At 59.8% G+C, this 57671-nt stretch carries 58 protein-coding genes (1 of these 58 running past the window's edge); 56 read left to right on the forward strand and 2 right to left on the reverse strand.

From position 1 onward, the window contains the following. From L8H52_RS25825 to L8H52_RS26040, 44 genes are all read left to right on the forward strand, one after another. Positions 1–1876: calcium-binding protein (locus L8H52_RS25825; RefSeq protein WP_277930549.1), on the forward strand; the 1876-nt coding region annotated here is incomplete at its 5' end. A 293-nt stretch (positions 1877–2169) separates the two neighbouring features. Then, the gene (gene rfbF / locus L8H52_RS25830; protein WP_242209361.1) at positions 2170–2943 is read left to right on the forward strand and encodes a glucose-1-phosphate cytidylyltransferase; all 774 of its coding nucleotides are present in this window, start codon (positions 2170–2172) and stop codon (positions 2941–2943) included. Beyond that, positions 2925–4007 carry a CDP-glucose 4,6-dehydratase gene (rfbG, locus tag L8H52_RS25835; protein WP_242209362.1) on the forward strand — a complete coding sequence of 361 codons (1083 nt, stop codon included), beginning with the start codon at positions 2925–2927 and terminating at the stop codon, positions 4005–4007. The genes rfbF and rfbG overlap by 19 nt, the downstream gene beginning before the upstream one ends. Then, the gene (rfbC, locus tag L8H52_RS25840; RefSeq protein ID WP_242209367.1) at positions 4004–4564 is read left to right on the forward strand and encodes a dTDP-4-dehydrorhamnose 3,5-epimerase; all 561 of its coding nucleotides are present in this window, start codon (positions 4004–4006) and stop codon (positions 4562–4564) included. Before rfbG ends, rfbC begins: the two co-directional genes overlap by 4 nt. Continuing rightward, on the forward strand, positions 4561–5787 hold the full coding sequence (locus tag L8H52_RS25845; protein WP_242209368.1) for a class I SAM-dependent methyltransferase: 1227 nt from the start codon (positions 4561–4563) through the stop codon (positions 5785–5787). Before rfbC ends, L8H52_RS25845 begins: the two co-directional genes overlap by 4 nt. Further along, positions 5784–6641: an NAD(P)-dependent oxidoreductase gene (locus tag L8H52_RS25850; protein WP_242209370.1), complete on the forward strand. Its 858-nt coding sequence runs from the start codon at positions 5784–5786 to the stop codon at positions 6639–6641. Before L8H52_RS25845 ends, L8H52_RS25850 begins: the two co-directional genes overlap by 4 nt. Positions 6642–6706: 65 nt before the next feature. After that, positions 6707–7441, forward strand: coding sequence for a cephalosporin hydroxylase family protein (locus tag L8H52_RS25855; protein ID WP_242209371.1), 735 nt, complete (start codon positions 6707–6709; stop codon positions 7439–7441). A gap of 60 nt (positions 7442–7501) precedes the next feature. Continuing rightward, the gene (locus L8H52_RS25860; RefSeq protein ID WP_242209376.1) at positions 7502–10417 is read left to right on the forward strand and encodes a TIGR00180 family glycosyltransferase; all 2916 of its coding nucleotides are present in this window, start codon (positions 7502–7504) and stop codon (positions 10415–10417) included. Between the two features lie 23 nt (positions 10418–10440). After that, positions 10441–11442: a UDP-N-acetylglucosamine 4,6-dehydratase (inverting) gene (gene pseB, locus L8H52_RS25865; protein ID WP_242209401.1), complete on the forward strand. Its 1002-nt coding sequence runs from the start codon at positions 10441–10443 to the stop codon at positions 11440–11442. Continuing rightward, complete coding sequence (gene pseC / locus L8H52_RS25870) at positions 11439–12596, forward strand: UDP-4-amino-4,6-dideoxy-N-acetyl-beta-L-altrosamine transaminase (RefSeq protein ID WP_242209411.1); 1158 nt, start codon at positions 11439–11441, stop codon at positions 12594–12596. Before pseB ends, pseC begins: the two co-directional genes overlap by 4 nt. Positions 12597–12627: 31 nt before the next feature. Next, positions 12628–13248: a pseudaminic acid biosynthesis-associated methylase gene (locus L8H52_RS25875; RefSeq protein WP_242209413.1), complete on the forward strand. Its 621-nt coding sequence runs from the start codon at positions 12628–12630 to the stop codon at positions 13246–13248. After that, a complete protein-coding gene (gene pseF, locus L8H52_RS25880; protein WP_242209423.1) occupies positions 13245–13940 on the forward strand; it encodes a pseudaminic acid cytidylyltransferase in 696 nt (231 codons plus the stop codon). Before L8H52_RS25875 ends, pseF begins: the two co-directional genes overlap by 4 nt. After that, the gene (gene pseG, locus L8H52_RS25885; RefSeq protein WP_242209425.1) at positions 13937–15442 is read left to right on the forward strand and encodes a UDP-2,4-diacetamido-2,4,6-trideoxy-beta-L-altropyranose hydrolase; all 1506 of its coding nucleotides are present in this window, start codon (positions 13937–13939) and stop codon (positions 15440–15442) included. Before pseF ends, pseG begins: the two co-directional genes overlap by 4 nt. Continuing rightward, positions 15435–16487 carry a pseudaminic acid synthase gene (gene pseI, locus L8H52_RS25890; RefSeq protein ID WP_242209426.1) on the forward strand — a complete coding sequence of 351 codons (1053 nt, stop codon included), beginning with the start codon at positions 15435–15437 and terminating at the stop codon, positions 16485–16487. The genes pseG and pseI overlap by 8 nt, the downstream gene beginning before the upstream one ends. 226 nt (positions 16488–16713) lie before the next feature. After that, entirely contained in the window at positions 16714–17640 is a 927-nt protein-coding gene (locus tag L8H52_RS25895) for a ketoacyl-ACP synthase III (RefSeq protein WP_242209428.1), read from the forward strand. An 87-nt stretch (positions 17641–17727) separates the two neighbouring features. Continuing rightward, positions 17728–19017: a 6-hydroxymethylpterin diphosphokinase MptE-like protein gene (locus tag L8H52_RS25900; protein WP_242209429.1), complete on the forward strand. Its 1290-nt coding sequence runs from the start codon at positions 17728–17730 to the stop codon at positions 19015–19017. Beyond that, complete coding sequence (locus tag L8H52_RS25905) at positions 19014–19280, forward strand: hypothetical protein (RefSeq protein WP_242209438.1); 267 nt, start codon at positions 19014–19016, stop codon at positions 19278–19280. The genes L8H52_RS25900 and L8H52_RS25905 overlap by 4 nt, the downstream gene beginning before the upstream one ends. 242 nt (positions 19281–19522) lie before the next feature. Next, positions 19523–20374, forward strand: coding sequence for a flagellin domain-containing protein (locus L8H52_RS25910; protein ID WP_242209440.1), 852 nt, complete (start codon positions 19523–19525; stop codon positions 20372–20374). 73 nt (positions 20375–20447) lie between these two features. Continuing rightward, complete coding sequence (locus L8H52_RS25915; protein ID WP_064390852.1) at positions 20448–20804, forward strand: flagellar protein FlaG; 357 nt, start codon at positions 20448–20450, stop codon at positions 20802–20804. A gap of 82 nt (positions 20805–20886) precedes the next feature. Beyond that, positions 20887–22344: a flagellar filament capping protein FliD gene (gene fliD, locus L8H52_RS25920; protein WP_242209442.1), complete on the forward strand. Its 1458-nt coding sequence runs from the start codon at positions 20887–20889 to the stop codon at positions 22342–22344. A 129-nt stretch (positions 22345–22473) separates the two neighbouring features. Then, entirely contained in the window at positions 22474–22869 is a 396-nt protein-coding gene (gene fliS, locus L8H52_RS25925) for a flagellar export chaperone FliS (RefSeq protein ID WP_123376255.1), read from the forward strand. Positions 22870–22879: 10 nt separating this feature from the next. Then, a complete protein-coding gene (locus L8H52_RS25930) occupies positions 22880–23176 on the forward strand; it encodes a hypothetical protein (RefSeq protein WP_016984299.1) in 297 nt (98 codons plus the stop codon). 172 nt (positions 23177–23348) lie between these two features. After that, positions 23349–24824 carry a sigma-54 dependent transcriptional regulator gene (locus L8H52_RS25935; RefSeq protein ID WP_016984300.1) on the forward strand — a complete coding sequence of 492 codons (1476 nt, stop codon included), beginning with the start codon at positions 23349–23351 and terminating at the stop codon, positions 24822–24824. A 127-nt stretch (positions 24825–24951) separates the two neighbouring features. After that, positions 24952–26145 carry an ATP-binding protein gene (locus L8H52_RS25940; protein WP_242209484.1) on the forward strand — a complete coding sequence of 398 codons (1194 nt, stop codon included), beginning with the start codon at positions 24952–24954 and terminating at the stop codon, positions 26143–26145. A gap of 5 nt (positions 26146–26150) precedes the next feature. Continuing rightward, the gene (locus L8H52_RS25945) at positions 26151–27545 is read left to right on the forward strand and encodes a sigma-54 dependent transcriptional regulator (RefSeq protein ID WP_242209448.1); all 1395 of its coding nucleotides are present in this window, start codon (positions 26151–26153) and stop codon (positions 27543–27545) included. Between the two features lie 128 nt (positions 27546–27673). Further along, on the forward strand, positions 27674–28003 hold the full coding sequence (gene fliE / locus L8H52_RS25950; RefSeq protein ID WP_064119537.1) for a flagellar hook-basal body complex protein FliE: 330 nt from the start codon (positions 27674–27676) through the stop codon (positions 28001–28003). 15 nt (positions 28004–28018) lie between these two features. Next, on the forward strand, positions 28019–29806 hold the full coding sequence (gene fliF / locus L8H52_RS25955) for a flagellar basal-body MS-ring/collar protein FliF (protein ID WP_242209449.1): 1788 nt from the start codon (positions 28019–28021) through the stop codon (positions 29804–29806). After that, positions 29799–30818 (forward strand): flagellar motor switch protein FliG, encoded by a 1020-nt coding sequence (fliG, locus tag L8H52_RS25960; protein ID WP_007920042.1) that lies wholly within the window; start codon positions 29799–29801, stop codon positions 30816–30818. Before fliF ends, fliG begins: the two co-directional genes overlap by 8 nt. Before the next feature lie 4 nt (positions 30819–30822). Continuing rightward, positions 30823–31629: a flagellar assembly protein FliH gene (gene fliH, locus L8H52_RS25965; RefSeq protein ID WP_242209450.1), complete on the forward strand. Its 807-nt coding sequence runs from the start codon at positions 30823–30825 to the stop codon at positions 31627–31629. Next, on the forward strand, positions 31619–32977 hold the full coding sequence (gene fliI, locus L8H52_RS25970) for a flagellar protein export ATPase FliI (RefSeq protein ID WP_064119534.1): 1359 nt from the start codon (positions 31619–31621) through the stop codon (positions 32975–32977). The genes fliH and fliI overlap by 11 nt, the downstream gene beginning before the upstream one ends. A 6-nt stretch (positions 32978–32983) precedes the next feature. Then, on the forward strand, positions 32984–33436 hold the full coding sequence (gene fliJ / locus L8H52_RS25975) for a flagellar export protein FliJ (RefSeq protein ID WP_242209451.1): 453 nt from the start codon (positions 32984–32986) through the stop codon (positions 33434–33436). Between the two features lie 190 nt (positions 33437–33626). Beyond that, positions 33627–33932 (forward strand): STAS domain-containing protein, encoded by a 306-nt coding sequence (locus tag L8H52_RS25980; protein WP_242209452.1) that lies wholly within the window; start codon positions 33627–33629, stop codon positions 33930–33932. A 5-nt stretch (positions 33933–33937) separates the two neighbouring features. After that, the gene (locus L8H52_RS25985; protein ID WP_242209453.1) at positions 33938–35641 is read left to right on the forward strand and encodes a fused response regulator/phosphatase; all 1704 of its coding nucleotides are present in this window, start codon (positions 33938–33940) and stop codon (positions 35639–35641) included. 31 nt (positions 35642–35672) lie between these two features. Continuing rightward, positions 35673–36020, forward strand: coding sequence for an Hpt domain-containing protein (locus L8H52_RS25990; RefSeq protein WP_242209454.1), 348 nt, complete (start codon positions 35673–35675; stop codon positions 36018–36020). 105 nt (positions 36021–36125) lie between these two features. Further along, positions 36126–37487 carry a flagellar hook-length control protein FliK gene (locus L8H52_RS25995; protein ID WP_242209455.1) on the forward strand — a complete coding sequence of 454 codons (1362 nt, stop codon included), beginning with the start codon at positions 36126–36128 and terminating at the stop codon, positions 37485–37487. A gap of 602 nt (positions 37488–38089) precedes the next feature. Beyond that, the gene (fliL, locus tag L8H52_RS26000) at positions 38090–38593 is read left to right on the forward strand and encodes a flagellar basal body-associated protein FliL (RefSeq protein WP_007920033.1); all 504 of its coding nucleotides are present in this window, start codon (positions 38090–38092) and stop codon (positions 38591–38593) included. Between the two features lie 9 nt (positions 38594–38602). Then, entirely contained in the window at positions 38603–39571 is a 969-nt protein-coding gene (gene fliM / locus L8H52_RS26005; protein WP_007920032.1) for a flagellar motor switch protein FliM, read from the forward strand. 54 nt (positions 39572–39625) lie between these two features. Beyond that, positions 39626–40078 carry a flagellar motor switch protein FliN gene (gene fliN, locus L8H52_RS26010; protein ID WP_162835973.1) on the forward strand — a complete coding sequence of 151 codons (453 nt, stop codon included), beginning with the start codon at positions 39626–39628 and terminating at the stop codon, positions 40076–40078. Beyond that, positions 40079–40531: a flagellar biosynthetic protein FliO gene (gene fliO / locus L8H52_RS26015; protein ID WP_242209456.1), complete on the forward strand. Its 453-nt coding sequence runs from the start codon at positions 40079–40081 to the stop codon at positions 40529–40531. Next, positions 40531–41289, forward strand: a complete 759-nt coding sequence (gene fliP, locus L8H52_RS26020; protein WP_007920027.1) for a flagellar type III secretion system pore protein FliP — start codon at positions 40531–40533, stop codon at positions 41287–41289. Before fliO ends, fliP begins: the two co-directional genes overlap by 1 nt. Further along, entirely contained in the window at positions 41286–41555 is a 270-nt protein-coding gene (gene fliQ / locus L8H52_RS26025) for a flagellar biosynthesis protein FliQ (protein ID WP_038363854.1), read from the forward strand. The genes fliP and fliQ overlap by 4 nt, the downstream gene beginning before the upstream one ends. A 3-nt stretch (positions 41556–41558) precedes the next feature. Then, positions 41559–42344 carry a flagellar biosynthetic protein FliR gene (gene fliR / locus L8H52_RS26030; protein WP_127926320.1) on the forward strand — a complete coding sequence of 262 codons (786 nt, stop codon included), beginning with the start codon at positions 41559–41561 and terminating at the stop codon, positions 42342–42344. Positions 42345–42347: 3 nt separating this feature from the next. Further along, positions 42348–43487: a flagellar biosynthesis protein FlhB gene (flhB, locus tag L8H52_RS26035; RefSeq protein ID WP_242209457.1), complete on the forward strand. Its 1140-nt coding sequence runs from the start codon at positions 42348–42350 to the stop codon at positions 43485–43487. Between the two features lie 140 nt (positions 43488–43627). Further along, positions 43628–43864, forward strand: a complete 237-nt coding sequence (locus L8H52_RS26040) for a hypothetical protein (RefSeq protein WP_242209458.1) — start codon at positions 43628–43630, stop codon at positions 43862–43864. Between the two features lie 165 nt (positions 43865–44029). On the opposite strand, the gene L8H52_RS26045 is transcribed toward L8H52_RS26040, so the two are convergent. Then, on the reverse strand, positions 44030–44389 hold the full coding sequence (locus L8H52_RS26045) for a hypothetical protein (protein ID WP_242209459.1): 360 nt from the start codon (positions 44387–44389) through the stop codon (positions 44030–44032). Between the two features lie 334 nt (positions 44390–44723). Here L8H52_RS26045 and L8H52_RS26050 point away from each other — a divergent pair, with 334 nt between their 5' ends. Together L8H52_RS26050 and L8H52_RS26055 are read left to right on the forward strand one after the other, a co-directional pair. After that, the gene (locus tag L8H52_RS26050; RefSeq protein WP_242209460.1) at positions 44724–44870 is read left to right on the forward strand and encodes a hypothetical protein; all 147 of its coding nucleotides are present in this window, start codon (positions 44724–44726) and stop codon (positions 44868–44870) included. Positions 44871–44983: 113 nt separating this feature from the next. Then, complete coding sequence (locus L8H52_RS26055) at positions 44984–45652, forward strand: hypothetical protein (protein WP_242209461.1); 669 nt, start codon at positions 44984–44986, stop codon at positions 45650–45652. 229 nt (positions 45653–45881) lie between these two features. On the opposite strand, the gene L8H52_RS26060 is transcribed toward L8H52_RS26055, so the two are convergent. Further along, positions 45882–46241 (reverse strand): hypothetical protein, encoded by a 360-nt coding sequence (locus L8H52_RS26060; protein WP_102900463.1) that lies wholly within the window; start codon positions 46239–46241, stop codon positions 45882–45884. 621 nt (positions 46242–46862) lie between these two features. On the opposite strand from L8H52_RS26060, the gene flhA reads away from it, so the two are divergent. The 10 genes from flhA to motD form a co-directional block, all read left to right on the forward strand. Continuing rightward, positions 46863–48992 carry a flagellar biosynthesis protein FlhA gene (gene flhA / locus L8H52_RS26065; RefSeq protein ID WP_007920014.1) on the forward strand — a complete coding sequence of 710 codons (2130 nt, stop codon included), beginning with the start codon at positions 46863–46865 and terminating at the stop codon, positions 48990–48992. A gap of 11 nt (positions 48993–49003) precedes the next feature. Further along, positions 49004–50344 carry a flagellar biosynthesis protein FlhF gene (gene flhF / locus L8H52_RS26070; protein ID WP_242209462.1) on the forward strand — a complete coding sequence of 447 codons (1341 nt, stop codon included), beginning with the start codon at positions 49004–49006 and terminating at the stop codon, positions 50342–50344. 116 nt (positions 50345–50460) lie between these two features. Then, positions 50461–51291, forward strand: a complete 831-nt coding sequence (gene fleN, locus L8H52_RS26075; RefSeq protein WP_003222917.1) for a flagellar synthesis regulator FleN — start codon at positions 50461–50463, stop codon at positions 51289–51291. After that, complete coding sequence (fliA, locus tag L8H52_RS26080) at positions 51288–52028, forward strand: RNA polymerase sigma factor FliA (protein WP_007920004.1); 741 nt, start codon at positions 51288–51290, stop codon at positions 52026–52028. Before fleN ends, fliA begins: the two co-directional genes overlap by 4 nt. A 166-nt stretch (positions 52029–52194) precedes the next feature. Further along, positions 52195–52566, forward strand: coding sequence for a chemotaxis response regulator CheY (locus L8H52_RS26085; protein WP_161986607.1), 372 nt, complete (start codon positions 52195–52197; stop codon positions 52564–52566). Positions 52567–52584: 18 nt separating this feature from the next. Next, positions 52585–53373 (forward strand): protein phosphatase CheZ, encoded by a 789-nt coding sequence (locus tag L8H52_RS26090; RefSeq protein WP_007920000.1) that lies wholly within the window; start codon positions 52585–52587, stop codon positions 53371–53373. A 54-nt stretch (positions 53374–53427) separates the two neighbouring features. Then, positions 53428–55695, forward strand: a complete 2268-nt coding sequence (locus L8H52_RS26095) for a chemotaxis protein CheA (protein ID WP_242209463.1) — start codon at positions 53428–53430, stop codon at positions 55693–55695. A 49-nt stretch (positions 55696–55744) separates the two neighbouring features. After that, positions 55745–56881, forward strand: coding sequence for a chemotaxis response regulator protein-glutamate methylesterase (locus L8H52_RS26100; RefSeq protein WP_242209464.1), 1137 nt, complete (start codon positions 55745–55747; stop codon positions 56879–56881). Further along, a complete protein-coding gene (locus L8H52_RS26105) occupies positions 56881–57621 on the forward strand; it encodes a flagellar motor protein (RefSeq protein ID WP_016987476.1) in 741 nt (246 codons plus the stop codon). The genes L8H52_RS26100 and L8H52_RS26105 overlap by 1 nt, the downstream gene beginning before the upstream one ends. 12 nt (positions 57622–57633) lie before the next feature. Next, positions 57634–57671, forward strand: partial view of a flagellar motor protein MotD gene (gene motD, locus L8H52_RS26110; protein WP_064390875.1) — the start only. The gene runs 853 nt beyond the window's last position; only the first 38 of its 891 coding nucleotides appear in the window; it begins with the start codon at positions 57634–57636; its stop codon lies off the right edge, out of view.

A 57671-nucleotide genomic window follows, 5' to 3' on the forward strand; every position in this document is an offset into this window, starting at 1 on the left:
ATTTATCGGCGGTGCCGGTTTCGACATCGCCGGTTATACCGACAGCACTGTTGGCGTGACCGTCAACCTGAAGACCGGTGTGCACAGCGGTATTGCCACCGGTGATACCTTCGTCGACATCGAAAGCCTGCGTGGTTCGAACTTCAACGATACGTTTGTCGCTGATAGCCGGGCCATTGCCTTCGATGGCAGCCTGGGCAACATGGACACGGTCGACTATTCGACTTCGGCTGCCGGGATCAACGTCGACATCCGTTACAACACGCCTGGTCGCGCGGGCATCGGTGGCGACGCAGAAGGCGATACCTTGATTAACATCGAGAAAGTCATCGGTACTGCGTTCAACGACACCTTCAGCATTGACCTGCTCACGGCGACCTTTGAGGGCGGCGCGGGTGATGATGTTTACATCATCAACGGTGCTGGCGGCACGGTCATCGAACAAGTGGGCGGTGGCAATGATGAGGTGCGCACCAACTATGGTGTGCAAGGCCTTAACGCCAATGTCGAGCGTTTGACTTACACCGGCACGGGCGCGTTCACCGGTTACGGTAATGCTATCGACAACATCATTACTGGCGGTATCGGCAACGACGTGTTGTTCGGTGGTGACGGCGCAGACCAGTTTATCGGCGGCGCGGGCATGGACACCGCCGGTTATACCGATAGCACCGTTGGTGTGACCCTGAACTTCAAGACCGGGATCAATTCCGGAATTGCCGCGGGTGACACTTATTCAGGCATCGAAAGATTCCTCGGCTCCAAGGTCGGCGATATCTTTATCGGCTCCGGTACAGCCATGGCCATGGATGGATCCGATGGTGTCGATCTGGTCAGCTATGAGCAATCCGACAGCGCTGTGACCATTGACCTGAAAACCAATGCCAACGCGGGTGACGCGGCTGGCGACACGTTCGCCGGTTTCGAGATTTACCAGGGCAGCAACTTCGACGACATTTTGTCCGGATCGGCCAACACTGACATCTTTGTCGGTGGCGCCGGTGCCGACCGGATCGATGGGCGTGAAGGGTTCGACAGTGCGTGGTACGTCAACAGTTCTGCTGGCGTGAACATCAACCTGGTAACCAACGTCAATCAGGGCGGCGACGCTCAAGGCGATATCCTGCTCAACATCGAGCGCGTGGTGGGCAGTCACTTCGACGACACGATCACCGCCAGCGCCTCCGGCAGTCTGCTCGAAGGTGGGTTAGGCAATGACGTGCTGTATGGCGGTGGTGGCAGTGACACCCTGTATGGCGGACTGGTTTCCCCGGTCGCACCGTTCAGCCTGGCGGGTATTTCCAGCGGGCCGCAGGCGGACTTGCTGTATGGCGGCAATGGCGACGACTACATCTACAGCGCAGCCGACGACGTTGGCACCGTTGCCTACGGTGAGGCTGGCAGAGACACGATTACTGTTGCTCATGGCAAGGCCGACGGCGGTGACGGTAACGACACCCTGTCCGGCACGGGCGACAATTTCGTGTTGCTTGGCGGCGCGGGCAATGACTTGCTGAACATTGGCGTCAAGGACTTGTACCCTTGGAAAGCGCCTGCTGACGGCTTTGCCAACGGCGGCGAGGGGGATGATACCTATATCGTCAACACCGGCCTGCTGGTGACCATCCGGGACGATGGGCAAAGCCTCAATGACACGCTGATCCTGAATAACGTTCAGTCAGCCGTGACGTTACAACTGGCGCGAGTCGGTAATGACCTCTACCTCAACGATGGCTATTTCCCGGTAACCGACCCAACCAAGCAAGGTGTCAAATTGCAGGACTGGTTCGCAGGTGGCAACACCATTGAACACTTCAAGGCAGCCAACGGTGATGTTCTGCCGATCAATGGCGATGGGTTTGCCATGTTTGGTTGATTCATCTGCCTTGCAGTCGCTTTGAAGGCATTTTGCGCTGTAACGAAGGGAGGCCGATCCTGGTAGATCGGCCTCCCTTTTTTTATTCCCCGAGCGCTCGTCGCTGCTGCCGGCGTTAGCAGTCAGCGGGGGCAGACGAGCTGGCGCGTTTCCTGCAAGTCCCCCTCAAATCGCCATAAAACGAGCGCTAGCGGTCATCCCACCGGCGCCCGAAGCGGCAAAAGGTTGAGCCAGACGGCCCGCACAGCTCAAGAAAGCTGCGCGCAGCCCGGTGACGAACAAGAGGGGAGACGATGAAGGCAGTAATTTTGGCGGGTGGCCTCGGCACGCGCATCAGTGAAGAGTCGCACCTCAAGCCCAAGCCGATGATCGAGATCGGCGGCAAGCCAATTCTCTGGCACATCATGAAGCAGTATTCCGCTCACGGAATCCACGACTTCGTGATCTGCCTGGGCTACAAGGGTTATGCGATCAAGGACTTCTTCGCCAACTACTTCCTGCACACCTCCGACGTCACTTTCAACATGCGCGAAAACCGCATGGACGTGCACCAGAACTACAGCGAGCCGTGGAGCGTCACGCTCATCGACACCGGCGAAGAAACCATGACCGGTGGCCGGCTGCTGCGTGCCGGCCGTTACCTCAAGGATGAAGACGCGTTTTGCTTCACCTACGGCGACGGCGTTTCCGATCTGAATATTCGTCAGTTGGTCGATTACCACAAGGCTCACGGCCGCCTCGCGACCGTGACGGCGGTGCAACCGCCTGGGCGCTACGGTGCGCTGGAGCGTCAGGGCGATCAGGTTCTCGGCTTTACCGAAAAACCCCGTGGTGATGGTGGCTGGATCAATGGCGGCTTTTTCGTGCTGTCGCCGAAAGTGTTGCCGTATATCGCTGGCGATGAAACCACTTGGGAAGCCGAACCATTGGCCCGTCTGGCTCAGGATGAGCAGCTCAAAGCTTTCGAACACGATGGCTTCTGGCAGCCAATGGACACCCTGCGCGACAAGAACCATCTCGAAGCGCTGTGGCAGAGCGGGGAGGCCCCATGGAAGCAATGGGCCTGAGTGCGGATTTCTGGCGCGGCAAACGCGTCCTCGTCACCGGACATACCGGTTTCAAAGGCAGTTGGCTGACCCTGTGGCTGCAAAGCCTCGGCGCGCAAGTCAGCGGTTTTTCCCTTGAGCCGTCGACGGAGCCGAGCCTGTTTGAATTGGCGCGCGTGCACGAAGGCATCAACGATCAGCGCGGTGACCTGCGTGATCTCGGCGCCTTGCTGGAAATCATCGCCGATACCGAGCCGGAGATCGTGCTGCACCTGGCTGCTCAGCCGCTGGTGCGCGAAGGCTATCGTGATCCGCTCGGCACTTACTCCAGCAACGTCATGGGCACGCTGAACCTGCTTGAAGCGATTCGTCAGGTCGGTTGCGTGCGCGCCTGCGTGCTGGTCACCACCGACAAGGTCTACGCCAACAAGGAATGGCTGTGGCCGTACCGCGAAGACGAAGCCCTCGGTGGCCACGATCCTTACAGCAGCAGCAAGGCTTGCTGCGAACTGTTGGCGCAGTCCTATGCCGCGTCGTTCTTCCCGGCCGACAAGTACGCTGAACACGGTCTGGCCTTGGCCACGGCGCGTGCCGGTAACGTCCTCGGCGGCGGTGATTTCGCCCCTGAGCGCCTGATCCCTGATGTGCTGAAAGCCTGGACCGCAGACGAGCCAGTGACCCTGCGCTATCCGCAAGCCGTGCGCCCGTGGCAGCACGCGCTGGAGCCGCTGGCCGGTTACCTGCAACTGGCCGCCGGCCTCTACGAACAAGGCCCGGAATACGCCGGGGCGTGGAACTTCGGCCCGGGCGAGGCGGACATGTGCAGCGTTGGCGAAGTCGTCGAATTGCTCGCCAGTCGCTGGCCGCAGGCGCGTGGTCTGCGTATCGAGAAAAGCGAATTGCACGAGGCTGGCCTGCTGCGGCTGGACAGCAGCCGTGCGCGCCAGGTACTCGGCTGGCAGCCGCGCTGGACCTTGCAGGAATGCCTGACCCAGACCCTCGACTGGCACCTGGCCTGGCAGAACGGCGATGACATGCGCAGCGTCACCCTCGGCCAACTGAACCTGTACCGAGGCGCGCTGTGAGCGAGTTTTCCCTGAAGGCCTTGCCGCTGGCTGGCCTGTTCAGCGTCCAGCACAAACGCTTCGAAGATCAACGCGGGCACTTCGCTCGGCTCTTCTGCGAAGGCAGCCTGAGTGCGTTCGGCAGTCAGTTCCATATCCGCCAGATCAACCATTCCTGCACCCGCGAGAAGGGCAGTGTGCGCGGTCTGCATTATCAGAATGCCAACGCCCCGGAAGCCAAACTGATCACCTGCCTGCGCGGTGAAGTGTGGGACGTGGCGGTGGATCTGCGTCCGGATTCCGAAACCTTTTTGCACTGGCACGCCGAGCACTTGAAGGCCGGCGATGGTCGCAGTCTGCTGATTCCGGCCGGCTTCGCCCACGGTTTCCAGACCCTGACCGAAGACGCCGAATTGCTCTACCTGCACAGCGCCGATTACGCGCCGGAGCATGAGGGCGGTCTGTCGGTGAACGAGGCACGGCTGGCGATTGCCTGGCCGTTGCCTGTCAATAATTTGTCAGCGCGTGATTCCAGCCATCCCGCGCTCGATCAACACTTTGCTGGAGTGCGTCTATGAACTGCCGTGGGTGCGCCGCACCGCTGAGCCTGCCGCTGATCGACCTTGGCACCTCGCCACCGTCCAACGCCTATGTGCACGCTGATCGTCTTGAACAGGCTGAGCAGTGGGTGCCGCTGAAGGTCGCGGTGTGCCAGCAATGCTGGCTGGTACAGACCGAGGATTACACCAGCGCCGACAGCTTGTTCGATGCCGAGTACGCCTACTTCAGTTCGTTCTCCAGCACCTGGCTGGCCCACGCCGAGCGCTATGTCGCCGAGATGGTTGAGCGCTTTGGTCTGACTGCCGACAGCCGTGTGGTTGAAGTCGCCGCCAATGATGGTTACCTGCTGCAATATGTGGCCGGTCGCGGCATCCCCTGCCTCGGTGTTGAACCGACGCGCAGCACCGCGCAAGCGGCTCGTGAAAAAGGCCTGGAAATTCGCGAACTGTTCTTCGGTCGTGAGACTGCCGCGCAGTTGCAAGCCGAAGGCTGGGGCGCTGATCTGATGGCGGCCAACAACGTGCTCGCGCATGTGCCGGACATCAACGATTTCCTCGGCGGTTTCGCAACGCTGCTCAAGCCGACCGGCGTGGCCACCTTCGAATTCCCGCAACTGCTGACGCTGATGGCTGGCGCGCAGTTCGACACGCTGTATCACGAACATTATTCCTATCTGTCGCTGACTGCCGTGCAGACATTGTGCGAGCGCAACGGTCTGGAAGTGTTCGACGTCAGCCAACTGACCACTCACGGTGGATCGCTACGCGTGTTCGTCCAGCGCAAGGACGGCGAACGTCGTCCGGTTCAACCAGCGGTGCAGCAACAGTTGCAGGCCGAACTGGATGCCGGGGTGAAAACCGCCGAGTACTACGCGACCCTCGCGCCCGCCGCTGAACGCATCAAGCATGAACTGCTGCGCTTTCTGCTGCAGGCCAAGGCCGACGGCAAACGTGTGGTCGGTTACGGCGCGGCGGCCAAGGGCAACACCTTGCTCAACTATGCCGGGGTCAAGCCTGACCTGCTGGCCTGGGTGGCCGATGCCAACCCGCACAAGCAGGGCAAGTTTTTGCCGGGCAGTCGCATTCCGATCGTGGCGCCGGCGCAGATCGACCTCGAAAAACCCGACTACGTGTTGGTGCTGCCGTGGAACCTGCTGCACGAAGTCAGTCAGCAACTGGCGCAAGTGCGTCAGTGGGACGGCCGCTTTGTGATCGCCGTGCCTGAGTTGAAAGTGCTGTGAAGGTTCTGGTCACGGGGGCTACCGGTTTTGTCGGCCGCCATCTGGTCGCGGCGTTGCTGGCGCACGGCTGCGCTGTTCGCGCCTTGGCGCGTAACGCAGGAACCGCGCAAGGCATGCCGTGGATCAACGACGTCGAGTTCATCGCAGCGGATATTCACGCCGCCGGTCTCGATATCCATGCGTTGACCGATGGCATCGACGCAATGGCACATCTGGCCTGGCCGGGCTTGCCGAACTATCGGGCGCTGTTCCATTTCGAGCACAACCTGATGGCCGATTACCGCTTTATCAAAAGCGCGGTCGAGGCGGGCGTGAAGCAGGTACTGGTCACCGGCACCTGTTTCGAATACGGCATGCAAAGCGGGCCGCTCAGCGAAAGCACCGAGCCAAAGCCGAGCAATCCTTACGGTCTGGCCAAACACACACTGCACCTGTTCTTGCAGAATCTGCAGCAGGAACAATCGTTCACCTTGCAGTGGGCGCGCCTGTTTTATCTTCATGGCGAAGGGCAGAACCCCAACAGTCTGTTGGCGGCACTGGATCGCGCAATCGATGCTGGTGAACCCTCGTTCAACATGTCGGCCGGCGAGCAATTGCGCGATTTTCTGGCCATTGAAAGCGCTGCCGGTTACCTCGCTGCGATCCTGCACAACCACGACTTCAACGGCGTGATCAATTGCGCCAGCGGTCAGCCGGTTTCGGTAAGAACACTGGTCGAGCAACGCCTGCGCGAGCGCGGTGCTTCGATAGATTTGAACCTGGGGCACTACCCCTACCCGACACACGAACCCTTGGCGTTCTGGGCCGTGGTCGACCGATTACATCAGTTACTCGAGGCGCAACGCATCACCTGATGCGCCTTCAGGCGATTGCCCTTTGGCAGCGTGATTATCAAATGACTTTTCAGTGAGACCGGACAATGAGCGATAACGTAATCAAAGCCTTCGAGGCGGAGTGCCAGGCCGAAGTGACTGCCCAGGGCCAGGACAAGGACCTGAAGGCGCTGGCCCAGGAGTTCTACAACCAGTCGGCCAAGCACAAGTACACCTATCACTTCTCGTGGATGGGTCGTCCGATCATCCAGCTGCCGCAAGACATGATGGCGATGCAGGAGTTGATCTGGCGGATCAAGCCGGACCTGGTGATCGAGTGCGGCATCGCCCACGGCGGTTCGATCATTTACTACGCCTCGCTGCTGGAATTGCAGGGCCACGGCGAAGTGCTCGGCATTGATCGCGATATTCGTGCGCACAACCGTGAAGCCATCGAAAGCCACCCGATGATCAAACGCATCAGCATGATCGAAGGCTCGAGCCTCGATCCGGCGGTGGTCGAGCAGGTCCGTCAAGCTGCGGCTGGCAAGAAAGTCATCGTGGTACTCGATTCCAATCACACCCACGAGCATGTCCTCGAAGAGTTGCGTTTTTACGCACCCTTGGTGTCAGTCGATAGCTATTGCGTGGTCATGGACACCGTGGTCGAAGACATGCCGGCCGATGCTTTCCCTGATCGTCCTTGGGGCCCGGGTGACAACCCGAAAACCGCCGTCTGGGCGTACCTCAAAGAGAACGCTGATTTCGAGATCGATCAGGCCATGCAAGACAAACTGCTGATCACCGTCGCGTCGGATGGCTATCTGCGCCGCATTCGTTAAGTCAATCGACACCATCATCAAAGTATTTAACGGGCGGTTTCGCCGGTTGTGGGAGAAGTTATGCAAGGCAATTACGGTTCTGAACACGCGCTGCCACTGAGCGAGTTGCTGACGGTGGTGTTGATTACCCATAACCGTCCGGCTTTTTTGCGCCGGGCGCTGCAGTACTACAGCACCCTACCTTGCAAAGTCCTGGTACTGGACTCTTCTCCCGAGCGTCCGGAAGGTGATTTTTCCGCGGTCGACTATCAGCATCTGCCGCAATTCGCCTACTGGGGCATGCAGGCCAAACTGACCTACGGTGTTGCGCAACTGACCACGCCTTATATGGTGTTCGCCGCCGACGACGACTTCATCCTGCACGAGTCGCTGGCTGAATCGGTCAACTTCCTGGAAGCGAACCGCGACTATGGTTTGTGCCACGGCTACTGCCTGATGTACCTGGCGCTGGCTGGCAGCGTCACCTACTACCGCCGCGACAAGAAAATCTGCGAAGACTACGCCTCGGAGCGTGCCGAGGATCGCGTACTCGACTTCATGCATCAGTACATACCGCCGTTCTACGGCGTGTGCCGTACCTCGATCATCCAGGACTGGTACGCGGCATTGCCGGCGGGCACCAGTTTCGAATGGCAGGAGATCGGCCACAGCTATTTCCTGCTGGCGAACGCCAAGGCGCGCATCCTGCCGATCCCTTATGTCGTGCGCGAGATCAACGTCGGTTTCTCCGACCACAACACCGAGGTGTATCACGCGCTGTCGTACACCGACTCCAAGTCGGTGGCCGAGCGCGAAGCCTTCGCCGAATTCCTCGCGTCGCTGCCGACCGCTATCAAGGATCTCGATCAGGCGCAGCGCAAGGCGTTTGCTCTGGAAAGCTTCGCGGCCATGACCGACAGCCTGGTCACAGGGCGAGCGTTGACGGCCGAGGTGATTTTCGAGTCGACCTGGAACCCCCTGACCAAGGCCCCGGAGCGCAAATTCGGGCCACGGCAGTACGTCGAGATGCCGTTCTACAACCAGCACTTTTTTGACTTGCTGACCCAGTTCGAATTTCTGCTGCACGCGATGCCGGCCGGCCGTATTCAACTGGAAAAGCTCGAAGGCATCTGGACCCGGCAGGAATACCTGCTGCAGTCGCGCAATAACGATACGGCGGAAAGTGTCCTCGACCGTTTGTGGCAGGCCCATGACAGAAACGTGTTCAACCGTCGCGTGGTCAAGCGCCTGGCCGAACAACTGCAGGTCCTCGGCGAGGAAGATCAGGCGCAGGAAATGGCTGATTGGGGTGCCGGTCTTGAAAGCGTGTCTGGCGTCGATCATTACCCGGTGTTCAACAAGATGCTTTCGGGGCGTTTGCTCGACTGGATGGCAGCCCGCAAACCGAGTGCTGAACAGGCCGGGTTGATTGCTGCGCATCTGGCGGCGAACAATGGCGGACCACAATTCGGCATTTTCCTGCTGGATCTGGACAACGACGTCGACAAGCTGCAAATCACCCTCGACAGCCTCGTCGAAGGGCACAGCAAAGCCTTCAAGATCGTGGTCTTCACCACGGGCGAGCCGCAGACTGCGACCACCGCGCAAAATATTCTGCATTTTGTTCGGGTCACGTCGGGCAACTTTATCGACAAACTCAACCAGAGTGCCGCGCAGTCTCCATGCGACTGGTTGCTGCTGGCCAGTGCGGGCGATGAGTTCACCGCCGGTGGCCTGTTGCGTGCGGGCCTGGAATTAATGTCAGCCACGGATCTTCGCGCGGTGGCCACCGATGAAATCCAGCGCACTGAAGACGGCGCGCTGGCTGATGTGTTCCGCCCAGGTTTCAACCTCGATTTGCTGCAAAGCGTTCCGTCGCTGATGGCGCGCCACTGGCTGATTCGACGCGACGTTTTCCTTGAAGCGGGCGGTTATCAGGCCGATTTCAGCAAGGCGCTGGAGTTTGACCTGTTGTTGCGCCTGATTGAGCAGGGCGGTCTCGGCGGCCTGGCGCACCTCGACGAGCCGCTGCTGATCACCCAGGCCGCTGCGCTGCAAGAGAATGCCCATGAGCGCCTGGCGTTGCTGCGTCATTTGGGCAATCGCGGCTACAACGCCAAGGTCACTTCGTCGCTGCCAGGCACTTGGCAGGTCGATTATCGGCATACCGAACTGCCAATGGTGTCGATCATTGTGCCGGCCAGTGATGACCTGCCAGCGCTACGCCGTTGCGTAGAGGGTGTGCTGCTCAGAACCCGCTACAGCCGTTATGAATTACTGGTGGCGGCCAACCCGAATCAGTCGGCGGCGGTCAACGACTGGCTGGGTCAGTTGCGCAATCCCCGCGTCAATGTCTTGCGTGCCGATCAAACGCTCGGTGAAGTGGCGTTGTATAACGCCGCCAGCGAGCAGGCGCGAGGCGAGTATCTGGTGTTGCTGGCCGCTGACAGTGAAGTCGTCAACCCGAACTGGATTGACTCGTTGCTTAACCAGGCCCAACGTCCGGAAGTGGGCATCGTCGGCGCCAAACTGGTCGACCGCGACGGCAAGATCTCCCAGGCCGGCTTGATTCTAGGCTTTAACGAGGGCGTGGGTTCGGCGTTCATCGGCGAAAAACACGCGGCCGGGGGCTACATGCAGCGTTTGGCTGTCGAGCAGAATTACTCGGCTGTGTCGAAGGTTTGCCTGATGGTGCGCAAAGAGCTGTTCAACGCCCTCGGCGGTCTGGACGAAGTGACGTTCGCTGACGGTTTCAGCGATGTCGACCTGTGCCTCAAGGCCGGTCAGAACGGTTTCCTCACTGTGTGGACGCCTTCGGTGCAGGTGCTGCATACCGGCGCGTTGCCAGAAGCCCCACAAGCACTGGCGGCACTGCGTGAGACATGGAGTGATGCGTTCGCGCAGGATCCGGCTTACAACGCCAACCTGGCCCTGACCGGCAAAGGCTTTACCTTGGGCGAAAAAAGCTCGATCAATTGGGCACAGTTGCTCGCCTAAGCGTGCCGGACAGGAATCAACCTATGTTCAACGGTAAATCGATTTTCATCTCCGGCGGCACCGGTTCGTTCGGGCGCAAATTCATCGCCCGACTGCTCGAGCAATACCAGCCCAAGCGCGTGGTGGTGTTCTCCCGTGATGAGTTGAAGCAGTACGAAATGCAGCAGACGTTCAACGCGCCGTGCATGCGCTATTTCATTGGTGACGTGCGCGACGCCGATCGTCTGCGCCAGGCCATGCGCGGCATCGACTACGTGGTGCATGCCGCGGCGTTGAAGCAAGTGCCGGCGGCGGAATACAACCCCACCGAATGCATCCGCACCAACGTCAATGGGGCGGAGAACATCATCGCCGCCGCCATCGATAACGGCGTGAAAAAAGTCGTCGCGCTGTCCACCGACAAGGCGGCCAGCCCGATCAATCTGTATGGCGCGACCAAGTTGCTCTCGGACAAATTGTTCGTCGCCGCCAACAACATTGCCGGCGAGCAGGAAACCCGTTTTGCCGTGGTGCGCTACGGCAACGTGGCCGGCTCGCGTGGTTCGGTGGTGCCGTTCTTCAGTCAACTGATCGCCGACGGTGCTCAGGAGTTGCCGATCACCGATGAACGCATGACGCGGTTCTGGATCACCCTCGACCATGGCGTGCAGTTCGTCCTCGACAGCTTTGCGCGGATGCACGGCGGCGAAGTGTTCGTGCCGAAGATCCCGTCGATCCGCATCGTCGATCTGGCGCACGGTATGGCTGAACATCTGCCGCACAAGAACGTCGGCATCCGACCCGGTGAAAAGCTCCATGAGTTGATGGTGCCGCTGGACGATGCACGGATGACCCTTGAATTCGAGGATCACTACACCATCCAGCCGTCGATTCGCTTTACCAGTGTCGATGTCGATTTTGCCGTCGACAAACTGGGTGAGCATGGGCGTGCCGTGAGCGAAGATTTCGAGTATCGCTCCGACACCAACCCGCATTTTCTCTCGGTCGGACAGATCGCTGATCTGCACGCGAAGCTCTCGGTATGATTCCCTACGGTCGGCAAAGCCTTGATCAGGCAGACATCGATGCTGTCGTCGAAGTGCTGCAGTCGGACTGGCTGACCCAAGGGCCAGGCATCGAGCGTTTCGAGCAGGCAATGGCCGAACGTTGCCAGGCAGACTTCGCCGTTGCGGTGTGCAACGCCACGGCGGCGCTGCACATTGCCTGTCTGGCCGCAGGCTTGGGGCCAGGTGATCGTTTGTGGACGACGCCCAATACCTTTCTTGCCTCGGCCAACTGTGGACGTTATTGCGGGGCCGACGTCGATTTCGTCGACATCGATCCGCTGACCTGGAACCTTGATGCCTTCGCCCTCGAAGCGAAACTCGATCAGGCCGAGCAGGACGGCACTTTGCCGAAAGTGCTGGTGGCGGTGGCGTTCTCCGGGCAGAGCTGCGACATGCGCAAGATTGCCCAACTGGCTGAGCGCTACAACTTCACCGTGATCGAAGATGCGTCTCACGCGGTCGGTGCGTGCTATGCCGGACGCCCGGTCGGTTGCGGCGAATTTGCGGCGATGACGGTGTTCAGTTTTCACCCGGTAAAAATCATCACCAGCGCCGAGGGCGGCATGGTGTTGACCAACCGCCCGCAACTGGCCGAGCGCCTGCAACGTTTGCGCAGCCACGGCATGACCCGTGACCCGCAGCAAATGACCGAGGCCAGTCACGGCCCGTGGTACTACCAACAGATCGAGCTGGGGTTCAACTACCGGATCACCGATCTGCAGGCAGCACTGGGTTGGTCACAACTGGGCAAGCTCGACGACTTCATTGCCCGGCGTCGTGAACTGGCGGCGCGATACGATCGTTTGCTGGCGTATCTGCCGGTGACGTTGCCCAGCCCTCAGCCAGAAGCGCAATCGGCGTGGCATCTGTATGTGATTCGCTTGCAGACCGATCGCATCAACCTCAGTCACCGTCAGGTGTTCGAAGGCTTGCGTGCCGCCGGGATCGGCGTAAACCTGCACTATATTCCTGTGCATTTGCAGCCCTACTACCGTGATCTGGGTTTTGCCGAGGGCGATTTTCCCGAGGCCGAACGTTATTACGCCGAAGCAATCAGCTTGCCGCTGTACCCATTGCTGAGTGATCAGCAGCAGGATTATGTAGTCGAGCAATTGCGTCGGCTGACCGAATAATTGCCGCTGAGGCAAAGGATGAGTATCTGCAATGCGTCATTTGAGTGAGCAGGAAAAGTTCTGGCAGGGCGACTTCGGTAACCAGTACGTCGAGCGCAATGTCGGCCAACCGCTGGTGGCGACGAATCTGGCGCTGTTTGCCAAAGCCCTGAGCCGTGCCGCAGGCATCGAGAGCCTGGTAGAACTGGGCACTAACGCCGGCAACAATTTGCAGGCGTTGCATCAACTGCTGCCCCGTTGCGAGCTGTTCGGCGTCGAGATCAACGACAGCGCCTGTGCTCAGGCTCGGGCGTTGGACATTGCGCAGATCTGGCATGGCTCGCTGTTCGATTTCCCGCGCGAGCGCCGCTACGACCTGACCCTGAGTAAAGGCGTGCTGATTCACTTGGCCCCGGAGCTGTTGCCGACCGCTTATGCGCAGTTGTACGCGTTGAGCCAGCGCTACATCCTGATCGCCGAGTATTACAATCCGGCACCGGTGGAAGTGTCCTATCGTGGCAACAGTGGCAAGCTGTTCAAGCGCGATTTTGCCGGTGAGATGCTCGATCGCTACGCTGATCTGCACCTTCTCGATTATGGTTTTGTCTATCACCGCGATCCGCAATTCCCGGCGGACGACATCACTTGGTTCCTGTTGGAAAAACGTCCTTGAGCAACGTTGCAATCATCCCTGCACGTGGGGGCAGCAAACGCATCCCGCGCAAGAATCTCTTGCCATTCGACGGTGTGCCGATGATTGTCCGTTCGATCCGCACCGCGCTCGAATCAGGCTTGTTCGATCAGGTTGTGGTCAGCACTGACGACGCGCAAATCGCCGATGTGGCGCGAGCCCATGGCGCGCAGGTGCCATTTTTGCGCCCGGCAGATCTGGCCGACGATTTCACTGGCACGGCGGCAGTGATCGTGCATGCCTTGCAGCAGTTGCCAGCGTTCGATTACGCCTGTTGCGTATACGCCACGGCGCCGCTGTTGCAGGCACGCTATCTGCGCCAGGGCATCGAGTTGCTGGAGCAGCACTTGGACAAGTCTTTCGCGTTCTCCGTGTGCAGTTTCGGTTTCCCGGTGCAGCGTGCGCTGACGCTGGACGGGCAGGGTGCGTTGACCGCTTTGTACCCCGAGTTTCGCAATACTCGTTCGCAGGATTTGCCCGAAGCATTTCAGGACGCCGGTCAGTTTTACTGGGGGCGCAGTGAGGCATGGTTGCGCGGCGAGGTGCTCTATTCGCCAGCCAGCCTGCCGGTGATTCTGCCCCGGCATCTGGTGCAGGACATCGACACCCTTGAAGACTGGAAGCGCGCCGAATACCTTTACGCCGCGCTCAAGGCGGGTGGAGAGCTGCAATGAGAGTGCTGATTCGTGCCGACGCCTCGCCGACCATCGGCAGTGGCCACATTGCCCGCTGCCTGACGCTGGCGCGCGTGTTGCGCGGGCAGGGCAGCCACGTCGCGTTTGCCTGCCGGCAATTGCCGGGGCATCGGCTCGACAGGCTGAGCGCCGAAGGGTTCGAGACATTTGCCTTGCCGCAGCTCTATCGTGATGAAGACCCACAGCAAGCCATCGAATCCATGCTGCCGTGGCAGGCCGACATCGACGCACTGGATCGGTTGTTGGCCGGCCATGCCGGGTTCGACTGGATCATCGTCGATCATTACGGCCTCGATCATCACTGGCAAACCGCGGCCCGGCGCTGGGCGCAGCGCATAGCGGCAGTGGACGATCTGGCTACCCGGCGCTACAGCGTCGATCTGTTGCTCAATCAGAATCTCTCGGGCCTGTACGAACATTATCAGCCGCTGTTGCCTGAAACGTGCCGCACCCTGCTCGGCCCGCGCTATGCCATGTTGCGCGAAGAGTTCTGTTGCCCGGCCATCGAAATAAAGCCCAGGGCTCGCCGCGTACTGGTGAATTTCGGGGGCTTCGATGCGGCCATGCAGACGCATCACGCGATGCTCGCTCTGGCCGATTACAGTGAGCTGCAAGTGGACTTTGTCGCCGGTGCCGACAACCCGGCGTGGACGCCGATGCAGGCCTTGGCCGAGACGCGGCCGAACTGGCGCCTGCACAGTTTCGTCAGCGATTTCCATCAGCGCATGACTGAAGCGGATCTGTTTATCGGTGCCGGTGGCGGCACCAGTTGGGAGCGCGCGGCGATGGGGTTGCCGACGATCTGTATTGCCGTGTCAAACAACCAGCAGCGCAACGGCGAAGTCATGGCGGCGGCGGGCGCACATGTGTTCATGGGTGCTCGTGAGCAGGTCAGTGTCGAGCAGTTGCGCGACGCCATCGGCTTTGTCACCGGCAATCATTATTTGCGCCAGAGCCTGGCCGAACGCTCGCGACAACTGGTCGACGGCCGCGGTGCCGAGCGTGTTGCGGCGGCACTGGCCGGTGCGGTGCTGAAGGTGCGTGCGGCGACCCTGGACGATGCGCAGTTGCTGTTCGATGGGCGCAATGCCGAAACGGTACGGCGCTGGTCGCTGGACAGCGGTGTGATTGACTGGCCGCAGCACCTGAACTGGCTGACGGCGAGTTTGCGCAATCCACAGCGACTGTTGCTGATCGCCGAGGCGGACGACGGCGCGGTCGGCGTTGTGCGGTATGACCTGCGCGGGTTTGAAGCCGAAGTCTCCATCTACCTGCTCGAACGGCGGATGGGTTTGGGGTGGGGCAGGGCACTATTGGCCCGTGGTGAGGCATTTGTTGCCGCGCACTGGCCGCAACTGACGGTCATTACCGCTCGGGTATTGCCGGACAATCGTCCCTCGTTGAATGTGTTTCGTGACGCCGGGTTCACTCAGAGTGCCTGTGCGTTCACCCGTGTTTTGAAGGATCATCCGCATGACTAGTTTCAAGATCGGCAACCGCTTGATCGGCGCCGACGCGCCGCCCTTCATCATCGCCGAGATGAGCGGCAACCATAACCAGTCACTGGACGTCGCCCTGCAAATTGTCGAGGCAGCGGCCAAGGCGGGGGCGCACGCGCTGAAGCTGCAAACCTACACCGCCGAAACCATGACGCTGGATTTGTCTGAAGGCGAATTCTTCATCAAGGATCCGGGCAGTCTGTGGGCGGGTACTTCGCTCTACGATTTGTATGAGCAAGCTCATACACCGTGGGAATGGCATGCGCCGATTTTTGCTCGTGCCAAGGAACTGGGGATGCTCGCGTTCTCGACACCTTTCGATGACAGCGCGGTGGACTTTCTCGAAAGTCTCGACGTGCCGGCGTACAAGATCGCCAGTTTCGAAAACACCGATTTGCCGTTGATCCGCCGTGTGGCCGCCACCGGCAAGCCGCTGATCATTTCAACCGGCATGGCCAGCATCGCCGAACTGGATGAAGCTGTGCGTGCCGCGCGAGAGGCCGGCTGTAAGGATCTGGTGTTGCTCAAATGCACCAGCACGTACCCGGCGACGCCGCTCAACAGCAATGTGAGAACCATCGCGCATTTACGCGAATTGTTCGGTTGCGAAGTGGGGCTGTCCGACCATTCGATGGGCGTTGGCGTGTCGGTGGCGGCGGTGGCGCTTGGCGCGACGGTGGTAGAAAAGCACTTCACCCTCGACCGTTCAGCAGGTGGCGTCGATGCCAGTTTCTCGCTGGAGCCGGCAGAAATGGCCAGTCTGGTGGTGGAAACCGAGCGCGCCTGGCAAGCCATGGGCCAAGTGCATTACGGCGTCACAGAGGCCGAACGCAAGTCGCTGGTTTATCGCCGCTCGCTGTATGTCACGGCCGACATGGCCGCCGGTGACACCTTTACCGGGGACAATCTGCGCGCCATTCGCCCGGGTCTCGGTCTGCCGCCCAAGCACACCGACGCCGTCCTCGGCCGCCGCGCCCGCGCGCCGATCAAGCGCGGCACGCCGCTGGACTGGTCGTTGGTCGAATAAGCCGATCTGCACCGATTCGGCAAAATAGCGTGACCTGCGAGTCATAACGCGCATCTTCACTGTATTGTATTGATCGGGGAGATGGCGCCTGGCTCGTTTTCGATTCCAGTGATAGCCCTTTGCGCTCCCCGTGGCTGCCCGTTGTGGCGGCCGTTTTCTGTTTGTCGGCGCCCCTCGAAATCCTTGCGAGCGGTGGTCTTGGGCTGTTTTTTATTGGGAAGCCGTAATGATTGGCATAAAAAGCATTGCGAGCTACGTTCCTGTAGCCGGCGTGGACAATTACGCACAAGGTGCAAAATTCGAGAAGGATGAAGAATTCATCCTTGGCAAGATCGGTTCGGCGTTTCTGCCACGCAAAGACGCTGAACAGGAAACCTCCGATCTGTGCGTGGAAGCGGCCAATGCGCTGTTTGCCAGCAATCCTCAACTGAAGCGTGAGTCGATCGACGCCTTGATCGTCGTCACCCAGAACGGTGACGAAGAAGGCCTGCCACACACCGCCGCCATCGTGCAGGACAAACTCGGTCTGCCGACCAATGTTGCGGCGTTCGACATTTCCCTGGGCTGCTCCGGTTACGTCTACGGCATCTACGCGATCAAGGGCTTCATGGAAGCCGCCGGCCTGAAGAACGGCCTGCTGATCACCGCTGACCCGTATTCGAAAATCGTCGATCCGGAAGACCGCAACACCACCATGCTGTTCGGCGATGCCGCCACCGCAACGTGGATGGGCGAAGAGCCGACCTGGGCACTGGGCAAAGCCAAGTTCGGCACCGACGGTTCGGGTGCACCGCACCTGAAAGTCACCGATGGCGTGTTCTTCATGAACGGTCGTCAGGTGTTCAACTTTGCCCTGCTCAAAGTCCCGGCGCATCTGCACGAGCTGCTGGATGATTCCGGCCTCAAGGCTGATGACATCGATGCCTTCTGCATTCACCAGGGCAGTGCAGCAATTGTCGATGCGGTGGCGCGACGTTTCGAAGGCGAGCCGGAAAAATTCATCAAGGACATGGTCGAGACCGGCAATACCGTGTCGTCGAGCATTCCGTTGCTGCTGGAAAAACACGTCATCGATTCCGATTGGCAGCGGATTGCCCTGAGCGGTTTTGGTGTCGGTCTGTCGTGGGGCTCGGCGATTATTTATCGTCCTTGAGTCTGAGCAAAAACGGCGGATACAAAAATAGCGTTCAAGGTTAACCTTGAGCGCTATTTTTTTGCCTGAACGGGAGCGCGAGGCGCCATGAGCGAGTTTTTTCAAGCCAATGCCGAGGTGTTGCAACGGCGCTGGCCGGCGCTGTTCGAGCGACTGATGGCTGAAGACAGTACGGTCGTTCCCGCTGAATTGGTGCAGGGGCTTGGTTCTACGCTGAGCGTCAACGGCATCCAGCTCACCAGTCGTCACGATCGTCTCCATGAAGCGCAGACTCAGGCGGCGAGCCTGCCCGACAAGCCGCAGTTGCATGTCTATGGCACCGCTCTCGGGGATTTGCCTGCTGTGCTGCTCGAGCGCGAAGGACTGCAACGGTTGTACGTGCACATCCTCAACGGCGCGTTGTTCGCGCTAGTGCTGCAACTGCTTGATCAGCGCCAGTGGCTGGAAGATCCGCGCGTCGAGTTGTTCTACGCCGGTGACCTCTCGGACATTTGCTCGCCGTTTTTTGCGCTGCCTGCCGAAATGTTGCTGGCCGATGACTTCAGCGCGAAGATCCGCGATCGGCTGGTCAACGAAGTTCATCTGAGTTTCAACAATCGTGAATTCGATGCGCAGTCGCCGTTCATTCAACAGCGTTTGCAGGACTGTTTGCCGGTGCTGCTCGGCGATGACGATGTGGCGCAACTGTTTGGTAAGTGCACCGACCGGGAAATCTATGTGATCGGTACCGGGCCGACACTGGAAGGTCATTTTGAGCGTCTGGCGGCGGTGCGCCGACAAGCAGTTCGGCCACTGTTCATCTGCGTCGACACGGCTTACCGGCCGTTGCTTGAGCAGGGGATCGTTCCGGATCTGGTGGTCACCATTGATCAACGCATCAGCTTTCGGCATCTGCCGTTCGAAGCATCCGACGATATCCCGCTGGTGTATTTGCCCATGAGCGACCCCGAAGTCCTTCGCGCCTGGAAGGGCAAGCGCTACGGTGGCTACTCGGCCAGTCCGGTGTATGCGCAATTGCGTGAAGAGTATCCGCGCGGGGAGTTGCATGTGGGGGGCAGCGTGATTCACCCGGCGGTGGATCTGGCGGTCAAACTGGGCACGAACCGCATCACCTTGTTTGGTGCTGACTTCGCTTTCCCGATGAACAAGACCCATGCGGGTTGGGGTGACGGCGAACTCGGGCCGGGGGTGAGTCAGGCGCGGCACTGGGTGCGCGACGGCAATGGTCAGCGGGTCAGCACGCAACTGAACTTCCGTGGCTATTTATGCGTGCTTGAGCGCTTTATCGCTGCGCACCCGCACGTGCAGTTTTTCAACAGCAGCAGGGCGGGCGCGCTGATCGCCGGAACGCAATTCAATCAGGAGTTTGTGCAATGACGGCGATGGAAACGTGCATCGGTGAATGCCGTCAATGTGCAGGTCTGTTTCGGCTGGGGCGTGATGTCGAGGCTGCCTTGATCATGGTCGATGTCTTCGAGGGAGCGCAGCAATTACTGCTGTCCGCACCCGTTGATGCTCAGCAGCTGTGGGCTCAGGTGCTCACGCAAATGCTCGATTGCCAGGAACGCCAGGACTGGCTGGGACTGGCTGACTATATGGAATACGAACTGGTCGAATTGCTGCACAGCGTCCCGGCCTGAACACGCCGACAGCGCTGGCCTGCAGGTTTGCGCAGCAGTCGGTTTTATGGCGTCATTTTTTCGCGGTAGGTGTGCTGCTAAGTCGTTGTTTTCTTGGGGGTGGCAGGGTGATGGCAAATTTTTTTCAAAAAGCCCTCAAGCAACCTGCAAACCCGACGATAACTATTACGAAGGTTCTCTAGGCCATACCCGGCGGTTGCCAGGGCCGGAAGCCGCAGTACCCAACCAACGAGGAATTCGTCATGGCTTTAACAGTAAACACCAACACCACATCGTTGAACGTTCAGAAAAACCTGAACCGCGCTTCCGACGCTCTGTCGACTTCGATGCAGCGCCTGTCTTCCGGCCTGAAAATCAACAGCGCTAAAGACGACGCCGCTGGCCTGCAGATCTCCACTCGTATGCAATCGCAAATCCGCGGTGGCAACCAGGCTATCCAGAACGCCAACGACGGTATCTCCGTTGCTCAGACTGCTGAAGGCGCTCTGCAAGCTACTACCGACATCCTGCAGCGTATGCGTGAACTGGCTGTTAAAGCACGTACCGGCACCAACGGCACTGCTGACCAGAAAGCGACCAACAAAGAATTCGCCGACATGTCGGACGAAATCACCCGTATCGCAGCTTCCACCAACCTGAACGGCAAAAACCTGCTGGACGGTTCGGCTGGTACTGTGACTCTGCAAGTTGGCGCAAACACCGGTACTGCTAACCACATCGACCTGGTACTGAGCTCCAAGTTCGACGCCGTCAGCCTGTCCGTGGACAAAGGTACCCTGGCTCTGACCGGTACTGACGCTGCTACCGCTGGTAGCAACATCGACAACGCTATCACTGCAATCGACGCTGCTATCGCTGCGATCGGTGATACCCGTGCCAGCCTGGGTGCTTCGCAAAACCGTCTGACCAGCACCATCGCCAACCTGCAGAACATCGTTGAGAACACCACTGCTGCACAGGGTCGTGTACAAGACACCGACTTCGCCGCAGAAACTGCTAACCTGACCAAGCAGCAAACTCTGCAGCAGGCTTCGACCTCCGTTCTGGCTCAAGCCAACCAACTGCCTTCCGCTGTACTGAAGCTGCTTCAGTAATTTCGGATCGAGTTTGGGCGGGGGAGTGCGCTGGTCGTGCTCTCTCGCCCTTTTACGTTAGGAGGTGATGAGCATGGACATGAGCGTCAAGCTTAACCAGTCTTATCCGGCTCCCAAGCCAGTCACGCCGGTTGCTGACAAACCGTCAGAAACGCCGAAAGTTGCCAAGACTGAAGCGCCGGTCGCTGCCAAGAGTCAGGTTACGGACGACGCCAAGTTGAAACTGGCGGTGCAGGAGATCGAGAAGTTCGTTCAATCGATCAAGCGCAATCTGGAGTTCTCGATCGACGAGCATTCCGGGAAGGTCATCGTCAAGGTGATCGCAAGCGAGACGGGTGAGGTCGTTCGACAGATTCCCTCCGCAGAAGCCCTCAAGCTGGCAGACAGTCTGGCCAATGCGAGTCACGTATTGTTCGACGCCAAAGTCTGATAGCTGGCATGAATAATGTTTGTCCATTCTCAGGACGCGTGTAACGGTCAAAAGAATGGCAACAATCTGAAGGGAGATGCACATGGCAAGTCCAATTCTACCGGGTTCCGGACTGGGTTCCGGCCTGGACATCGGTGCGATCGTCACCGCGCTGGTCAACGCCGACAAGGCGCCAAAGCAGACGCAGATCGATACCGCCACCAAAGCCAACACGCTGAAGATTTCCGGTATCGGTTCGCTGAAGAGCGCGTTGACCGCGTTCCAGACGGCAATGACCAATCTGAGCAGCAAGACCAATCCTGCATTTGCCGGCTTTACCGCGACTTCCAGCAACACCAACCTGACCGCTACTTCCGACAGCACCGCTGTTGCGGGCAATTACAATGTTGTCGTCAGTCAATTGGCCACTGGCTCGAAAATCGCCAGCGCCTCTTTCGCCGGCGGTGCCGCCAGTGCCATTCCGAGTGGTACCCTGAAAATCAGTCAGAATGGCACTGATTACAATGTCGACATTCCGGCCAATGCCACGTTGCAGACTACCCGCGACGCCATCAACAAGGCTCAGGGTGCCAACGGCATTTCTGCCAACATCGTGACCGACAGCACCGGTGCTTCGCGCCTGGTGATCAGTTCGAGCAAGACCGGAGAAGGTTCTGACCTTACCGTCAGTGGTATTGCCGGTCTGGAAATCGATGGTACCCAGGCGATGGGCGCTAGCCCGGCTGCAGGCGCTTCAGGCGCCGTCAACGGCGTTGCGAAAAACGCCAAGCTGACCATCGACGGCCTCGAGGTCACCAGCAAAAGCAACACGGTGAGCGGCGCAATCAGTGGTTTGACCCTGAATCTGACGACGGTCAGCGAGGGCACACCGCCGAGCAAGCCTACAGCTGTCACCGTGGACGCCAACACCAAAGGTCTGCAGACATCGATTCAGTCGTTCGTCGATGCTTACAACACCTTGAAGACCACCATCGATACGCTGTCCAAGGCGACGCCGGATGCCGATGGCAAGCTGACCGTGCAAGCGGCATTCACCGGTGATGCGATGCCGCGCTCGCTGATTGCTGATGTGCGTGCCGAGTTGACCAACACGGGGGCTGGCGGTCCGTTGGCGGTGCTGTCGCAGTTGGGTGTGATGACCGACCGCAACACCGGTAACCTGACGTTCGATACCGCCGCATTCAACAAAACCATGGATCAGCCAGGCATGACTGGCCAGGTTCAGCAGTTGTTCACCGGCACCGACGACACCAATGGTCTGTTGGCACGCATGAGCAAGGCGGTCGACCCGTACCTCAAGCCGGCGGCGGGTAACGTCAGCGGTACCGGTCTGCTCGATCAGCGCATGGCCATTCTCACCAAAAACACCAAAAGCCTGACCGACCAGCAACTGGCGCTGGATCTGCGTGTCGCCAACCTGACCAAGACGTTGACTGCCAAGTACAACGCCATGGACTTGCTGGTAGGGCAGATGAAGGCGACGGCGAGCAGCATTACCTCGTTCTTCACCTCGCTGAACGCTCAGCAGTCCGCGAAGTAACAGACAGGCACGACAAAAACCCGGCTACGCTTTATCGGCGTGTGCCGGGTTTTTGTCTTTTGATCTAAAGTTCTCTGATTCGTTGGCGATACACTGGATAGACGAGTCATTGTGGCAATGAGGTAGAACATGAATCCGATGTTAGCCCTTCGGCAGTACCAGAAAGTCGGCGCGCACGCACAGACATCCGAAGCGAGCCCGCACCGTCTGGTGCAAATGTTGATGGAAGGTGGTCTGGGGCGTATCGCTGAGGCCAAGGGCGCCATTGAGCGCAAGGACATTGCTGCCAAGTGCACGGCCATCAGCAAGGCCGTTGGCATCATTGGCGGCCTGTGTGAGGGTCTGGATCTGGAAAACAGCGCCGAGTCGGTGGCTGAGCTCAACCAGCTCTACATCTACATGATGAAACGGCTTGCCGAGGCCAACCTCAAGAGTGATCCGAAGATCCTCGACGAGGTTGCCGGTCTGCTGCGCACTGTGAAGGAAGGTTGGGACGGCATCGCTCCACCAGGCCCCCAGTTTTAAGGAGATCGTCATGAGTCTTGTATTGCAGCGAATCGCCGATACCCGCGAAGCATTGGTCACTGCCTTGGCCGAGCGCAACTGGGAAGCCATTGGCGAGCTGGATCTGGCTTGCCGTTCCTGCATGGAAGACGTCATGGCTGAGGCTGCGCTGGATGAAGTCGCATTGCGCGACAACCTTGAGGAGTTGCTCCATGTCTACAAGGAGCTTCTTGAGGTGGCCATGGGTGAGCGGCAAGCGATAGCCAACGAGATGTCGCAGATCACCCAAGCGCAAAAGGCGGCAAAGGTTTACCATCTGTTTGGTTAATTAACCCCCAGTTAATCCAGACATGTGCGCCATAAATTTGACTGTGCACGGTTTTTTGACTTAACTAGTGGCTGTTTTCAGATTTCAGGCGTCTACAGGCACATGGTGTCCTGCAAGCGTCTCGCTTGCCCCATTTTTCGGGCATTGAGTTGACTAGGGAAGTTGCTATTGCATGTGGCGTGAAACCAAAATTCTGCTGATCGATGACGATAGCGTCCGCCGCCGCGACCTGGCGGTGATTCTAAATTTTCTTGGCGAAGAAAATTTACCCTGCGGCAGCCATGACTGGCAGCAGGCAGTCGGCTCTTTGTCGTCTAGTCGTGAAGTCATTTGCGTACTGATCGGGACCGTTAATGCTCCTGGCGCGCTTTTGGGCTTGCTAAAGACACTCTCAACCTGGGATGAGTTCCTTCCGGTTTTGTTGATGGGCGATAATTCTTCCGTTGACCTGCCCGAAGACCAGCGTCGCCGAGTGCTTTCGACCCTCGAAATGCCGCCCAGCTACAGCAAATTGCTCGATTCGCTGCACCGTGCCCAGGTCTATCGCGAGATGTATGACCAGGCCCGCGAGCGCGGTCGTCATCGCGAACCCAATCTGTTCCGCAGCCTCGTCGGCACCAGCCGTGCGATCCAGCACGTGCGCCAGATGATGCAGCAGGTCGCCGACACCGACGCCAGCGTGCTGATCCTCGGCGAGTCCGGCACCGGCAAGGAAGTGGTTGCGCGTAACCTGCATTACCATTCCAAGCGTCGCGATGCGCCATTCGTGCCGGTCAACTGCGGGGCGATCCCGGCCGAGCTGCTCGAAAGCGAATTGTTCGGCCATGAGAAGGGCGCCTTCACTGGCGCGATCACCAGTCGTGCCGGGCGTTTCGAACTGGCCAACGGCGGTACGCTGTTCCTCGACGAAATCGGCGACATGCCGCTGCCGATGCAGGTCAAGCTGCTGCGCGTCCTGCAGGAACGCACCTTCGAACGCGTGGGCAGCAACAAGACCCAGAGCGTCGACGTGCGTATCATTGCCGCGACCCACAAGAATCTCGAAAGCATGATCGAGATCGGCACCTTCCGCGAAGACCTCTACTATCGCCTGAACGTGTTCCCGATCGAGATGGCGCCGCTGCGTGAGCGTGTCGAAGACATCCCGCTGCTGATGAACGAACTGATCTCGCGCATGGAACACGAAAAGCGTGGCTCGATCCGTTTCAACTCGGCAGCGATCATGTCGCTGTGCCGTCACGGCTGGCCGGGCAACGTCCGTGAGCTGGCCAACCTGGTCGAGCGCATGGCGATCATGCATCCGTACGGGGTGATCGGCGTTGTCGAACTGCCGAAGAAATTCCGCTACGTCGACGACGAAGACGAGCAAATGGTCGACAGCCTGCGCAGCGATCTCGAAGAGCGCGTGGCGATCAACGGCCATACGCCGGACTTCACCGCCAACGCCATGCTGCCGCCGGAAGGCCTGGACCTGAAAGACTACCTCGGTGGTCTGGAGCAGGGCCTGATCCAGCAGGCGCTGGACGATGCCAATGGCATTGTGGCGCGTGCCGCTGAGCGCTTGCGCATTCGTCGTACCACGCTGGTCGAGAAGATGCGCAAGTACGGCATGAGCCGACGCGATGGTGATGAACAGGCGGATGATTGACGCCTGTTTTTCAACTGCTTCATTTGTAAGCGGTTTTTTTTAGGCACGGGTATTGCTACAGCCCTCGCAACGTTCCGTTTAACTGACGGTCAGCCAAGCGAGAAGCACAATGCCCCAAGCCGCCCAGATGTCTTCTGCCTCCAGTCCCGAGGGGCAACCGTCCTCCGTAGAACAGGCAAGCCGACAGGGTCTTGAGCAGGCTTTCGAGCTGTTCAGCCAGATGTCCAGCCAACTGACAGACTCCTACAGCATGCTTGAAGCGCGGGTAACCGAGCTCAAGGGTGAGCTGGCAGTGGTCAGCGCCCAGCGCATGCAGGAGCTGGCGGAAAAAGAGCGCTTGGCCAATCGTCTGCAAAACCTTCTTGATCTGTTGCCAGGTGGTGTCATCGTCATCGACGGTCACGGCATGGTGCACGAGGCCAACCCGGCCGCCAGCGAATTGCTCGGTCTGCCGCTTGAGGGCGAATTGTGGCGCCACGTCATTGCCCGCTGCTTCGCCCCGCGTGAAGACGACGGTCATGAAATCTCCCTGAAAAATGGTCGACGCCTGTCGATTGCCACCCGCTCGCTGGACGCCGAGCCGGGGCAATTGGTGCTGCTCAACGACCTGACAGAAACCCGTCATCTGCAAGATCAACTGGCGCGCCACGAGCGTTTGTCTTCGCTCGGCCGTATGGTCGCCTCGCTGGCGCATCAGATCCGCACACCGTTGTCCGCCGCTTTGCTTTACGCCAGTCATTTGACTGAGCAGGAGTTGCCGGTCGCCACCCAGCAGCGTTTCGCCGGGCGCCTGAAAGAGCGCCTGCACGAGCTGGAGCATCAGGTGCGTGACATGCTGGTGTTCGCTCGCGGGGAATTGCCCCTTACCGATCGCCTTACGCCGAATGCGCTGATGCAAGCGCTGCAAGCCGCCGCGCTGACCCATGTGCAGGAACTGCCAATCCGCTGGCAGTGCGACAGTCATGTCGGCGAACTGCTGTGCAATCGCGACACGCTGGTCGGGGCGCTGTTGAACCTGATTGAAAACGCGATTCAGGCCAGTGCCGGCGACGTTCGCTTGAAAGTGCATTGCTACACCCGCGACAACAGTCTGCGCCTGTGCATCAGCGACAGTGGCAGCGGCATCGAACCGGCTGTTCTGGCGCGGCTCGGCGAACCGTTTTTTACCACCAAGGTCACTGGCACTGGCCTCGGCCTGACCGTGGTCAAAGCGGTGGCGCGGGCACATCAGGGAGAATTGCTGCTGCGTTCGCGAGTCGGGCGTGGCACGTGCGCGCAGGTCATCCTGCCGCTGTTTTCCGCAGTACAGGGAGCTGAGTGAACGTCATGGGCATCAAGGTTTTGCTGGTCGAGGATGACCGCTCGTTGCGCGAGGCGCTGGCTGATACGTTGTTGCTGGCCGGCCACGATTACCAAGCGGTCGGGTGCGCTGAAGACGCGTTGACGGCTGTCACGCGCGAAGCGTTCAGTCTGGTGGTCAGTGACGTCAATATGCCCGGTATGGATGGTCATCAGCTGCTCGCGCTGTTGCGTGCTCGCCAGCCACAATTGCCGGTGTTGCTGATGACTGCTCATGGTGCCGTCGAGCGCGCAGTCGATGCGATGCGCCAAGGTGCGGCGGACTATCTGGTCAAGCCGTTTGAGCCCAGGGCTTTGCTTGATCTGGTGGCGCGGCATGCACTGGGCACTATTATTGGCACGAGCGAAAGTGAAGGCCCGATTGCCGTTGAGCCGGCCAGTGCGCAGCTTCTCGAATTGGCCGCACGAGTGGCGCGCAGCGATTCCACTGTGTTGATTTCCGGCGAGTCCGGTACCGGTAAAGAAGTGCTGGCGCGTTACATTCACCAGCAATCCCATCGCGCCAGCCAGCCGTTCATTGCGATCAACTGCGCGGCGATCCCGGACAACATGCTCGAGGCGACGCTGTTCGGTCACGAGAAGGGTTCGTTCACCGGTGCCATCGCGGCGCAAGCCGGCAAATTCGAACAGGCGGACGGCGGCACATTACTGCTCGACGAAATCTCCGAAATGCCCCTCGGCCTGCAAGCCAAACTGCTGCGCGTGCTGCAGGAGCGTGAGGTCGAGCGGGTGGGCGCGCGCAAGCCGATCGCTCTGGATATTCGCGTGGTCGCCACCACCAACCGCGATCTGGCGGGCGAAGTGGCAGCGGGGCGTTTCCGTGAAGACCTTTATTACCGTTTGTCGGTTTTCCCCCTCGCCTGGCGTCCACTTCGCGAGCGCACTGCCGATATCTTGCCGCTGGCCGAAAGGTTGTTGGCCAAGCACGTCAATAAAATGAAGCATGCTGCGGCAAAACTCTCGTCTGAGGCGCAAGCGTGTCTGACGGCTTACCCATGGCCGGGCAATGTGCGTGAACTGGATAACGCCATTCAGCGCGCGTTGATCCTGCAGCAGGGTGGCCTGATTCAGCCGCAGGATTTCTGTCTGGCCGGTCCTGTGACGTACACCGCGCTGCCCGTCGCAGCGCAGGTGAATTCAGTGATTCGCGAGGTAGAGATCGAAGCGGATTCTGCCGGTGCACTGGGCGATGACCTGCGCCGCCGGGAGTTTCAGATGATCATCGACACCCTGCGCACCGAGCGTGGCCGGCGCAAGGAGGCTGCGGAAAAACTCGGCATCAGCCCGCGCACCCTGCGCTACAAACTGGCGCAAATGCGTGATGCCGGGATGGACGTCGAAGGTTATCTGTTCGCCACCTGAGACGTGCCGCAAGAAATTGAAAAGGCTTTTCTGAAAGGGGTGTCCATGAGCTGGCACCCTTGTTGCTAATACCTGTGTACCCGCCGAGTGAGTGTCAAAAAATTGCGGGCCGCCCAAGAGAGTAGACCATGAGCCAAGGTATTGAATTTAATCGGTTGATGACAGACATGAAGGCCATGAAGCTGGATGCCATGTCTGCACCGAAATCGACGACCGCTGTCCCTGAACTGGCGGGCAGCAGCTTTTCCGACATGCTCGGTCAGGCGATCAATAAGGTCAGCGATACCCAGACCGCGTCGACTCAGTTGGCCAACGCATTTGAAGTGGGCAAGAGCGGCGTCGATCTGACGGACGTGATGATCGCTTCGCAAAAAGCCAGCGTGTCGTTCCAGGCTCTGACCCAGGTGCGCAACAAGCTGGTTCAGGCTTATCAAGACATCATGCAGATGCCGGTTTAAGGACGAGATTGAGTCATGGCAGAAGCAGTCGCCGATAACGTTCCGGCCAAGGCCACCCCGATAGACGGCAAACCGCCGCTGTTCGGCCTGTCCTTCCTGGAAAACCTCTCCGAGATGACCATGCTGCGTCAGGTGGGCCTGTTGGTCGGCCTGGCTGCGAGCGTGGCGATTGGCTTTGCCGTGGTGCTGTGGTCGCAGCAGCCGGATTACCGTCCGTTGTACGGCAGCCTTGCCGGCATGGACGCCAAGCAGGTCATGGACACCCTGGCCGCCGCCGACATTCCTTACAACGTCGAACCGAACTCCGGTGCCTTGCTGGTCAAGGCCGACGACCTGTCCCGTGCGCGGATGAAACTCGCCGCTGCTGGTGTCACTCCCAGCGACGGCAACATCGGTTTCGAAATCCTCGACAAGGAACAAGGTCTGGGCACCAGCCAGTTCATGGAAGCGACGCGTTATCGTCGCGGCCTCGAAGGTGAACTGGCGCGGACCATCTCCAGCCTGAACAACGTCAAGGGTGCTCGTGTGCACCTGGCGATTCCAAAGAGCTCGGTGTTCGTGCGTGATGAGCGCAAGCCAAGTGCTTCGGTATTGGTTGAGCTGTACTCCGGTCGTTCGCTGGAGCCAGGCCAGGTCATTGCGATCATCAATCTGGTGGCGACTTCCGTTCCCGAGCTGAGCAAATCGCAGATCACCGTCGTCGACCAGAAGGGCACTTTGCTCTCTGATCAGGCGGAGAATTCCGAAATGACCATGGCCGGCAAGCAGTTCGATTACAGCCGTCGCATGGAAAGCATGCTCACCCAGCGCGTGCACAACATTCTGCAACCGGTACTGGGCAACGATCGCTACAAGGCGGAAGTTTCGGCCGATATCGACTTCAATGCCGTCGAGTCGACTGCCGAGCAGTTCAACCCGGATCAACCGGCGTTGCGCAGCGAGCAGTCGGTCAACGAACAACGCACCGCCAGCAATGGCCCGCAAGGTGTACCGGGTGCCCTGAGCAACCAGCCACCGTCGCCAGCCTCTGCGCCGCAAACCACTGGTGGTGCCGCAGCGCCAGCCGCCATGGTGCAGCCAGGTCAGCCATTGGTTGATGCCAACGGTCAGCAGATCATGGACCCGGCCACCGGCCAGCCGATGCTCGCGCCGTACCCGGCCGACAAGCGTCAGCAATCGACCAAGAACTTCGAACTCGACCGTTCCATCAGCCACACCAAACAGCAGCAGGGTCGCCTGAATCGCCTGTCGGTGTCGGTGGTGGTCGACGATCAGGTCAAGATCAACGCGGCCAACGGTGAAACCACCCGCGCGCCGTGGAGCGCCGACGAATTGGCGCGCTTCACCCGTCTGGTCCAGGACGCCGTCGGTTTCGACGCCAGCCGTGGCGACAGCGTCAGCGTGATCAACATGCCGTTCTCCGCCGAGCGCGGCGAAGTGATTGCCGATATTCCGTTCTACTCCCAGCCATGGTTCTGGGACATCGTCAAACAAGTGCTGGGTGTGTTGTTCATCCTGGTGCTGGTGTTTGGTGTGCTGCGTCCGGTGCTCAACAACATCACCGGCGGCGGCAAAGGCAAGGAGCTGGCCGGTCTGGGCAGCGACGTGGAACTCGGCGGGATGGGCGGCCTGGACGGCGAACTTTCCAACGACCGCGTGAGCCTCGGTGGTCCGCAGAGCATTCTGTTGCCGAGCCCAAGTGAGGGTTATGACGCGCAACTGAATGCAATCAAGAGTCTGGTGGCCGAGGATCCGGGTCGCGTGGCTCAGGTCGTGAAAGAGTGGATTAACGCAGATGAGTGATAACCGAGCCGCAACCGTCAAACTGAACAAGGTCGACAAAGCCGCGATTCTGCTGCTGTCCCTGGGTTCGACCGATGCCGCACAAGTGTTGCGCCACATGGGCCCGAAAGAGGTTCAGCGCGTCGGCGTGGCCATGGCGCAGATGGGCAATGTCCATCGCGAACAGGTCGAGCAGGTCATGAGCGAGTTCGTCGACATCGTCGGCGACCAGACCAGCCTCGGCGTCGGTTCCGACGACTACGTGCGCAAAATGCTCACCCAGGCCCTGGGTGAAGACAAGGCCAACGGCCTGATCGACCGCATCCTGCTCGGTGGCAACACCAGTGGCCTCGACAGCCTGAAATGGATGGAGCCGCGCGCCGTTGCCGACGTGATCCGTTACGAACACCCGCAGATTCAGGCGATCGTTGTCGCGTACCTCGACCCGGATCAGGCCGGTGAAGTGCTCGGCAACTTCGACCACAAGGTGCGTCTGGACATCATCCTGCGCGTTTCGTCGTTGAACACCGTGCAGCCAGCAGCACTGAAAGAGCTTAACCAGATTCTCGAGAAGCAGTTCTCCGGCAACTCGAATGCCTCGCGCACCACCCTGGGTGGCATCAAGCGTGCGGCGGACATCATGAACTTCCTCGACAGCTCGATCGAAGGCCAGCTCATGGACTCGATCCGCGAAGTCGACGAAGACCTGTCCGGTCAGATCGAAGACCTCATGTTCGTGTTCAACAACCTCGCCGATGTCGACGACCGTGGTATTCAGGCGTTGCTGCGCGAAGTGTCTTCCGACGTGCTGGTGCTGGCCCTCAAGGGGTCGGACGAAGGCGTCAAAGAAAAGATCTTCAAGAACATGTCCAAGCGTGCCGCCGAACTGTTGCGCGACGACCTCGAGGCCAAAGGCCCGGTGCGCGTCAGCGACGTCGAAACCGCGCAGAAAGAAATCCTCACCATTGCCCGTCGTATGGCCGAAGCCGGCGAGATCGTTCTCGGTGGCAAAGGTGGCGAGGAAATGATCTAAGCCCATGGACAAGCACGACGACGATGTGACGGATCTGATCCGTGCCCGCGATGTCCGTGGTTTCGAATCCTGGGCCATGCCCAGCTTCGATCCGCCGAAGCCGGAACCCGAGCCTGAGCCGGAACCCGAACCGCCGGAAATGGAAGAAGTGCCGCTGGAAGAAGTCCAGCCACTGACTCTGGAAGAACTCGAAAGCATTCGTCAGGAGGCTTACAACGAGGGTTTCGGCATCGGCGAAAAGGAAGGTTTTCACAGCGCCACGCTCAAGGTGCGTCAGGAAGCCGAGGTAGCGCTGAGCGCCAAACTCGCCAGCCTTGAGCAACTGATGGCGAACCTGTTCGAGCCGATCGCCGAGCAAGATACGCAGATCGAAAAGTCGCTGGTCGACCTTGTGCAACACATCACCAAACAGGTGATCAAGCGCGAACTGGCCATCGATTCCAGCCAGATCGAACACGTCATGCGCGATGCCCTCAAGCTGTTGCCGCTGGGCGTCGACAACGTGCGCCTGTACGTCAATCCGCAGGACTTCGAACAGGCCAAGGCTTTGCGCGAACGTCATGAGGAAACCTGGCGCATCGTCGAAGATGAATCGCTGTTGCCGGGCGGCTGCCGGGTTGAAACCGAGCACAGCCGCATCGATGCGAGCATTGAAACCCGCGTCACTCAGGTCATGGCCAAGCTGTTCGATCAGTTGCACGAGCAGGCTTTGCACCCGGCTGAAGCGGATCTGACGCTGGACATTGCTGAAGACGTAAAACCGGCGGCCTCGCCTGAAGAGCCGCTCGCGGACGCAGCCGATGCGCCTTGAACGCACCAGTTTCGCCAAGCGCCTGAGCACTTACGCTGAGGCCACCGAGATTGCCGGCGCGCCGATTCTCGAAGGCCGCCTGCTGCGCATGGTCGGCCTCACCCTTGAAGCCGAAGGCCTGCGCGCCGCCATGGGCACGCGTTGCCTAGTGATCAATGACGACAGCTATCACCCCTCGCAGGTGGAAGCGGAAGTCATGGGTTTTTCCGGCAGCAAAGTCTTTCTGATGCCAGTCGGCAGTGTCGCCGGCATCGCTCCTGGCGCCCGCGTGGTGCCACTGGCTGATACCGGTCGTTTGCCGATGGGCATGAGCATGCTCGGTCGCGTGCTCGACGGCGCCGGTCGTGCGCTGGATGGCAAGGGTGGCATGAAAGCGGAAGACTGGGTGCCGATGGACGGCCCGACGATCAACCCGCTCAACCGTGACCCGATCAGCGTGCCGCTCGACGTCGGTATCCGTTGCATCAACGGTTTGCTGACAGTCGGCCGTGGCCAGCGTCTGGGCCTGTTCGCCGGTACCGGTGTCGGTAAATCGGTGTTGCTGGGCATGATGACGCGCTTCACCGAGGCCGACATCATCGTCGTCGGCCTGATCGGTGAGCGGGGTCGCGAAGTTAAGGAATTCATCGAGCATAGCCTCGGTGAAGAAGGCCTCAAGCGCTCCGTGGTGGTTGCCTCGCCAGCGGACGATGCGCCGCTGATGCGTCTGCGCGCGGCGATGTATTGCACGCGGATCGCCGAGTATTTCCGCGACAAGGGCAAGAACGTTCTGTTGCTGATGGACTCGCTGACCCGTTTCGCCCAGGCGCAGCGGGAAATCGCCTTGGCCATCGGCGAGCCGCCCGCGACCAAAGGTTATCCGCCGTCGGTGTTCGCCAAGCTGCCGAAGCTGGTGGAGCGCGCCGGTAATGCGGAGAAGGGCGGCGGTTCGATTACCGCGTTCTACACAGTGTTGTCCGAGGGCGATGACCAGCAGGACCCGATTGCCGACTCGGCGCGAGGCGTACTCGACGGCCATATCGTGTTGTCCCGGCGTCTGGCCGAAGAAGGTCACTATCCGGCCATCGACATCGAGGCTTCGATCAGCCGGGTGATGCCGGCGGTGGTTTCGCCGGAACACATGCAGCGCGCGCAATATTTCAAGCAGTTGTGGTCGCGCTACCAGCAGAGCCGCGATCTGATCAGCGTTGGCGCCTACGTTGCCGGTGGCGACCGCGAGACCGATCTGGCGATCTCCCTGCAACCGCAGTTGGTGCGCTATCAGCGTCAGGGCCTCAACGACAAAATCAATATGGGCGAAAGCCAGGCTTACCTCGAAACCCTGTTTGCCCCGGCGGCGGGCGGTTAACCGGTCATGGCCGCCGTCAGTCGAGCCGCGCGTCTGGCGCCGGTGGTGGACATGGCCGAACAGGCCGAGAAAACCGCCGTGCAACGCCTGGGCTATTTTCAGGGTCAGGTAAAGGTCGCCGAAAGCAAACTCGCCGACCTCAATGCCTTCCGTCTGGACTATTCCGAACAATGGATCGTGCGCGGCGCCACCGGCGTGAGCGGGCAATGGTTGCTGGGCTTTCAGGGCTTTCTGGCGCAACTCGACACGGCGGTTGATCAGCAGCGGCAGAGCCTGGTCTGGCACCAGAACAAGCTCGACAAGGCGCGTGAGGAATGGCAACAGGCGTTCGCCAAGGTCGAAGGTCTGCGCAAACTGGTGCAGCGTTATCGCGAAGAGGCGCAACGCCTTGAGGACAAGCGCGAGCAGAAATTGCTCGACGAACTGTCTCAGCGTTTGCCTCGGCAGAATCCCTTCTAAATCGCACCGCTAGACTTTGTGGGAGCGAGCCTGCTCGCGAATGCAACCGGTCAGTTGACTCAAGTGTTGACTGGCACGACGCCTTCGCGAGCAGGCTCGCTCCCACTTTTGTTCCTGCGTTGCGCCTTGCTGCAACCCTGTGCAAGTGCTAAACCTTGTACAGGTTCGTCAATGACAAGGAAGCCAGTCAATGTCAGTCGTTACAGAAGTCTCTCCAGATGGTCAAAAACTGACGATTTCGGTCAGAGGGCGGTTTGATTTTGGTCGCCATCAGGAATTTCGCGAATCTTATGAGCGGCTCGACAAGAAACCCGAATCCATTGTGGTTGATCTGAAAGAAGCTACCTATCTCGACAGTTCGGCACTGGGCATGCTGCTGTTGCTGCGCGATCACGCCGGCGGCGACAATTCGGACGTGCGGGTGGTCAACAGCAACTCCGACGTGCGCAAGATCCTCGCCATCTCAAACTTCGACAAACTCTTCGATATCAGTTGACGGCCATGCAGGCGCAAGAGCCGCTGACCATACTGATCGCCGAAGACAGTGCCGCCGACCGCCTGCTGCTCTCGACCATCGTCCGCCGCCAGGGTCACCAGGTCCTGACAGCGGCCAACGGGGCCGAGGCGGTCGATCTGTTTCGCCGCCAGCAACCCGATCTGGTCTTGATGGACGCGATGATGCCGGTCATGGATGGCTTCGAAGCCGCGCGGCAAATCAAGGCGCTGGCGGGCGAAACGCTGGTGCCGATCATCTTCCTCACGTCGCTGACTGAAAGCGAAGCGCTGGCGCGATGTCTGGAGGCGGGTGGTGACGACTTTCTGGCGAAGCCCTACAACCCCGTGATCCTCGCCGCCAAAATCAAGGCGATGGATCGCTTGCGCCGATTGCAGGCGACCGTGCTGCAACAGCGCGACCTGATCGCCAAACACCACGATTACCTGCTCAACGAACAGCGCGTGGCCAAAGCCGTGTTCGACAAGGTCGCGCACGCCGGCTGCCTGAGCGCGCCGAACATTCGTTACCTGCAATCTCCCTATGCGTTGTTCAACGGCGATTTACTGCTGGCGGCCTACACGCCGGCGGGTGACATGCATGTATTGCTCGGGGATTTCACCGGTCATGGCCTGCCGGCAGCAGTCGGGGCGATGCCCTTGGCCGAGGTGTTTTATGGCATGACCGCCAAGGGTTACGGCCTGGCGGAAACCCTGCGCGAAATGAACGCCAAACTCAAACGCATCCTGCCGGTGGACATGTTCTGTTGTGCGACGCTGCTCTGTCTGAGTTTTCAGCGACGTTCGGTCGAGGTGTGGAACGGCGGCATGCCCGACGGTTATCTGCATCGCATCGCCACGGGTGAGCGTGTGCCGCTGGCGGCGCGACATTTGCCGTTGGGCGTGTTGAGCGCGCAAGCGTTCGACGACTGTACGGAGGTGCATCCGATGGCTGCCGGTGATCGGGTGTTCCTGTTGTCCGACGGCGTGATCGACACCAGCGATGCCAGCGATCAGCTGTTCGGTGTCGAGCGTTTGCAGCGGGTGTTTGCCGCCAATCGTGAGCCGGATCGCTTGTTCGAGGATATCGAGCAGGCGCTGCGGGATTTTCGCGGCGAGGCCCGCGACGATGTCAGCATGGTCGAGGTCAGCCTGCTGGAACCGGCGCAGGTCAAGCCGTCGGCGCCGGTGTATTCCGACAGCGGCCAGTCTTGTCCGCTGGACTGGTCGGTGAGCTTCGAATTCCGTGGCGCGACGCTAAAGCGTTTCAATCCGTTGCCGTACCTGTTGCAGTTGCTGCTTGAGGTGCATGGGCTGCGGGCGCAGAGTGGCGCTTTGTACAGTGTGCTCGCCGAGTTGTATTCCAACGCACTGGAGCATGGCGTGCTGGGGCTGGATTCCGGTCTCAAGCGCGATGCGGCGGGTTTCGCTCGCTACTACCAGCAGCGCAATGAGCGGCTGGAAGCGCTGCAGGACGGTTTCGTGCGCGTGCATTTGCAGGTGCAACCGCAGGGCGAGGGCGGTTGTCTGGTGATTTGCGTGGAAGACAGCGGCAAGGGTTTTGATGTGGCGCGGGTCATGGGGCGGCCGCTGGACGGTGTCCGTTTGTCGGGGCGTGGCGTCAGTCTGGTCCGGCAATTGGGGCGCAACGCCAGTTGGTCGGACGAAGGTCGTAGTGCCCGCGTGGAGTTTTCCTGGGAGGTTGAGGCATAATCCGCGCAATTCTTGATCAAGGAGTGAGCAAGTGGCTGACACACATATTGATCGCGAGGCGCTGAGCGTGCTGCGCGATGTCATGGAGGAGGGTTATCCGGAGCTTCTGGATACCTTTTTGACGGATTCCGAAAATCGCTTGGGCGAGTTGCAAAAGACCTCGGATGCGAAGGCATTGTCGGAGCTTGCCCATAGCTTCAAGGGCAGCGCCAGTAACATGGGCGCTGTCCGGTTGGCGGTGCTCTGCCAGGAGTTGGAGTCGAACGCCAAAGACAAGAGTTCGGCGGAAATAGTCAAACTGGTCGCTGAGATCAGTGACGAATTTGCTGAAGTTCGCCCGGTCTACGAAAGAGAAAAACATCCCGCTCATACACACTGATCCCATCGTCCGGCGCTTTTTTCAGGCGCCGGGCAAAATTGGCCCGGCACTTGCAGCTATCTCCCCCAACTGTACCTACGATCCCAGTGCAGCGGAGACCGTTTCATGCCTGCGACCCCCAACATCCTTCTTCAGAATGCCGCTCAGGCCAAGGCGCAAGCCGCCTCGGCCAAAACGTCGGCCATGGCCGTAGATACCGGGGATAAAGCCTCAAGCTTCGCGAAAGTGTTCGCCGATCAGGGATCGAGCAAGCCGGTTGCCAGCGCAGACAATTCGCCCAAATCGTCGCGTGACAAGGTCGCTGACAACAGCGGTAAAAAAGATATCGCCAAGGATCAGTCTGCCGCTGCGCAACCGGCGGTTGCCGATAGCGGCAACGACTTGCCTGCCGATAAAACCACGGCGACCGATGACACTACCGCCAGCAGCGACGACAGCAGCAACACGGCCCAGACGCCGGTGGTTGATGCCGCGCCGGTTGACCCGACACTTGATCCGGCCTTGGTCGTTGCTGTGCAGCCGGTTGTCAGCGCGCCCGTAGTGCAAGCCCCGGCCGCCACCCAGCCCGAAGCCGAAACCCCCGCGCTCGCCGTTTTGCCGGGAGTGGTCAAAGATCCGGCACCGACCACCGACAGCGATTTCGACCCTTCGGCCGATCCCCTCGACTCGATGCCGGCCGTGCGCATGGCGATGGAGCAGGGCGGGCACATTTCCGCCGCCAGCCAGGCGCAACCAAAGTCTTCGCCGGCCCAGGCTCAGGCCGACGGCGAATTGACTGCGGCGCAGAACTTCGCTGCCGGCATGGCCAGCATGCTCGACGTGCAAGCCGACAAGGACAGCACCAGTCAGGGCGGCGACAAAGCGTTCAGCGGCTTGATCGACGACGGCCTCAAAGATCTCAAGACAGCGACCAGCGATACCCGCGTCGATGACTTCGCCAACCGTCTGGCGGCGCTGACTCAGGCCGCCACGCCGAAGACTGCGAACGCGGTGCCGGTGAATCAGCCGATCGCCATGCACCAGAGCGGCTGGACCGAAGAAATCGTCAACCGCGTCATGTATCTGTCGAGCGCCAATCTCAAGGCAGCGGACATTCAGTTGCAGCCAGCGGAGCTGGGGCGTCTGGACATTCGCGTGAACATGGTCCCGGACCAACAGACCCAGGTTACGTTCATGAGTGCGCACCCGAGTGTGCGTGAAGCGCTGGATGGTCAGATGCATCGCCTGCGCGACATGTTCAACCAGCAGGGCATGGGCCAGGTCGACGTCAGTGTCTCCGACCAGAGCCGTGGCTGGCAGGGCCAGCAAGGTCAGGAACAGGCGCAGCAGGGCCAGAGTGGCCGCACCAGCGCTGCTGGCGGTCGCCTCGATTCGGCGGATGAAGAGTTGGCGCCTGCCGCTATTGCTGAAGCTGCTGCGCAAACCACCAGCGTGATTGGCAGCAGCGCGGTCGACTATTACGCCTGAGCAAAATCAAGAGCCCCTCACCCTAGCCCTCTCCCGGAGGGAGAGGGGACTGATTGGGGGATGCTTGCGAAGCGCGCCGACCGGATACTGCTGCTGTGAATCCATAATCGACTCGGTCTTGCAGGTCGGTGTTTGACGTCTTGCACCTCGGTCGGCCCCCTGAAAACCCTCACCCTAGCCCTCTCCCAGAGGGAGAGGGGACCGATTGGGGGATGCTCTTGAAGTACGCCGACCTGATACTTCTGCTGTGAATCCATAATCGACTTGGTCGTGCAGGTCGGTGTTTGACGTCTTGCACCTCGGTCGGCCCCCTGAAAATCCTCACCCTAGCCCTCTCCCAGAGGGAGAGGGGACCGATTGGGGGATGCTCTTGAAGTACGCCGACCTGATACTTCTGCTGTGAATCTCTAATCGACTCGGTCTTTCAGGTCGATGTTTAACGCAAGACACCTCGGTCGGCCCCCTCTCCCTCCGGGAGAGGGCTGGGGTGAGGGTGCCTTTGACTTTAGCGTTGTCTCCAGCACTACCGACACTTCTGGCATAACACTTGCTCTTGCCTTGCCGTGCGACTGTGAAAACCCGATTAGTGACGGATTATTGGCATGGCGAAGAGCGAAACAGCAGCAGTGAAAGACCCCGCAACCAAAGGCAAACTCAAGCTGATCATTGTGATCGTGCTGGCGTTGCTGCTGGCCATTGGCGCGTCCGTGGGGGCGACCTGGTTCTTCATGCACAGCGCTCAGAGCAAGCCTGCCGAAGCCGCTGATGCAGCGCCTGTCGGCAAGCAGCCGGCGATTTTCGAGCCGATGGCGCCGGCCTTTGTCGCCAACTACAACCAGAACGGCCGTCAGCGCTACATGCAGGTGAGCATCACCATGCTGGCGCGTAATCAGGCCGATCTGGAAGCGCTCAAAGTGCACATGCCGGTGATCCGCAACAACCTGGTGATGCTCTTCTCCGGTCAGGATTTCGCCACTTTGGCGACCCCGGTCGGCCAGGAGATGTTGCGCCAGAAGGCCACAGCCAGCGTCCAGGAAGTGGCGCAGAAGGAGCTGGGCAAAGTGGTGATCGAACAGTTGCTTTTCACTAATTTCGTACTGCAGTAGGAACACGACATGGCCGTGCAGGATCTGCTGTCCCAGGATGAAATCGACGCGCTGTTGCATGGCGTCGACGATGGTCTGGTACAGACCGATAACGCTGCCGAACCCGGCAGTGTCAAAAGCTACGACCTGACCAGCCAGGATCGCATCGTCCGTGGACGCATGCCGACTCTGGAAATGATCAACGAGCGTTTTGCCCGTTACACCCGCATCAGCATGTTCAACATGCTGCGCCGCTCGGCGGACGTTGCCGTTGGTGGCGTACAGGTAATGAAGTTCGGCGAATACGTGCACTCGCTGTACGTACCGACCAGCCTCAACCTGGTCAAGATCAAACCGTTGCGTGGTACCGCGCTGTTCATCCTCGACGCCAAACTGGTGTTCAAACTGGTGGACAACTTCTTCGGCGGCGACGGCCGTCACGCCAAGATCGAAGGGCGTGAATTCACCCCGACCGAACTGCGCGTGGTGCGCATGGTGCTGGAACAGGCCTTCGTCGATTTGAAAGAAGCCTGGCAGGCGATCATGGAAGTCAATTTCGAGTACATCAACTCGGAAGTGAACCCGGCCATGGCCAACATCGTCGGCCCGAGCGAAGCGATCGTGGTCTCCACGTTCCACATCGAACTGGACGGCGGTGGCGGCGACCTGCACGTGACCATGCCGTACTCGATGATCGAGCCGGTACGCGAAATGCTCGACGCCGGTTTCCAGTCGGACCTCGACGATCAGGACGAGCGCTGGGTCAATGCCCTGCGCCAGGACGTGCTCGATGTCGACGTGCCGATTGGCGCCACCGTGGCTCGCCGCCAGTTGAAGTTGCGCGACATCCTGCACATGCAGCCGGGGGATGTGATCCCGGTCGAGATGCCGGACGAAATGATCATGCGCGCCAACGGCGTGCCGGCCTTCAAGGTCAAGATGGGCTCGCACAAAGGCAACCTCGCGTTGCAGGTGATCGAGCCGATCGAGCGTCGCTGAAGCGGCGCTCCAACCCCCCAAGCATTTAACTGAATTTTTGCCCGCCGAGGACAAATGATGAACGACGATATGAACGCCCAGGACGACCAGGCACTGGCTGACGAATGGGCTGCTGCCCTGGAAGAAACCGGTGATGGTCAAGCTGACATCGACGCCCTGCTGGCCGCCGACGCAGCCAGCGGCTCGCGTCTGCCGATGGAAGAGTTCGGCAGCGTGCCGAAGAACAACGATCCAGTGACACTGGACGGCCCGAACCTGGACGTCATCCTCGACATCCCTGTCTCGATCTCGATGGAAGTGGGCAGCACCGACATCAACATCCGCAACCTGCTGCAATTGAACCAGGGTTCGGTGATCGAGCTTGATCGTCTGGCCGGCGAACCGTTGGACGTGCTGGTCAACGGCACGCTGATCGCGCACGGTGAAGTGGTGGTGGTCAACGAAAAGTTCGGCATCCGCCTGACTGACGTGATCAGCCCAAGCGAACGCATCAAGAAGCTGCGCTGAGTGAAACGGTTTCTCTGGGCTTTGCTGGCATTGCCATTGAGCGTGCTGGCCGCCGAGCCGTCGACAGCCACTACCGTGCCTGCTGCCACTGCGCCGATGGTCAACAGCGGCGTGGCCGGGCAACTGACGCAACTGGTGTTCGGCCTGTTGCTGGTGCTGGGGGTGATCTTCTTTCTCGCCTGGCTGTTGCGCCGGGTGCAGCAGGCAGGTCCGGCCGGCAAGGGCCAGGTGATCGAGCTGATCGGTTCGCGCGCGCTCGGTCCGCGTGACCGTTTGCTGCTGGTGCAGGTCGGCAACGAGCAGATTCTGCTCGGCTTGAGCCCCGGCACTATCACCGCGCTGCATGTGCTCAAGGAACCGGTCGACGTGCCTGCGACCAGTGAAAAAGCGACCCCGGAATTTGCCCAGCATCTGCTGAAAATTCTCGGCAAGGATCAGAAGGATAAGAAGTAATGGGTGCGCTACGCATCGTCTTGACGCTGGCCCTGTTGCTGGCCGCGCCTTTGGCGTTCGCCGCCGATCCGTTGTCGATCCCGGCGATCACGCTGGGCACCAACGCCGATGGCGCGCAGGAGTATTCGGTCAGTCTGCAGATCCTGCTGATCATGACCGCCCTGAGCTTCATTCCGGCGGCCGTGATTCTGATGACCAGTTTCACCCGGATCATCATCGTCTTCTCGATCCTGCGTCAGGCCCTCGGCCTGCAACAGACACCGTCGAACCAGATCCTCACCGGCATGGCGCTGTTCCTGACCCTGTTCATCATGGCCCCGGTGTTCGATCGGGTGAACAACGACGCGCTGCAACCGTATCTGGCGGAAAAACTCACCGCTCAGCAAGCGGTGGAAAAGGCCCAGGTGCCGATCAAGGACTTCATGCTCGCACAGACCCGCACCAGCGATCTGGAGCTGTTCATGCGTCTGTCCAAGCGCACCGACATCGCCACGCCGGATCAGGCGCCGTTGACCATTCTGGTGCCGGCGTTCGTCACCTCTGAGCTGAAAACCGCGTTCCAGATCGGCTTCATGATCTTCATCCCGTTCCTGATCATCGACCTCGTCGTGGCCAGTGTGCTGATGGCGATGGGTATGATGATGCTCTCGCCGCTGATCATTTCGCTGCCGTTCAAGATCATGCTGTTTGTGCTGGTCGATGGCTGGGCGCTGATCATCGGCACCCTGGCCAGCAGTTTTGGAGGTGTCTCGCCATGACGCCGGAAGTCGCGGTCGATATCTTTCGTGAAGCGCTGTGGCTGACCACCTTGATGGTCGCGATTCTGGTGGTGCCGAGCCTGTTGGTCGGCTTGCTGGTGGCGATGTTCCAGGCCGCGACCCAGATCAACGAACAGACCCTGAGCTTCCTGCCGCGTCTGCTGGTGATGCTGGTGACGTTGATCATCGGCGGTCCGTGGATCGTGCAGACGTTCATGGAATACATCATCCAGTTGTACAAAAACATCCCGATGGTCATCGGCTAAGCCATGCAATCGCTGCTTCAGCTGACCGACACCCAGATCAGTACCTGGGTGGCCTCGTTCATGTTGCCGCTGTTTCGCGTGGCGTCGATGCTGATGGTCATGCCGGTGTTCGGCACCACCCTGGTGTCGCGCCGGGTGCGCTTGTATTTCGCCGTGGCCATTACCGTGGCGATTGTGCCGAGCCTGCCGCCGATGCCACCGGTCAGCCCGCTGGACCTGAGTGGCTTGATGTTGATTGCCGAGCAGATCCTCGTCGGCGCCGTGCTCGGGTTTTCCCTGCAGCTGTTTTTCCAGGCGTTTGCCGTGGCCGGGCAAATTGTCGCGATCCAGATGGGTATGGGCTTCGCCTCGATGGTCGACCCGGCCAACGGCGTCTCGGTGGCGGTGATCGGGCAGTTCTTCACCATGCTCGTGACGCTACTGTTCCTGTCGATGAACGGCCACTTGGTGGTCTTCGAAGTGCTCACCGAAAGCTTCACCACGCTACCGGTCGGCAGCGGTCTGATGACCGCGCATTACTGGGAGCTGGCTGGCAAACTCGGTTGGGTGCTGGGGGCGGCGTTGCTGCTGGTGTTGCCGGCGGTCACTGCGCTGCTGGTGGTCAACATCGCGTTTGGCGTGATGACCCGCGCCGCGCCGCAACTGAACATTTTCTCCATCGGTTTTCCGCTGACCCTGGTGCTTGGCCTGTTCATTGTCTGGGTCGGTCTGGCGGACATTCTCAATCAGTACCAGCCGCTGGCCACCGAGGCCCTGCAGCTGCTACGCGAACTGGCACGGGCGCGCTGAGTCATGGCAGAGAGCGAAAGCGGTCAGGACAAAACAGAAGACCCCACGGAGAAACGCAAAAAGGATTCCCGTGAGAAGGGTGAGATTGCCCGCTCCAAAGAACTCAATACCCTTGCCGTGATGATGGCCGGTGCCGGCGCGCTGCTGGTGTTCGGCGGCATGCTGGCCGAAGACCTGATGGAACTGATGCGCCTGAATTTCACGCTGTCGCGTGAGGTGATCATGGATCAGGGTTCCATGGGCGCATTCTTGTTGCAGTCGGGTCAGATGGCGCTGGTAGCCATTCAGCCGTTCATGATCACGCTATTGCTGGCCGCCCTGATCGGACCAATCTCTCTCGGTGGCTGGCTATTCGCGGCGGGCTCGATGGCGCCAAAATTCAGCCGGATGAACCCCGCAGCCGGCCTGAAGCGAATGTTTTCGTTCAAGGCTGTGGTCGAACTGCTCAAGGCGCTGGCCAAGTTTTCGGTCACCTTGGGGGTGGCGTTGGTGGTGCTGTTATCGGACGTCGATGACTTGATGCGGATCGCTCACGAGCCGCTGGAGATGGCGATCATCCACAGCGTCACGCTGGTCGGCTGGAGTACGTTGTGGCTGGCCTGCGGTCTGATCATCATCGCCGCCGTCGACGTGCCGGTGCAGCTCTGGGAAGCCCACAAAAAACTGCTGATGACCAAGCAGGAAGTGCGCGACGAGCACAAGGATCAGGAAGGGCGCCCGGAAGTCAAACAGCGCATCCGCCAGACCCAGCGCGAAATGTCCCAGCGCCGCATGATGGCGGCAATTCCCGACGCCGACGTGGTCATCACCAACCCGACCCACTACGCCGTCGCGCTCAAGTACGACTCGGAGAAGGGCGGCGCACCCGTTCTGCTGGCCAAGGGCAGCGACTTCCTCGCCCTGAAAATCCGTGAAATCGCCGCCGCCAACAACGTCATGCTCCTCGAATCGCCTGGGCTGGCGCGTTCGATCTATTACTCCACCGAGCTTGAGCAGGAAATCCCCGGTGGACTGTATCTGGCGGTGGCTCAGGTGCTGGCCTACGTCTACCAGATCCGCCAGTACCGCGCGGGCAAGGGCAAACGCCCGGATCCGCTCAAGGACGACTTGCCGATTCCGCCGGATCTGCGCCGCGATTCCTGACGCTGCCGTGCAGCCATTGGTCTGAGACCTCTCTTGACTGTCAACTCTGACAGGTGCGCTCGCCGCTATTTTGCAGTTTGATGCAAGGTGGCGCCGCGAACCTGGCGCGGTCAGGCGAGCGAGTGCAAGGGAGCACGGCAATGAAAGGTATTTTCAGCAGTTATGACGAAAAAACCGGAAGGGGCACCATCACGCCGAAGCCCTCGGGACGATGTATTTCCTTTGCTGAGGCCACGGGTTTTTTTCTGACGGCCAAAGAATACCGATTCAGCATTCGATTGGCCGATGCCCAACAGGCGAACGTCAAAGTGGGCGGCGAGGTCGAGTTCGAATTACCCAAAAGCAAAAATGGAAAAGTGAAAATCCTTCGGTATTGAGCAACCGTTTGCAAAACCGCTGAACGGGGCGGCGGTTTTTTATGATCGTTCCCACGCGCAGCAAAGGAATGCAGCCCGGGACGCTCCGCGTCCCTTCCAAAGCCGAACGCAGAGCGTCCGTTGAGGCATTCCCACGCAGGAGCGTGGGAACGATCAGTACCCGAACTAGTTCGGCAACTCCAGATTATCCATAACCCGATTCACCGCCAGCTCTCCCAGCATGATCAGTTGCGCAATCCCCAACAGCGTCCTGCGCTGGGACGCCGGTATCAGATGGGCAAAGTCATGGGCGATGGTTCTGGCTGAAGCGAGTGTTTCGCTGGCATCGGCCAGCAGTTCCTCGTTTTTGAAGTCCGCAGTGACCGCGTACATCCGGCGGGTTTTACGTGGCGGCGGCGTGGAGCCGGGTGGGCAGAGGTAGTGGTCGAGCGCGCGGTCGGCGGCTTCGTGGAGCTTTTTTGAATCGAGGGATTCGTAGGGGGAGGCGAGATCGATTTCGGGTGGGTTGGGTGTTGGTTTGATCATGGTGAAACTCCTGAGGTTATGGAGCCACTCTTTCCCTGTCGCTAAACAAGTGAAGGTGGCAGCTGTACGCAGGTTAGCGAACCGGTCACAGGCACCCCGGTAGACCCAAAGGTCTCCCGCATACAGCCGCCATAACGTAATTGCGGGCGAACAGTCCCACAACGAAGCCACGAACGCTGATGCACTGAGATGGTCCGAGTCGCTAAACCCGATCGCTGATTCATCAGCGACCGACCCACAATAGAACCCGACCCCAAAGCGCACAAGCCGGCGGATTCTGGCTTGGCTGTAGGCAAAGGCGCAAGGATTTGTAGCCTCAAAGGCGTATCTGAAGGTGTCTTTTAAACAACTGAGTTTAAAAGGCAAAAGAGCGGAAAATTATCTGGGTGAAAAGGTGGTCCGTACTGAAATCCCCGGCTACCAGATCCGTCGTCACCTTGATTCGCTCAAGAATGATTTGCCGCTCCGCCGGGTTTTCTGACGGTTACCGTCTGTCTGGAATGCCCCTGTACCTGTTAGTTCTGACAGTAGACGGCTGCCGTGAAAATCGATGACATGGATTGCGGAATTTCTCCGCAGTTTCGGAGCACGATCATGGCAGAGCGTATCTATCGCAAGCTTGAAGGGATGACCCTGGAGTATGTTTCGGGGCGGTTGGAGGAAAACCCGAAGGAAAACGCCATTCGTTACGAGGTCACCTTCGACATGGATCTGGACTTTACCCACTTTGTGCAAATGGCCAACGCCTATATCCCGGACTACCTCGGCAGTCCGGTCAACGCCATCAGGCCCGAGCTGGATGGTTTGGCTGACCACTACTCCTACAACTACCTGTTCGATGCGGCTGGAAAAATCAGCGACAACCAGGCGTTGTTCGGGCTCTTTACCTCGGCCCGGTATTACAACGATCAATGGGCGACCGGTCCTCAACGGAGGGTGCGTTATGGCAAACCGGAGTTTGTGCAGGTCGGGCGCAAGCTACGCGTGACTGCACGCAGAGACTTCAAGTCGCTGGATGACACTTGCCAGATCAAAATCGGTGAACTGCCGGTCATCCAGTTTCATTGGGCGCTCAATCTGCTGCAAAGTGATGTGACGATCCCGGGCGTCATTGCGCCGATGACCAAAGTCGTGCTGATGTACATGGATGAGGACTTCGTTGAGGTCGAAGGTGAGCAAGTTTTGCGGGGTACGCGCTACGTCAACGGCAAGCAACTGAGCTTCGGCAATATTGCACCCAAGCAGATACTGACTGCGCAGTAACCGGCATTAAAAAACGCCGTCCCGATTGCGCGGTGCGGCGTTTTTTTATGGCTGAAACATGCGTTGGTTGTAAGGTCGCCTTCGCGAGCAGCCACAACGTCTCATTGATCATTCCCACGCTCTGCGTGGGAATGCAGCCCGGGACGCTCCGCGTCCCTTCCAGAGCCGAACGCGGAGCGTCCGTTGAGGCATTCCCACGCAGGAGCGTGGGAACGATCATCGCGTGTCGCTACTGCGGCAACTCCAGATTATCCATAACCCGATTCACCGCCAGCTCGCCGAGCATGATCAGTTGCGCAATCCCCAGCAGCGTCCTGCGCTGTGACGCGGGTATGAGGTGGGCGAAGTCATGGGCGATGGTTCTGGCTGAAGCGAGTGTTTCGCTGGCATCGGCCAGCAGTTCCTCGTTTTTGAAGTCCGCAGTGACCGCGTACATCCGGCGGGTTTTACGTGGCGGCGGCGTGGAGCCGGGTGGGCAGAGGTAGTGATCGAGCGCGCGGTCGGCGGCTTCGTGGAGTTTTTTCGAATCGAGGGATTCGTAGGGGGAGGTGGGGTCGGTTTCGGGTGGGTTGGGTGTTGGTTTGATCATGGTGAAGCTCCTTTGAAGTGGAGCCGCTACAACCTGTCGCTAAACAGGGAGGGTGGCGGCTGTACGCAGGTTAGCGAACCGGTCAAAGGCACCCGGCAGACCCGAGGGTCTCCCGCATACAGCCACCATGACGAAATTGCGAAAATACAGATCCGCAACGAAGCCTGGAACGCCGATGCACCTTTGACTTGAATTCGAGTCGCTAAACCCGATCGCTGATTCGTCAGCGACCGGACCACAATAGAACCCGACCCCAAGGCGCACAAGCCGGCGGATTCTGGCTTGACCGTAGGCAAAGGCGCAAGGATTTGTAGCCTTGAGACCGTGTCTGCAGGTGTCTTTTAAACAGCTTCGTTTAAATCGAAAAATTTGTGCCGGACATAAGGGCGTCTTCGCGAGCAGGCTCGCTCCCACATTTGGATTGCATTTCAATCTGATATTTGGAATGCGGTTCCCTGTGGGAGCGAGCCTGCTCGCGAAAGGGCCGGTCCAATCAGCGAAAATTCCTTGAACAAAACCCTCTATTTCATTCCCCGGCAAAAGTTGGAAAGCTTCTTGCAGTACCCGCCGTGAGCCCGCTCTGGGCGTCAAAAGTTTGCTTTAAAGGAACGGGGAAAACCGGTGGATCGCTCTCAGTTATTCAACACAGCACGCACTAACGTTGCCGACCTCAGTCGAGGCAATCTGGGCGTGCCGTTGCTGTTGCTGGTGATGCTGGCGATGATGATGTTGCCGGTGCCGCCGTTCCTGCTCGACGTGTTCTTCACCTTCAACATCGCGCTGTCGATTGTCGTTCTGCTGGTCTGCGTGTATGCGCTGCGGCCGCTGGATTTCGCCGTGTTCCCGACGATTCTGCTGGTCGCGACGTTGTTGCGGCTGGCGTTGAACGTGGCGTCGACGCGCGTTGTAATGCTCCACGGTCAGGACGGCCACGCCGCTGCCGGTAAGGTGATTCAGGCCTTCGGTGAAGTGGTGATCGGCGGTAACTACGTGGTCGGTATCGTGGTCTTCGCGATTTTGATGATCATCAACTTCGTCGTGGTGACCAAGGGTGCCGGGCGGATTTCCGAGGTGAGCGCACGTTTCACCCTCGATGCGATGCCCGGCAAACAAATGGCGATCGACGCCGACCTCAACGCCGGTCTGATCGACCAGAACCAGGCCAAGATGCGTCGTCAGGAAGTCGCCCAAGAGGCCGAGTTCTACGGTTCGATGGACGGTGCCAGCAAGTTCGTCCGTGGTGACGCCATCGCCGGCCTGCTGATTCTGTTCATCAACCTCATCGGCGGTATGGCCGTTGGTATCTTCCAGCACAACATGAGCTTCGGCGATGCCGGCCGGGTTTACGCCTTGCTGACCATCGGTGACGGTTTAGTGGCGCAATTGCCATCACTGTTGTTATCGACAGCAGCAGCGATCATGGTGACCCGTGCTTCCGGTTCGGAAGACATGGGCAAGCAGATCAATCGCCAGATGTTCGCCTCGCCGAAAGCGCTGGCGGTGGCTGCAGGTCTGATGGCGGTCATGGGCCTGGTGCCGGGCATGCCGCACTTCTCGTTCCTGAGCATGGCTGCGCTGGCCGCTGGCGGCGCGTACCTGTTCTGGAAGAAGCAGAACGTCGCGAAAGTCGTGGCGCTGGAAGAGGTCAAGCGTCAGCAGGAACTGCTGCCGTCGCCGGCCCGTGCCATGGAAACCAAGGAGCTGGGCTGGGACGACGTGACGCCAATCGACATGATTGGTCTGGAAGTCGGCTACCGCTTGATCCCGCTGGTGGACCGCAATCAGGGCGGGCAATTGCTGGCGCGGATCAAGGGCGTGCGCAAGAAGCTCTCGCAGGATCTGGGCTTCCTCATGCCGACCGTGCACATCCGCGACAACCTCGATCTGGCGCCAAGCGCCTATCGCCTGACCCTGATGGGCGTGATTCTGGCCGAAGCCGAGATCTACCCGGATCGCGAACTGGCGATCAACCCGGGCCAGGTCTACGGCACGCTCAACGGTATCAACGCCAAAGATCCGGCTTTCGGCCTGGAGGCGGTGTGGATCGAAATCAGCCAGCGTGCGCAGGCACAATCGCTCGGTTACACCGTGGTCGACGCCAGCACCGTGGTCGCGACGCACTTGAACCAGATTCTGTACAAGCACTCCAGTGAGCTGATCGGCCACGAAGAAGTGCAGCAACTCATGCAATTGCTGGCCAAAAGCTCGCCGAAACTGGCAGAAGAACTGGTGCCGGGCGTGGTCTCGTTGTCGCAGTTGCTCAAAGTGCTGCAAGCGTTGCTCGCCGAACACGTGCCGGTGCGCGATATCCGCAGCATTGCCGAAGCCATCGCCAACAACGCCGCGAAGAGTCAAGATACCGCCGCGTTGGTGGCCGCTGTGCGGGTCGGCGTATCCCGCGCCATCGTCCAAAGCATTGTAGGCACTGAGTCGGAGCTGCCTGTGATCACCTTGGAACCAAGGTTGGAACAAATATTGCTCAATAGTCTGCAGAAGGCAGGACAAGGCTCGGAAGAGGGTGTTCTGCTGGAGCCAAGCATGGCCGAGAAGCTGCAGCGTTCGCTCATCGAAGCGGCGCAGCGTCAGGAAATGCAAGGTCAGCCGGTGATCCTTTTGGTCGCTGGCCCGATCCGCGCGATGCTCTCGCGCTTTGGCCGCCTCGCAGTCCCTGGATTGCATGTGCTGGCCTACCAGGAAATACCGGACAACAAGCAAGTGACCATCGTTGCGACAGTAGGGCCCAACGGCTGAGGTAGTGGTTTATGCAAGTTAAGCGTTTCTTTGCCGCCGATATGCGTCAGGCCATGAAGCTGGTTCGTGATGAGCTGGGCGCTGATGCCGCCATCATTGGCAATCGCCGCATTGCCGGCGGCGTCGAGCTGACGGCGGCACTGGATTACAAACTGTCGGCGCTGGCACCACGGGTTCCGAACATGGAACTCGAAGACGAACTGCGCAAGACCCAGTCGCGCATCGTTACCGCTCAGGCCGAACTGAGCCTGCGTGGCGAAGCCGACGGCAATAGCAATCGCCAGATCTTTGCCGGGCTGCCGTTGACGGCCGGCCTGCCGCTGACCGCTGCCGAACCGCTGAGCGAGCCGACCTACGCCGCTCCGGCGCGTCCGGCCCCGGCGCCTGCGCAGTCCTCCGGCGGTGTTGATCCGCGTGCACTGGATTCGATGCGTTTTGAATTGAACAGCCTGCGCGAGCTGATGGAAGTTCAGCTCGGCACCCTGGCCTGGAATCAGCTGCAAGGCAGCCGTCCGGCGCAAGCCAACCTGTATCGCCGTCTGCAACGTATCGGTCTGTCCGGCCCGTTGTCGCGCGATCTGCTGGCAATGACCACTGACATCGAAGAGCCGCGTCAGGCCTGGCGCATGCTGCTCGCGCACCTGGCGCGGATGATTGCCGTACCGGAAGTCGAGCCGCTGGAAGAGGGCGGTGTGATTGCCATGGTCGGCCCTGCCGGCATGGGCAAGACCACCACGCTGGCCAAACTGGCCGCGCGTTATGTGCTGAAGTACGGCGCGCAGAACGTCGCGCTGGTGAGCATGGACAGCTTCCGCATCGGTGCGCAGGAACAACTGAAGACGCTGGGCCGCATTCTCAATGTGCCGGTGACTCACGTCGATCCGGGCCAATCGCTGGTGCAAGCGCTGGATCCACTGCTGCGCAAACGCGTGGTATTGATCGATACTGCCGGCCTGCAGGCCAGCGATCCAGCTCTGCGCATGCAGCTGGAAAGTCTGGCCGGACGTGGCATTCGTTCAAAAAATTATCTGGTCTTGGCAACCACCAGCCAGAAACAGGTTCTAACCGCCGCTTATCACAGTTACAAGCGTTGCGGGCTAGCCGGCTGCATCCTGACTAAACTGGATGAAACGGCCAGCCTTGGCGAAGTGTTGAGCCTGGCGATCAGTCATGAATTGCCGGTCGCGTACCTGACCGATGGCCCACGGATTCCGGATGATTTGCATCTGCCGCGCCGTCATCAACTGGTCAGCCGCGCCGTCAGCGTGCAAATGCAGGAAGAACCCAGCGAAGAAGCCATGGCTGACATGTTCGCTGATATCTATCACAGCCCGACCAAGCAGGTAGGCTGAGGTATTCATGAACAGTTTTTGTACCTACATCGATGGTCTGCCATGCATTGTTCCGGTTGTGAACGCGCAGCCAGTAATGTGGCCTCCGTCTATGCAAGACAAGGTAAAGAAATAACATGGGCAGCATGCATCCCGTACAGGTGATCGCGGTGACCGGCGGCAAAGGTGGCGTCGGCAAGACTAACGTGTCAGTGAACTTGTCTCTGGCGCTGGCAGAGCTTGGCCGTCGGGTCATGCTGCTGGACGCCGACCTGGGACTGGCGAACGTCGACGTTTTGTTGGGGCTGACCCCTAAACGCACACTGGCTGACGTCATTGAAGGCCGCTGCGAGCTGCGCGACGTGCTGTTGCAAGGCCCCGGCGGCATTCGCATCGTCCCGGCCGCGTCCGGCACCCAGAGCATGGTTCACCTGAGCCCGGCGCAGCACGCCGGCCTGATTCAGGCGTTCAGCGACATCGGCGACAATCTCGACGTATTGGTGATCGACACCGCTGCGGGTATTGGTGACTCGGTAGTCAGTTTCGTTCGCGCAGCCCAGGAAGTGTTGCTGGTGGTCTGCGACGAGCCGACTTCGATCACGGACGCCTACGCGCTGATCAAACTGCTTAACCGCGATTACGGCATGAACCGCTTCCGCGTCCTCGCCAACATGGCGCAGAGCCCGCAGGAAGGGCGCAACCTGTTCGCCAAGTTGACCAAGGTCACGGATCGTTTCCTTGACGTCGCTCTACAATATGTCGGCGCCGTGCCTTACGACGAAAGCGTGCGTAAAGCGGTGCAGAAGCAGCGCGCGGTGTACGAAGCCTTTCCGCGTTCCAAGTGCGCGCTGGCGTTCAAGGCGATCGCGCAGAAGGTCGACACCTGGCCGCTGCCCGCCAACCCGCGTGGCCATCTTGAGTTTTTCGTCGAGCGCCTCGTGCAGCAAACGGCAGGGCCCGTGCTATGACCGCTAGCGGTATGAACTACTACAAGAAGTCGGCACGCGACGCTCAGTACGAGCTGATCGAGCGTTACGCGCCGCTGGTCAAACGCATTGCCTACCACTTGCTGGCACGCTTGCCGGCCAGTGTGCAGGTCGAAGACCTGATTCAGGCCGGGATGATTGGCCTGCTCGAAGTCTCGACCAAATATGACGCCAGCAAAGGCGCCAGTTTCGAAACGTACGCGGGCATTCGAATCCGCGGCGCGATGCTCGACGAAGTGCGCAAAGGGGACTGGGCGCCACGCTCGGTTCACCGCAATACCCGTATGGTCAGCGACGCAATTCGCTCAATTGAAGCTAAAACCGGCCGTGACGCTAAAGATCACGAGGTTGCAGCCGAACTCCAATTGAGTCTCGACGATTACTACGGGATTTTGAATGACACCTTGGGCAGTCGCCTGTTCAGTTTCGACGACCTGTTGCAGGACGGCGAACACGAAGGGCTGCACGAGGATGGCGCGAGTGCTCATCTTGAGCCGTCACGCGATCTGGAAGATGAACGTTTCCAGGCAGCGTTGGCGGACGCGATTGCCAATTTGCCGGAGCGTGAGCGACTGGTGTTGGCGCTGTACTACGACGAAGAGCTGAACCTCAAGGAGATCGGTGAAGTCCTTGGCGTCAGTGAATCGCGGGTCAGCCAGTTACACAGCCAGTGCGCGGCCCGTTTGCGGGGGCGTTTGGGGGAGTGGCGAGCGCGCTGAAGGCAGTGTGGGGACACTGCGAACGAGGCTGGTGCGGTGGTGAACGGCACCGGTCTTGCTCTGTTGTGCTCCAGACAGTCTTCGAGTGCTGCGCCGATTGATTGAAGTGGCGCGTCCAGGTGCTGGGCGCGTTTAAGACTGCTTGGAGGTCGAATTGAACAAAGACATGAAAATCCTCATCGTTGATGACTTCTCAACGATGCGGCGGATCATCAAGAACCTGCTGCGTGATCTTGGGTTCACCAACACCGTCGAGGCTGACGATGGCGTGACTGCCATTCCAGTGCTCAACAGCGGAAGCATCGACTTTCTGGTAACGGACTGGAACATGCCGGGCATGACCGGTATCGACCTGCTGCGTCACGTGCGTGCCGATGAAAAGCTCAAGCACCTGCCAGTGCTGATGGTGACTGCAGAAGCCAAGCGCGAGCAGATCATTGAAGCCGCTCAGGCCGGTGTAAACGGCTACGTAGTCAAACCTTTCACGGCTCAAGCGTTGAAAGACAAAATCGAGAAGATTTTCGAACGCATCGGCTGATGAACGCGCGGGGGAGCTATGGAGCATAACGAATCTTCACAGGGCGATTTCGAGTCGACCCTGAAAAAACACGCGGTCGAACTGGTCGAAAGCCTTGAAAAAGGCAGGTTCGGCGACGCTGTGCAACTGATCCATGAGCTCAATCAGACCCGTGACCGTGGCCTGTACCAGGAAGTGGGCAAGCTCACACGTGAATTGCACAGTGCGATCGTCAACTTCCAGATCGACCCGAACATGCCGCAGGCCGAGGAAGTGTCGCAAATCACCGACGCCACCGAACGCCTGGGCTATGTGGTCAAGCTGACGGAAGCCGCGGCCAACCGCACCATGGATCTGGTGGAAAGCGCCACGCCGGTGGTCAACAGTCTGGCTGATGAAGCGCAGACCTTGAGCGCCGATTGGGGGCGCTTCATGCGTCGCGAGGTCGGGGCTGAAGAGTTCCGTGAACTGGCGCGCCGGGTCGACGGTTTTCTGTCACGCAGCAGCACGGACAACCGTGCGGTGTCGAGCAATCTCAACGACATCCTGCTGGCCCAGGATTACCAGGACCTCACCGGTCAGGTGATCAAACGTGTGACCCAACTGGTCACCGAAGTCGAAAGCAATTTGCTCAAACTCGTGCTCATGGCCAGTCAGGTCGACCGCTTTGCGGGCATCGAACATGACCGCGCCGCGATGCTTGCAGAAAAAGATCCACAAAAACATCTCTCGCAGGGTGAAGGTCCGCAGATTCATGCCGATAAACGAGAAGACGTTGTGTCCGGTCAGGACGATGTGGACGATTTGTTATCCAGCCTCGGGTTCTAGTGTTTTGGAATTTTAGGTTTTTTGGGTTTTTAGACCTGTAGGAGCACCCCATTAATGAGCTTCGGCGCCGATGAAGAGATCCTTCAGGATTTCCTGGTTGAGGCCGGCGAGATTCTTGAGCAACTGTCCGAACAACTGGTCGAGCTGGAAAGCCGTCCGGATGACGCAGATCTGCTCAACGCAATTTTTCGCGGTTTCCACACTGTAAAAGGGGGCGCCGGCTTCCTTCAGCTCAACGAGCTGGTGGAGTGCTGTCACATCGCCGAAAACGTGTTCGACATCCTGCGCAAGGGTGAGCGTCGCGTTGATGCAGAACTGATGGACGTTGTCCTCGAAGCACTGGACGCGGTGAACAGCATGTTCACTGAGGTTCGTGAGCGTGCACCGATCACCGCTGCCACCCCGGAACTGCTGGCCGCCCTGGCGCGCCTGGCCGAACCGCAAGCGGCGGACGAAGCCCCGGCTTCGCCAGTGGCTTCGATGATCGAAGAACTGGTCGTCGAAGGCGACTCGGGCGACATCACCGATAACGAATTCGAACAACTGCTGGACTCGCTGAACGCCGTCAAGGCCGAAGCCGAAGCCCCGGCTGCTGCTGCGCCTGCGCAAACGGCCGCTGAAGCCGCGAGCGATGAAATCACCGATGCCGAGTTCGAGTCGTTGCTCGATCAGTTGCACGGCAAGGGCCAGTTCGCGGTGGACGCGGTTGCGCCAGCGGCGGCAGCCCCTGCGGCACCGGCCAAGGGCGACAGCTCGGACATCACCGACGACGAATTCGAAGCATTGCTCGATCAGTTGCATGGCAAGGGCAACTTTGCCGTCGATGCGCTGGAATCGGCGATTGCCTCGGCACCTGCGCCAGCCGCACCGGTTGCTGCGGCGGCCGGCAGCGATCTGATCAGCGATCACGAGTTCGAATCGCTGCTCGACGAATTGCACGGCAAAGGCAAGTTCTCCGAAGTCGGCACCGCTGCTGCTGGCAGCGCTTCGACCGTCGCCACGCCGGCTGCCAAGGCACCGGCCGCTGCTGCAGCGCCCAAGCCTGCCGCCAAGCCTGAGCCGAAAGCCGAAGCGCCGAAACCGGCCGCCGCTTCTGCACCGGCCCCGGCCCGTGCGCCGGCGACACCGCCACCGGAAAAACCGGCGAGCGAAGCCGAAACCACCGTGCGCGTCGACACGGCACGTCTCGACGAAATCATGAACATGGTTGGCGAGCTGGTGCTGGTGCGTAACCGGCTGGTGCGCCTGGGCCTGAACAGCGGCGATGAAGCCATGCAAAAGGCCGTGTCGAACCTCGACGTGGTCACGGCTGACTTGCAGACCGCCGTTATGAAGACGCGGATGCAGCCGATCAAGAAGGTCTTCGGGCGCTTCCCGCGTCTGGTTCGAGATCTGGCGCGTCAGCTGAAGAAAGAGATCAACCTGGAACTGGTGGGTGAAGAAACCGACCTCGACAAAAACCTTGTCGAGGCCCTGGCCGACCCGCTGGTCCACTTGGTGCGCAACGCTGTCGACCACGGCATCGAGTCGCCGGAAGAACGCGAAGCGTCGGGCAAGGCCCGTGGCGGCCGTGTAGTTTTGGCTGCCGAGCAAGAGGGTGACCATATCCTGCTGTCGATTTCCGATGACGGCAAAGGCATGGACCCGAACGTCCTGCGTGCCATCGCGGTAAAACGCGGTGTGATGGACAAGGACGCGGCCGATCGCCTGAGCGATACCGAGTGCTACAACCTGATTTTCGCCCCGGGTTTCTCGACCAAGACCGAGATCTCCGACGTCTCCGGCCGTGGTGTCGGCATGGACGTGGTGAAGACCAAGATTTCCCAGCTCAACGGTTCGATCAACATCTACTCGACCAAGGGCCAAGGCTCGAAGATCGTCATCAAGGTGCCGCTGACCCTCGCGATCATGCCAACCCTGATGGTCATGCTCGGCAATCAGGCGTTTGCGTTCCCGTTGGTCAACGTCAACGAAATCTTCCACCTCGACCTGTCGACCACCAACGTCGTCGATGGTCAGGAAGTGGTGATCGTGCGGGACAAGGCGCTGCCGTTGTTCTACCTCAAGCGCTGGCTGGTCAGCTCCGCCGCTCACGAAGAGCAGCGTGAAGGCCACGTGGTGATCCTTTCGGTGGGCACTCAGCGGATCGGCTTCGTCGTCGATCAACTGGTCGGTCAGGAAGAAGTGGTCATCAAGCCATTGGGCAAAATGCTGCAGGGCACTCCGGGCATGTCCGGCGCCACCATCACCGGTGACGGCCGCATCGCGCTGATTCTCGATGTTCCAAGCATGCTCAAGCGTTACGCCGCACGGCGTATTTGAATCCGGGGCGGCGGGGCGACAACGTCCCGCTGCACCTAATGGAGTGTTTATGGCAGTCAAAGTCCTGGTGGTGGACGATTCGGGTTTTTTCCGCCGCCGCGTCTCGGAAATTCTTTCTGCGGATCCGAGCATTCAGGTGGTCGGCACTGCAACCAATGGTAAAGAGGCGATTGATCAGGCCCTGGCACTCAAGCCGGACGTGATCACCATGGACTACGAGATGCCGATGATGGACGGCATCACGGCGGTGCGGCACATCATGCAGCGCTGCCCGACCCCGGTGTTGATGTTTTCCTCGCTGACCCACGAAGGCGCCCGGGTAACGCTGGACGCGCTGGACGCCGGCGCGGTGGATTTCCTGCCGAAGAATTTCGAAGACATCTCGCGCAATCCCGAGAAGGTCAAGCAACTGCTGTGCGAGAAGGTCCATAGCATCTCGCGCAGTAACCGTCGTTTCAGTGCTTACAGCGCGCCTGCGCCAGTGGCTGCTCCTGCGCCTGCACCGACCCCGGCTGCATCCAGCTTCAGCAGTCACAGCACCAGCGCACCAACGCGTCCGGCTCCAGCACCGGCACCAACTCGCGCCCCGGCCGCCAGCGCTTCGTCGCCCGCGCCGAAACGCAAAGCCTACAAACTGGTTGCCATCGGTACCTCGACGGGCGGCCCGGTGGCCCTGCAACGCGTGCTGACGCAGTTGCCGGCGAATTTCCCGGCGCCGATCGTGCTGATCCAGCACATGCCGGCGGCGTTCACCAAGGCTTTTGCCGAACGTCTCGACAAGCTCTGCCGCATCAGCGTCAAGGAAGCCGAGGATGGCGACATCCTGCGTCCGGGCCTGGCGTTGCTGGCGCCGGGTGGCAAGCAAATGATGATCGATGGCCGTGGCGCGGTGAAAATCCTGCCGGGCGATGAGCGTCTGAACTACAAGCCGTGCGTGGACATCACCTTCGGTTCTGCGGCGAAATCCTACGGCGACAAAGTTCTGGCGGTGGTATTGACCGGCATGGGCGCCGACGGCCGTGAAGGCGCGCGTCTGCTCAAGCAGGGCGGCAGCGCGGTGTGGGCACAAGATGAGGCAAGCTGCGTGATCTACGGCATGCCGATGGCCATCGTCAAAGCCGACCTCGCCGACGCGGTGTACAGCCTCGACGACATCGGCAAACACATTGTCGAGGCGTGTATCTGATGGATGTTTTAAGCCTTATCGGGATCATCATGGCGTTCGTCGCCATCATCGGCGGTAACTACCTTGAGGGTGGTCACCTCGGTGCGCTGGCCAACGGCCCGGCGGCATTGATCGTACTGGGCGGCACCATCGGTGCCGCACTGCTGCAATCGCCGATGAGCGCGTTCAAACGCGCCATGCAGATCCTCGCCTGGATTCTGTTTCCGCCACGGGTCGATCTGGCCGGTGGCATCGATCGCGTCGTCAACTGGAGCCTCACCGCACGCAAGGAAGGCCTGTTGGGCCTGGAAGGCGTGGCGGATGCCGAGCCCGACAATTACTCGCGCAAAGGCCTGCAACTGCTGGTCGACGGTGCCGAGCCGGAAGCGATCCGCAGCATCCTCGAAGTGGATTTCTACACCCAGGAAGCGCGCGACATCGAGGCGGCAAAAGTCTTTGAAAGCATGGGCGGCTATGCGCCAACCATCGGCATCATCGGTGCGGTCATGGGCCTGATCCATGTGATGGGCAACCTCGCGGATCCGACGCAACTGGGCAGCGGCATTGCCGTGGCGTTTGTCGCGACCATTTACGGCGTGGCCAGTGCCAACCTGGTGTTGCTGCCAATCGCCGCCAAGCTGAAGTCAATCGCGTTGCGGCAGTCGCGTTATCGCGAAATGTTGTTGGAAGGGATCCTGTCGATCGCCGAAGGTGAAAACCCTCGCTCCATTGAGTTGAAGCTGCAAGGCTTCATGGATTAAGGGAATAACCTCATGGCTCGTCGCAGGCATCAGGAAGAACACGTCAATCA

Source organism: Pseudomonas sp. CROZ-RG-20F-R04-15, from assembly GCF_022662375.1.
GTDB lineage: Bacteria > Pseudomonadota > Gammaproteobacteria > Pseudomonadales > Pseudomonadaceae > Aquipseudomonas.

Coding starts and splice junctions, on each gene's coding strand:
- L8H52_RS26040 (WP_242209458.1), top strand. CDS start 43,628: ATGAAAGGTATTTTCAGCAGTTATGACGAAAAAACCGGAAGGGGCACC.
- pseI (WP_242209426.1), top strand. CDS start 15,435: ATGACTAGTTTCAAGATCGGCAACCGCTTGATCGGCGCCGACGCGCCG.
- pseB (WP_242209401.1), top strand. CDS start 10,441: ATGTTCAACGGTAAATCGATTTTCATCTCCGGCGGCACCGGTTCGTTC.
- fliQ (WP_038363854.1), top strand. CDS start 41,286: ATGACGCCGGAAGTCGCGGTCGATATCTTTCGTGAAGCGCTGTGGCTG.
- L8H52_RS26090 (WP_007920000.1), top strand. CDS start 52,585: ATGGAGCATAACGAATCTTCACAGGGCGATTTCGAGTCGACCCTGAAA.
- fleN (WP_003222917.1), top strand. CDS start 50,461: ATGGGCAGCATGCATCCCGTACAGGTGATCGCGGTGACCGGCGGCAAA.
- L8H52_RS26100 (WP_242209464.1), top strand. CDS start 55,745: ATGGCAGTCAAAGTCCTGGTGGTGGACGATTCGGGTTTTTTCCGCCGC.
- flhB (WP_242209457.1), top strand. CDS start 42,348: ATGGCAGAGAGCGAAAGCGGTCAGGACAAAACAGAAGACCCCACGGAG.
- fliR (WP_127926320.1), top strand. CDS start 41,559: ATGCAATCGCTGCTTCAGCTGACCGACACCCAGATCAGTACCTGGGTG.
- L8H52_RS25995 (WP_242209455.1), top strand. CDS start 36,126: ATGCCTGCGACCCCCAACATCCTTCTTCAGAATGCCGCTCAGGCCAAG.
- L8H52_RS25895 (WP_242209428.1), top strand. CDS start 16,714: ATGATTGGCATAAAAAGCATTGCGAGCTACGTTCCTGTAGCCGGCGTG.
- L8H52_RS25910 (WP_242209440.1), top strand. CDS start 19,523: ATGGCTTTAACAGTAAACACCAACACCACATCGTTGAACGTTCAGAAA.
- pseG (WP_242209425.1), top strand. CDS start 13,937: ATGAGAGTGCTGATTCGTGCCGACGCCTCGCCGACCATCGGCAGTGGC.
- fliG (WP_007920042.1), top strand. CDS start 29,799: ATGAGTGATAACCGAGCCGCAACCGTCAAACTGAACAAGGTCGACAAA.
- L8H52_RS25845 (WP_242209368.1), top strand. CDS start 4,561: ATGAACTGCCGTGGGTGCGCCGCACCGCTGAGCCTGCCGCTGATCGAC.
- L8H52_RS25985 (WP_242209453.1), top strand. CDS start 33,938: ATGCAGGCGCAAGAGCCGCTGACCATACTGATCGCCGAAGACAGTGCC.
- fliL (WP_007920033.1), top strand. CDS start 38,090: ATGGCGAAGAGCGAAACAGCAGCAGTGAAAGACCCCGCAACCAAAGGC.
- fliM (WP_007920032.1), top strand. CDS start 38,603: ATGGCCGTGCAGGATCTGCTGTCCCAGGATGAAATCGACGCGCTGTTG.
- fliD (WP_242209442.1), top strand. CDS start 20,887: ATGGCAAGTCCAATTCTACCGGGTTCCGGACTGGGTTCCGGCCTGGAC.
- rfbF (WP_242209361.1), top strand. CDS start 2,170: ATGAAGGCAGTAATTTTGGCGGGTGGCCTCGGCACGCGCATCAGTGAA.
- L8H52_RS25875 (WP_242209413.1), top strand. CDS start 12,628: ATGCGTCATTTGAGTGAGCAGGAAAAGTTCTGGCAGGGCGACTTCGGT.
- L8H52_RS25915 (WP_064390852.1), top strand. CDS start 20,448: ATGGACATGAGCGTCAAGCTTAACCAGTCTTATCCGGCTCCCAAGCCA.
- fliA (WP_007920004.1), top strand. CDS start 51,288: ATGACCGCTAGCGGTATGAACTACTACAAGAAGTCGGCACGCGACGCT.
- L8H52_RS26055 (WP_242209461.1), top strand. CDS start 44,984: ATGGCAGAGCGTATCTATCGCAAGCTTGAAGGGATGACCCTGGAGTAT.
- fliI (WP_064119534.1), top strand. CDS start 31,619: ATGCGCCTTGAACGCACCAGTTTCGCCAAGCGCCTGAGCACTTACGCT.
- L8H52_RS25945 (WP_242209448.1), top strand. CDS start 26,151: ATGGGCATCAAGGTTTTGCTGGTCGAGGATGACCGCTCGTTGCGCGAG.
- L8H52_RS25905 (WP_242209438.1), top strand. CDS start 19,014: ATGACGGCGATGGAAACGTGCATCGGTGAATGCCGTCAATGTGCAGGT.
- L8H52_RS25860 (WP_242209376.1), top strand. CDS start 7,502: ATGCAAGGCAATTACGGTTCTGAACACGCGCTGCCACTGAGCGAGTTG.
- fliE (WP_064119537.1), top strand. CDS start 27,674: ATGAGCCAAGGTATTGAATTTAATCGGTTGATGACAGACATGAAGGCC.
- fliH (WP_242209450.1), top strand. CDS start 30,823: ATGGACAAGCACGACGACGATGTGACGGATCTGATCCGTGCCCGCGAT.
- L8H52_RS26060 (WP_102900463.1), bottom strand. CDS start 46,241: ATGATCAAACCAACACCCAACCCACCCGAAACCGACCCCACCTCCCCC.
- L8H52_RS25930 (WP_016984299.1), top strand. CDS start 22,880: ATGAGTCTTGTATTGCAGCGAATCGCCGATACCCGCGAAGCATTGGTC.
- fliS (WP_123376255.1), top strand. CDS start 22,474: ATGAATCCGATGTTAGCCCTTCGGCAGTACCAGAAAGTCGGCGCGCAC.
- L8H52_RS26045 (WP_242209459.1), bottom strand. CDS start 44,389: ATGATCAAACCAACACCCAACCCACCCGAAATCGATCTCGCCTCCCCC.
- pseC (WP_242209411.1), top strand. CDS start 11,439: ATGATTCCCTACGGTCGGCAAAGCCTTGATCAGGCAGACATCGATGCT.
- rfbG (WP_242209362.1), top strand. CDS start 2,925: ATGGAAGCAATGGGCCTGAGTGCGGATTTCTGGCGCGGCAAACGCGTC.
- fliF (WP_242209449.1), top strand. CDS start 28,019: ATGGCAGAAGCAGTCGCCGATAACGTTCCGGCCAAGGCCACCCCGATA.
- fliN (WP_162835973.1), top strand. CDS start 39,626: ATGATGAACGACGATATGAACGCCCAGGACGACCAGGCACTGGCTGAC.
- L8H52_RS25940 (WP_242209484.1), top strand. CDS start 24,952: ATGTCTTCTGCCTCCAGTCCCGAGGGGCAACCGTCCTCCGTAGAACAG.
- L8H52_RS25935 (WP_016984300.1), top strand. CDS start 23,349: ATGTGGCGTGAAACCAAAATTCTGCTGATCGATGACGATAGCGTCCGC.
- fliP (WP_007920027.1), top strand. CDS start 40,531: ATGGGTGCGCTACGCATCGTCTTGACGCTGGCCCTGTTGCTGGCCGCG.
- fliJ (WP_242209451.1), top strand. CDS start 32,984: ATGGCCGCCGTCAGTCGAGCCGCGCGTCTGGCGCCGGTGGTGGACATG.
- L8H52_RS25980 (WP_242209452.1), top strand. CDS start 33,627: ATGTCAGTCGTTACAGAAGTCTCTCCAGATGGTCAAAAACTGACGATT.
- L8H52_RS26105 (WP_016987476.1), top strand. CDS start 56,881: ATGGATGTTTTAAGCCTTATCGGGATCATCATGGCGTTCGTCGCCATC.
- L8H52_RS25855 (WP_242209371.1), top strand. CDS start 6,707: ATGAGCGATAACGTAATCAAAGCCTTCGAGGCGGAGTGCCAGGCCGAA.
- L8H52_RS26095 (WP_242209463.1), top strand. CDS start 53,428: ATGAGCTTCGGCGCCGATGAAGAGATCCTTCAGGATTTCCTGGTTGAG.
- L8H52_RS25900 (WP_242209429.1), top strand. CDS start 17,728: ATGAGCGAGTTTTTTCAAGCCAATGCCGAGGTGTTGCAACGGCGCTGG.
- flhF (WP_242209462.1), top strand. CDS start 49,004: ATGCAAGTTAAGCGTTTCTTTGCCGCCGATATGCGTCAGGCCATGAAG.
- L8H52_RS26085 (WP_161986607.1), top strand. CDS start 52,195: ATGAAAATCCTCATCGTTGATGACTTCTCAACGATGCGGCGGATCATC.